General features: G+C 42.1%; 49 protein-coding genes and 1 riboswitch (2 of these 50 cut by a window edge). Of the genes, 34 read left to right on the top strand and 15 right to left on the bottom strand.

Annotated elements, in window-relative coordinates; all coding sequences use genetic code 11:
* From FLL46_RS11820 to infA, 11 genes are all read left to right on the top strand, one after another.
* On the top strand, positions 1–285 hold the final stretch of the coding sequence (locus FLL46_RS11820) for an acetyl-CoA C-acyltransferase (RefSeq protein ID WP_142893731.1). It extends 900 nt beyond the left edge of the window; only the last 285 of its 1,185 coding nucleotides appear in the window; its start codon lies beyond the left edge, outside the window; it ends in the stop codon at positions 283–285.
* Positions 286–525: 240 nt separating this feature from the next.
* Complete coding sequence (locus FLL46_RS11815) at positions 526–1,662, top strand: acyl-CoA dehydrogenase family protein (protein WP_142893730.1); 1,137 nt, start codon at positions 526–528, stop codon at positions 1,660–1,662.
* A 55-nt stretch (positions 1,663–1,717) separates the two neighbouring features.
* Positions 1,718–3,325: a carboxyl transferase domain-containing protein gene (locus FLL46_RS11810; protein ID WP_142893729.1), complete on the top strand. Its 1,608-nt coding sequence runs from the start codon at positions 1,718–1,720 to the stop codon at positions 3,323–3,325.
* A gap of 354 nt (positions 3,326–3,679) precedes the next feature.
* Positions 3,680–4,501: an enoyl-CoA hydratase/isomerase family protein gene (locus tag FLL46_RS11805; protein ID WP_342779793.1), complete on the top strand. Its 822-nt coding sequence runs from the start codon at positions 3,680–3,682 to the stop codon at positions 4,499–4,501.
* A 122-nt stretch (positions 4,502–4,623) separates the two neighbouring features.
* Positions 4,624–6,636, top strand: a complete 2,013-nt coding sequence (locus FLL46_RS11800) for an acetyl/propionyl/methylcrotonyl-CoA carboxylase subunit alpha (RefSeq protein WP_142893727.1) — start codon at positions 4,624–4,626, stop codon at positions 6,634–6,636.
* Between the two features lie 288 nt (positions 6,637–6,924).
* Positions 6,925–7,845: a hydroxymethylglutaryl-CoA lyase gene (locus FLL46_RS11795; RefSeq protein WP_210418699.1), complete on the top strand. Its 921-nt coding sequence runs from the start codon at positions 6,925–6,927 to the stop codon at positions 7,843–7,845.
* A 208-nt stretch (positions 7,846–8,053) separates the two neighbouring features.
* Positions 8,054–8,758, top strand: coding sequence for a CoA transferase subunit A (locus tag FLL46_RS11790; protein WP_142893725.1), 705 nt, complete (start codon positions 8,054–8,056; stop codon positions 8,756–8,758).
* Between the two features lie 14 nt (positions 8,759–8,772).
* Positions 8,773–9,432: a CoA transferase subunit B gene (locus tag FLL46_RS11785; RefSeq protein ID WP_142893724.1), complete on the top strand. Its 660-nt coding sequence runs from the start codon at positions 8,773–8,775 to the stop codon at positions 9,430–9,432.
* A gap of 209 nt (positions 9,433–9,641) precedes the next feature.
* Positions 9,642–10,544, top strand: a complete 903-nt coding sequence (aat, locus tag FLL46_RS11780) for a leucyl/phenylalanyl-tRNA--protein transferase (protein ID WP_210418680.1) — start codon at positions 9,642–9,644, stop codon at positions 10,542–10,544.
* Positions 10,545–10,553: 9 nt separating this feature from the next.
* The gene (locus FLL46_RS11775) at positions 10,554–11,276 is read left to right on the top strand and encodes an arginyltransferase (RefSeq protein WP_142893723.1); all 723 of its coding nucleotides are present in this window, start codon (positions 10,554–10,556) and stop codon (positions 11,274–11,276) included.
* 81 nt (positions 11,277–11,357) lie between these two features.
* Entirely contained in the window at positions 11,358–11,576 is a 219-nt protein-coding gene (infA, locus tag FLL46_RS11770; protein ID WP_142893722.1) for a translation initiation factor IF-1, read from the top strand.
* A 201-nt stretch (positions 11,577–11,777) separates the two neighbouring features.
* Here the strand turns inward: infA and clpA are convergent, their stop codons facing one another.
* Both clpA and clpS read right to left on the bottom strand, forming a co-directional pair.
* Positions 11,778–14,057: an ATP-dependent Clp protease ATP-binding subunit ClpA gene (clpA, locus tag FLL46_RS11765; protein ID WP_142893721.1), complete on the bottom strand. Its 2,280-nt coding sequence runs from the start codon at positions 14,055–14,057 to the stop codon at positions 11,778–11,780.
* Positions 14,058–14,191: 134 nt separating this feature from the next.
* Positions 14,192–14,512, bottom strand: a complete 321-nt coding sequence (gene clpS, locus FLL46_RS11760; protein ID WP_142893720.1) for an ATP-dependent Clp protease adapter ClpS — start codon at positions 14,510–14,512, stop codon at positions 14,192–14,194.
* Between the two features lie 316 nt (positions 14,513–14,828).
* Between clpS and cspD the strand changes: the two genes are divergently transcribed.
* Positions 14,829–15,101 (top strand): cold shock domain-containing protein CspD, encoded by a 273-nt coding sequence (gene cspD, locus FLL46_RS11755; RefSeq protein ID WP_425456738.1) that lies wholly within the window; start codon positions 14,829–14,831, stop codon positions 15,099–15,101.
* A 335-nt stretch (positions 15,102–15,436) separates the two neighbouring features.
* On the opposite strand, the gene FLL46_RS11750 is transcribed toward cspD, so the two are convergent.
* The gene (locus FLL46_RS11750; protein WP_142893719.1) at positions 15,437–17,659 is read right to left on the bottom strand and encodes an NADP-dependent isocitrate dehydrogenase; all 2,223 of its coding nucleotides are present in this window, start codon (positions 17,657–17,659) and stop codon (positions 15,437–15,439) included.
* Positions 17,660–18,348: 689 nt separating this feature from the next.
* On the opposite strand from FLL46_RS11750, the gene FLL46_RS11745 reads away from it, so the two are divergent.
* Positions 18,349–18,978: a pseudouridine synthase gene (locus FLL46_RS11745; RefSeq protein ID WP_142893718.1), complete on the top strand. Its 630-nt coding sequence runs from the start codon at positions 18,349–18,351 to the stop codon at positions 18,976–18,978.
* A 998-nt stretch (positions 18,979–19,976) separates the two neighbouring features.
* Positions 19,977–22,898 (top strand): M14 family zinc carboxypeptidase, encoded by a 2,922-nt coding sequence (locus FLL46_RS11740; protein WP_142893717.1) that lies wholly within the window; start codon positions 19,977–19,979, stop codon positions 22,896–22,898.
* Positions 22,899–23,109: 211 nt separating this feature from the next.
* On the opposite strand, the gene FLL46_RS11735 is transcribed toward FLL46_RS11740, so the two are convergent.
* The 4 genes from FLL46_RS11735 to FLL46_RS26955 form a co-directional block, all read right to left on the bottom strand.
* Entirely contained in the window at positions 23,110–25,188 is a 2,079-nt protein-coding gene (locus tag FLL46_RS11735) for a M14 family zinc carboxypeptidase (RefSeq protein WP_142893716.1), read from the bottom strand.
* Positions 25,189–25,400: 212 nt separating this feature from the next.
* Positions 25,401–26,549 (bottom strand): GNAT family N-acetyltransferase, encoded by a 1,149-nt coding sequence (locus FLL46_RS11730; protein WP_142893715.1) that lies wholly within the window; start codon positions 26,547–26,549, stop codon positions 25,401–25,403.
* Between the two features lie 101 nt (positions 26,550–26,650).
* Positions 26,651–26,902, bottom strand: coding sequence for a hypothetical protein (locus tag FLL46_RS11725; protein ID WP_142893714.1), 252 nt, complete (start codon positions 26,900–26,902; stop codon positions 26,651–26,653).
* Between the two features lie 12 nt (positions 26,903–26,914).
* Complete coding sequence (locus tag FLL46_RS26955; RefSeq protein ID WP_168204140.1) at positions 26,915–27,082, bottom strand: hypothetical protein; 168 nt, start codon at positions 27,080–27,082, stop codon at positions 26,915–26,917.
* 1,023 nt (positions 27,083–28,105) lie between these two features.
* On the opposite strand from FLL46_RS26955, the gene FLL46_RS11720 reads away from it, so the two are divergent.
* From FLL46_RS11720 to trhP, 10 genes are all read left to right on the top strand, one after another.
* Positions 28,106–28,654 (top strand): rhodanese-like domain-containing protein, encoded by a 549-nt coding sequence (locus FLL46_RS11720; protein WP_142893713.1) that lies wholly within the window; start codon positions 28,106–28,108, stop codon positions 28,652–28,654.
* Between the two features lie 130 nt (positions 28,655–28,784).
* Entirely contained in the window at positions 28,785–29,909 is a 1,125-nt protein-coding gene (locus FLL46_RS11715; protein WP_142893712.1) for a cytochrome-c peroxidase, read from the top strand.
* Positions 29,906–30,970 carry a metallophosphoesterase family protein gene (locus FLL46_RS11710; protein ID WP_142893711.1) on the top strand — a complete coding sequence of 355 codons (1,065 nt, stop codon included), beginning with the start codon at positions 29,906–29,908 and terminating at the stop codon, positions 30,968–30,970. Before FLL46_RS11715 ends, FLL46_RS11710 begins: the two co-directional genes overlap by 4 nt.
* 14 nt (positions 30,971–30,984) lie before the next feature.
* On the top strand, positions 30,985–31,380 hold the full coding sequence (locus FLL46_RS11705; protein ID WP_142893710.1) for a c-type cytochrome: 396 nt from the start codon (positions 30,985–30,987) through the stop codon (positions 31,378–31,380).
* A 262-nt stretch (positions 31,381–31,642) separates the two neighbouring features.
* On the top strand, positions 31,643–32,350 hold the full coding sequence (locus tag FLL46_RS11700; RefSeq protein ID WP_142893709.1) for a DUF445 domain-containing protein: 708 nt from the start codon (positions 31,643–31,645) through the stop codon (positions 32,348–32,350).
* Positions 32,351–32,462: 112 nt separating this feature from the next.
* Positions 32,463–33,065 (top strand): Yip1 family protein, encoded by a 603-nt coding sequence (locus FLL46_RS11695; RefSeq protein WP_168204139.1) that lies wholly within the window; start codon positions 32,463–32,465, stop codon positions 33,063–33,065.
* A 212-nt stretch (positions 33,066–33,277) separates the two neighbouring features.
* Positions 33,278–33,532 carry a cbb3-type cytochrome oxidase assembly protein CcoS gene (ccoS, locus tag FLL46_RS11690; RefSeq protein WP_142893707.1) on the top strand — a complete coding sequence of 85 codons (255 nt, stop codon included), beginning with the start codon at positions 33,278–33,280 and terminating at the stop codon, positions 33,530–33,532.
* Positions 33,532–34,251 carry a DUF2057 family protein gene (locus FLL46_RS11685; protein ID WP_142893706.1) on the top strand — a complete coding sequence of 240 codons (720 nt, stop codon included), beginning with the start codon at positions 33,532–33,534 and terminating at the stop codon, positions 34,249–34,251. Before ccoS ends, FLL46_RS11685 begins: the two co-directional genes overlap by 1 nt.
* 51 nt (positions 34,252–34,302) lie before the next feature.
* A complete protein-coding gene (locus FLL46_RS11680) occupies positions 34,303–34,986 on the top strand; it encodes a sulfite exporter TauE/SafE family protein (RefSeq protein WP_142893705.1) in 684 nt (227 codons plus the stop codon).
* 231 nt (positions 34,987–35,217) lie between these two features.
* Positions 35,218–36,543: a prephenate-dependent tRNA uridine(34) hydroxylase TrhP gene (gene trhP / locus FLL46_RS11675; RefSeq protein ID WP_142893704.1), complete on the top strand. Its 1,326-nt coding sequence runs from the start codon at positions 35,218–35,220 to the stop codon at positions 36,541–36,543.
* Between the two features lie 36 nt (positions 36,544–36,579).
* Here trhP and FLL46_RS11670 read toward each other — a convergent pair whose 3' ends face one another.
* Complete coding sequence (locus FLL46_RS11670) at positions 36,580–37,791, bottom strand: alginate export family protein (RefSeq protein WP_142893703.1); 1,212 nt, start codon at positions 37,789–37,791, stop codon at positions 36,580–36,582.
* A gap of 704 nt (positions 37,792–38,495) precedes the next feature.
* Positions 38,496–38,696, top strand: a riboswitch (molybdenum cofactor riboswitch).
* Between FLL46_RS11670 and moaA the strand changes: the two genes are divergently transcribed.
* The 3 genes from moaA (at position 38,687) to FLL46_RS11655 (ending at position 41,320) form a co-directional block, all read left to right on the top strand.
* Positions 38,687–39,670: a GTP 3',8-cyclase MoaA gene (moaA, locus tag FLL46_RS11665; RefSeq protein ID WP_142893702.1), complete on the top strand. Its 984-nt coding sequence runs from the start codon at positions 38,687–38,689 to the stop codon at positions 39,668–39,670. It overlaps the preceding riboswitch by 10 nt.
* Position 39,671: 1 nt before the next feature.
* Entirely contained in the window at positions 39,672–40,937 is a 1,266-nt protein-coding gene (locus tag FLL46_RS11660) for a molybdopterin molybdotransferase MoeA (RefSeq protein WP_142893701.1), read from the top strand.
* A 44-nt stretch (positions 40,938–40,981) separates the two neighbouring features.
* Complete coding sequence (locus FLL46_RS11655) at positions 40,982–41,320, top strand: DUF7009 family protein (protein ID WP_142893700.1); 339 nt, start codon at positions 40,982–40,984, stop codon at positions 41,318–41,320.
* 38 nt (positions 41,321–41,358) lie between these two features.
* Here the strand turns inward: FLL46_RS11655 and mobA are convergent, their stop codons facing one another.
* The 5 genes from mobA to FLL46_RS11630 all read right to left on the bottom strand — a co-directional run bounded on the left by mobA (position 41,359) and on the right by FLL46_RS11630 (position 47,776).
* Complete coding sequence (mobA, locus tag FLL46_RS11650) at positions 41,359–41,934, bottom strand: molybdenum cofactor guanylyltransferase MobA (protein WP_142893699.1); 576 nt, start codon at positions 41,932–41,934, stop codon at positions 41,359–41,361.
* A gap of 172 nt (positions 41,935–42,106) precedes the next feature.
* Positions 42,107–42,835, bottom strand: coding sequence for a fumarate/nitrate reduction transcriptional regulator Fnr (fnr, locus tag FLL46_RS11645; protein ID WP_168204138.1), 729 nt, complete (start codon positions 42,833–42,835; stop codon positions 42,107–42,109).
* 243 nt (positions 42,836–43,078) lie between these two features.
* Positions 43,079–44,482, bottom strand: a complete 1,404-nt coding sequence (gene hemN / locus FLL46_RS11640; RefSeq protein ID WP_142894181.1) for an oxygen-independent coproporphyrinogen III oxidase — start codon at positions 44,480–44,482, stop codon at positions 43,079–43,081.
* A 195-nt stretch (positions 44,483–44,677) separates the two neighbouring features.
* A complete protein-coding gene (locus FLL46_RS11635; protein WP_142893697.1) occupies positions 44,678–45,448 on the bottom strand; it encodes a glucosaminidase domain-containing protein in 771 nt (256 codons plus the stop codon).
* 243 nt (positions 45,449–45,691) lie between these two features.
* Entirely contained in the window at positions 45,692–47,776 is a 2,085-nt protein-coding gene (locus FLL46_RS11630; protein ID WP_142893696.1) for a sensor domain-containing diguanylate cyclase, read from the bottom strand.
* 427 nt (positions 47,777–48,203) lie between these two features.
* Between FLL46_RS11630 and FLL46_RS11625 the strand changes: the two genes are divergently transcribed.
* The 5 genes from FLL46_RS11625 to FLL46_RS11605 all read left to right on the top strand — a co-directional run bounded on the left by FLL46_RS11625 (position 48,204) and on the right by FLL46_RS11605 (position 53,314).
* The gene (locus FLL46_RS11625) at positions 48,204–48,842 is read left to right on the top strand and encodes a TetR/AcrR family transcriptional regulator (RefSeq protein WP_168204136.1); all 639 of its coding nucleotides are present in this window, start codon (positions 48,204–48,206) and stop codon (positions 48,840–48,842) included.
* A 264-nt stretch (positions 48,843–49,106) separates the two neighbouring features.
* A complete protein-coding gene (gene pepE / locus FLL46_RS11620) occupies positions 49,107–49,817 on the top strand; it encodes a dipeptidase PepE (RefSeq protein ID WP_142893694.1) in 711 nt (236 codons plus the stop codon).
* 2 nt (positions 49,818–49,819) lie between these two features.
* A complete protein-coding gene (gene cmoA / locus FLL46_RS11615; protein WP_142893693.1) occupies positions 49,820–50,548 on the top strand; it encodes a carboxy-S-adenosyl-L-methionine synthase CmoA in 729 nt (242 codons plus the stop codon).
* Positions 50,549–50,566: 18 nt separating this feature from the next.
* Complete coding sequence (gene cmoB / locus FLL46_RS11610; RefSeq protein WP_142893692.1) at positions 50,567–51,553, top strand: tRNA 5-methoxyuridine(34)/uridine 5-oxyacetic acid(34) synthase CmoB; 987 nt, start codon at positions 50,567–50,569, stop codon at positions 51,551–51,553.
* A gap of 450 nt (positions 51,554–52,003) precedes the next feature.
* Positions 52,004–53,314, top strand: a complete 1,311-nt coding sequence (locus tag FLL46_RS11605) for an HD-GYP domain-containing protein (protein ID WP_142893691.1) — start codon at positions 52,004–52,006, stop codon at positions 53,312–53,314.
* Between the two features lie 275 nt (positions 53,315–53,589).
* Here the strand turns inward: FLL46_RS11605 and FLL46_RS11600 are convergent, their stop codons facing one another.
* Positions 53,590–55,359, bottom strand: coding sequence for a DUF885 domain-containing protein (locus FLL46_RS11600; RefSeq protein ID WP_142893690.1), 1,770 nt, complete (start codon positions 55,357–55,359; stop codon positions 53,590–53,592).
* A 77-nt stretch (positions 55,360–55,436) separates the two neighbouring features.
* On the bottom strand, positions 55,437–55,937 hold the full coding sequence (gene moaB, locus FLL46_RS11595; protein ID WP_246119306.1) for a molybdenum cofactor biosynthesis protein B: 501 nt from the start codon (positions 55,935–55,937) through the stop codon (positions 55,437–55,439).
* Positions 55,938–56,352: 415 nt separating this feature from the next.
* Here moaB and suhB point away from each other — a divergent pair, with 415 nt between their 5' ends.
* Positions 56,353–57,129, top strand: a complete 777-nt coding sequence (gene suhB, locus FLL46_RS11590) for an inositol-1-monophosphatase (protein ID WP_142893688.1) — start codon at positions 56,353–56,355, stop codon at positions 57,127–57,129.
* Between the two features lie 201 nt (positions 57,130–57,330).
* On the top strand, positions 57,331–57,671 hold the 5' portion of the coding sequence (iscR, locus tag FLL46_RS11585) for a Fe-S cluster assembly transcriptional regulator IscR (RefSeq protein WP_142893687.1). Its footprint extends 127 nt past the window's final position; 341 of the gene's 468 nt are visible here — the first part of the coding sequence; it begins with the start codon at positions 57,331–57,333; its stop codon lies beyond the right edge, outside the window.

Raw genomic sequence — 57,671 nt, 5'->3', positions numbered from 1 at the left:
CTGCTGGAAAAAGTGGAATGGTCTGTTGATGATGTCGATCTGTTTGAAATCAACGAAGCATTTGCTGTGGTTACCATGGCAGCGGTCAAAGATTTAAGCTTAAACCCTGACAAAGTCAACGTTCATGGCGGCGCTTGCGCATTGGGACACCCAATTGGCACCAGCGGAACTCGTATTTTGGTCACTTTGATTGCGGCATTACAAAAATATGGCAAAACCAAAGGGGTTGCCTCACTGTGTATTGGCGGCGGTGAAGCCACAGCAATGGCGGTGGAACTAGTCTAGAATTAAGAATCGTTTATTCACCGCGTCTAAACTGCTCCCGCGATAGTCTTATTTCGGGAGCAATTCTGGCTACGCAAAAATGAACTAAATCAGGTACTCACCGAGTATTTTGAACTAAACAGATCGTAATAAAACTTCAACGGCGAGCGCTCTAAACCAGGTGTTTCGAGTAAAAAATTTTGTCGGTTTTGAAATTTTGAACGACTCAAGAATTTCGCAATATTTTAAGAGAATTAATCCATGTTCCTGACAGAAGAACAAACCATGATCCAGGATGCTGCCCGTCAATACGTGCAGGAAAAAATTACCCCCTACGCCGCCGACTGGGATCGCAACAAAACTTTTCCCGAAGAAGCACTAAAAGGTTTAGGCGAACTGGGTTTTTACGGTATGTTAGTTCCTGAAGATTGGAATGGTTGTAACATCGGCTATTTTTCAGCCGCATTGGTACTTGAAGAAATCGCCGCCGGCGATGCTGCTTGTTCAACCATTATTAGCGTGACTAACTCCGTTGGTTGTATGCCAATTTTGAATTTTGGCACCGACGCGCAAAAAGAAAAATATTTAAAGCCATTAGCTGCCGGCGAACAATTGGCCAACTTCTCTTTAACCGAGCCTCACGCAGGCTCTGACGCCGCTGACCTGCGCACGAAAGCAGTGAAAGACGGCGACAAATATATTCTCAACGGCGTAAAGCAGTTTATAACTTCCGGTAAAACGGCAGACATTGCCATCGTGTTTGCGGTGACTGATCCAGACGCTGGAAAAAAAGGTATTTCCGCGTTTATTGTACCGACGAATACGCCTGGCTATGTGGTCGCCAATGTAGAACATAAACTCGGCCAACACGCATCTGATACTTGCCAGATTTTATTTGAAGACTGTGTCATTCCTGAAGAAAATCTTTTAGGCAAAGAAGGCGAAGGTTACAAAATAGCACTCTCTGGACTGGAAGGCGGTCGTATCGGCATTGCAGCTCAATGTGTTGGTATTGCCCGCGCAGCGTTGGAAGCAGCCAAACAATACGCCGAAGAAAGAGTTGCCTTTGGCAAACCGATTCATAAACACCAGGCAATTGGATTTAAAATCGCAGAAATGGCGACTCAGTTAGATGCCGCTCGTTTAATGGTTCATCGTGCTGCGCAATTAAAAGATGCAGGAAAGCCCTGTCTAAAGGAAGCGTCAATGGCAAAATTATTTGCCTCTGAAGCGGCTGAAAAAATCTGTTCCGACGCAATTCAGGTATTTGGCGGCTATGGATATCTCAATGACTTTCCAGTAGAAAAGTACTACCGCGATGTCAGAATTTGCCAGATTTATGAAGGCACCAGTGAAGTTCAGAAAATGGTGATTAGTCGCTCTGTAATGAGCGAGTAATTAACCAATAACCAATAAAAAGCACAGACCAAAATTTACAGTTAACGGATCGGAAATGCCAACAATAAAAAGCAAGCTTAATCCGCGCAGTCAAGATTTCACTGCCAATGCTGAACAAATGCAATCGCTGATTGATGATCTACGCGACAAAATGCAGGTTATCGCTCAAGGCGGTGGCAAAGAGCGTCAGGAAAAACATACCAATCGCGGTAAATTGCTACCACGGGAAAGAGTCAGGCAACTGCTTGATGTGGGCTCACCTTTTCTAGAATTATCACAGTTTGCCGCTTACGGCATGTACGATAATCAAGTTCCGGCGGCCGGCATGATAACCGGCATCGGACGAGTGAATGGTCAGGAGTGTGTGATTGTTGCGAATGATGCAACGGTTAAAGGCGGTACCTATTTTCCAGAAACCGTTAAAAAGCATTTACGCGCTCAAGAAATTGCAGAACAAAATCACCTCCCCTGCATTTACCTGGTTGATTCCGGCGGCGCCAATCTACCGCAACAGGATCAGGTGTTTCCTGACCGCGACCATTTCGGTCGAATTTTTTATAATCAAGCCAACCTCTCAGCGAAAGGCATCGCACAAATTGCTGTTGTGATGGGAAGTTGTACTGCCGGTGGCGCATACGTTCCAGCAATGGCTGATGAAAGTATTATTGTCAAAGAGCAAGGCACCATTTTCCTCGGTGGGCCACCACTGGTTAAAGCCGCAACGGGCGAAGAAGTAACTGCTGAAGACCTGGGCGGCGCAGATGTTCATTGCAAAAACTCTGGTGTAACTGACCATTACGCTCTCGATGACAAACACGCCTTGGCGCTGGCGCGAAATGTTGTGTCTCGGTTAAACAAACAAAAGCATGCTCCTTGGGATGTAAAAGAGCCGCAAGAACCGCTTTATCCTAAAGAAGAAATTTACGGCGTTATTCCAACTGATTCTCGCAAACCATTTGATATTCGCGAAATAATCGCAAGAGTAGTTGACGCCAGCGAGTTCGACGAATTTAAACCTTTATATGGCAATACACTGGTTTGTGGATTTGCGCGCATCTGGGGTTATCCGGTGGGTATCATCGCTAACAACGGCATTTTATTTTCAGAGTCGGCGCTGAAAGGTGCACACTTTATCGAGCTTTGTTGTCAAAGAAATATTCCGTTAGTTTTTCTGCAAAACATTACCGGGTTTATGGTCGGCAGAAAATACGAAAATACCGGCATTGCGAAAAATGGTGCCAAAATGGTTACCGCCGTGGCGTGCGCCAAAGTGCCTAAATTTACCGTGATTGTGGGTGGCAGTTTTGGTGCAGGTAATTACGGCATGTGTGGTAGAGCTTATAGCCCAAGATTTTTGTGGATGTGGCCTAACGCACGTATATCAGTAATGGGCGGTGAACAAGCAGCCAATGTTCTGGCGCAAGTTAAACGAGATAACTTTGAGCGCAAAGGAATTGATTGGCCGATAGAAGAAGAAAACCAGTTTAAAGCGCCAATTGCAGAAATGTACGAGACTCAGGGGCATCCTTATTACGCCAGTGCGCGGCTTTGGGATGACGGCATTATCGATCCGGCAGATACCCGGCAGGTTTTAGGATTAGGTCTTTCTGCGACGCTTAACGCGCCGAGTGAAGAAACGCGTTTTGGCGTCTTTAGAATGTAAGCAACGAAAACTAACACCGCTGCTTATACTTCTTTTACAGGCTTTAGCAATACAGTCCCCTCTCCCTCAGGGAGAGGGTTAGGGAGAGGGAAAAACTTGGTAACTGTCATAAACTGATGAACTAATTCCCTCCCCCTAGCCCCCTCCCAGAGGGAGGGGGAACATATTTGAGATGACCGAATTATTACTACCTGCGCAATCCCAGCAGGTTTTAGCAGTACAGTCCCCTCTCCCTCCGGGAGAGGGTTAGGGAGAGAGGAAACTTGGTAAGTCATAAACCATTGAGCTAATTCCCTCCCCCTGGCCAACCTCTCCAAGAGAGGGAACATATTTATTGCACAAGATAAGGAATAAATGATGTCAGAACCAAGTTTAGCAATTGAAAAAAGAAACAATGGTATCGCGACGATTACCCTTAATCGCCCACAAATTCACAACGCGTTTGATGATAAAGTCATCGCCGAGTTAACTGAAGCTGTCAGCAAACTTGATCAAGATGATTCAGTGCGCATAATCGTGCTCGCAGCAAATGGTAAAAGCTTTTCTGCCGGTGCCGATCTTAACTGGATGAAAAGAATGGCAGGCTACAGTTGGGAACAAAACTATCAGGACTCTTTACAACTTGCCGGCCTGATGCAAACCATTCATGACGCCAGTAAAACAACCGTGGCAGTGGTTCAGGGGGCAGCTTTTGGCGGCGGTGTTGGTTTGGTAGCTTGTTGCGATATCGCGCTGGCGAGTGAGAAAGCACTGTTTTGTTTATCAGAAGTAAAGCTTGGATTAATTCCCTCAGTCATTAGTCCTTATGTCGTTAAAGCAATTGGCGAACGAAACGCAAAACGCTATTTTGCGACGGCAGAAAGATTTGATGCGACCGAAGCTAAACATATTAACCTGATCCACAAGATTTTCCCCCATGACGCTTTGACAGAGAATGTCGAAGACTTTTTACAAAAAGCTTTGGCGAATGGACCGAAAGCCATGTATCAGGCAAAGAAACTGGTTAATCTGGTTCACAATCAGCCGATTAACGAAGACCTCATTCGAGAAACGGCGCAAAGAATTGCTGATATCCGAGCCTCTAAAGAAGGTAAAGAAGGCGTTGGCGCTTTCCTCGAAAAACGACCGGCTAACTGGTCTAAAACTAATGATAATGAATCCAGTAATATTGAGTAATTCAATGTTGCTAAACACGATGAAAATTACGCAATAAATATTGCGGTAAACAAAGTGTCTTTTGGACAAAGAAACCAATCATTCAAGATTAATAAAGAAAAAACTTTCAGGATTAAAATTTAATGGCTCATCTTAGTATCAATAAACTGCTCATTGCTAATCGCGGAGAAATTGCCTGTCGAATTATTCGCACAGCGCAAAGAATGGGGATCGAGTGTGTTGCAGTTTACTCTGACGCGGATAAAGACTCACAACATGTCAAATTAGCCGACGAAGCCTGGCATATTGGCGGTCCAGCTGCAAAAGACAGTTATTTAAAAGCCGACACTATTTTGGAAGTCGCTAAAAAATCAAACGCGAATGCGATTCATCCGGGTTATGGTTTTCTATCAGAAAATGCAGAATTTGCACGCCAATGTGAAGCGAATCAAGTAATTTTCGTCGGCCCACCTGTACCTGCTATCGAAGCGATGGGCTCAAAAAGTGACGCCAAATCAATTATGGAAAATGCCGGCGTACCATTGGTGCAAGGCTACCACGGCAATGACCAGTCTGACGATCGATTGCAATCTGAAGCCGATAAAATTGGTTACCCTTTATTAATCAAAGCGACTGCTGGCGGTGGTGGGAAAGGCATGCGTGTGGTTGAATCTTCGGCAGATTTTATTGACGCACTCAACTCCTGTAAGCGCGAAGCGATTTCATCTTTTGGTGATGATCGGGTGTTAGTGGAAAAGTATTTAACCAAGCCCCGCCACGTTGAAATTCAAGTTTTTGCAGATAGCCAGGGCGATGCGGTCCACTTATTTGAACGAGATTGCAGCATACAAAGACGTCACCAAAAAGTCATTGAAGAAGCGCCGGCTCCCGGCCTTTCTGAAGAAACCCGTGAACAAATGGGCCAGGTGGCAATCACGGCCGCTAAGGCGATTGGTTATGAAGGCGCCGGAACCGTTGAATTTTTATACGACCACGACGGCTCATTTTATTTTATGGAAATGAATACCCGACTTCAGGTTGAACATCCAGTCACAGAAATGATCACCGGATTGGACCTGGTAGAATGGCAAATCATGGTGGCCAATGGCCTACCATTACCGCTACAACAAAACCAACTAACCATCAACGGTCACGCATTTGAAGCCCGTATTTATGCGGAAGACCCCGACAACGATTTCTTACCCGCCACCGGCAAAATTAGTTACATGGGATTGCCGCAAACCAATGCCAATGTGCGAGTAGACTCGGGAATTGTTTCAGGCGATAGCGTAAGCGTTTATTATGATCCAATGATCGCAAAATTAATCGTCTGGGATCGCGATCGCAGTGCCGCGCTCGCTCGATTGCGAGGCGCTCTCGCAGATTTTCACGTTGCCGGATTAACGACTAACATCGAGTTTCTCCATCACCTTGCTAGTAACGATTCGTTTAATAATGCTGATTTAGATACTCACTTTCTGGATAAACACGGTGAAGAATTAACTACGGCAGACAGTAGCGTCGCCGATGAAATTCTCGCAGCGGCAGCGCTCCACGTTATGCTGAAGCAAGCTGACAAACAATCAGGAGATAGAGTTGACCCCTACTCTCCCTGGAATGAAACATCGGGATGGCGACTCAACGAAGATAATCATCACTTGATTGAATTGTTACATGATAACAATCAATACACAGTGACAGCTCACTTCCGCAACGAGGGCTTATTAAGAAATAAAGGCTTTCTTTTGGAAATCGGCGGGAAAGAGCTAGTCGCCAGCGGATATCTGGACGGTAATCGATTGCACATCGATTTAGACGGACACCAATCGACTGTTAACCTGGCGGAAAGTGATAATCAACTTGTCATCTTTAAGAATGCAAAAAGTTGGGAACTCGAAGTCAAAGATAATAGCCTGGTCAATCTTGACCAAGATACCCAGGCGAATCTGACCGCCCCAATGCCTGGAACCGTGATCGACGTTTTAGTTAATCCGGGCGACACAGTGGAAGAAGGTCAGGCACTCATTGTCATGGAAGCAATGAAAATGGAACATACGATCAAAGCCCATAAAGACAGTGTCATCGCTGAAGTACTTTATCAGGAAGGTGATCTGGTTGACGAAGGCGCTGAGCTGATAAGTTTTGAGGAAGAATAAGCCATTGTTTAAACAGTATATGTAGGTGAAGGATAAAAAATAACCTGCGAGAGTTGCACTTCCCTTTGAAAAATGGGGGCGCAACCTCTCCCTAGCCCTCTCCTTCCAAGAGAGGGGACTTAATCCTTTGTACAAACCGGAGACATTTGAAACCGAAAGCTAACTGTTTCGACAATTCCCTAAAACCGACACCAATTCTGAACAGCCATTTAGAATTGAAAAAACAGCTCTGACAACACCGTCACATAAAAAATGACCTAACAACATCAATTCGTAGAGGACACATAAATAATGTTGGACAACCGGGTAAAAATCATTGAGGTTGGCGTTCGCGACGGTTTACAAAACGAAAGCACACCAGTCCCCACCGAGATAAAACTCGAACTTATAAACCGCTTGGCGCAAAGCGGACTTGGTGTCATCGAGGCAACCAGTTTTGTTTCCCCCAAGTGGGTGCCACAAATGGCAGACCATCAGCAAATCGTTGAACAATTAGTTCAACAATATTCAGCTGAAAGCAAAATCCACTTTCCGGTACTCACGCCAAACCTGAAAGGTTTTGAGAATGCCAGAGCTGCAGGCGCAAAAGAAGTCGCCGTTTTTGCTGCTGCTTCAGAAAGCTTTTCGCAAAAGAATATCAATTGCTCTATCGATGAGAGTATCGAACGCTTTAAGCCGATTTTTGAACAAGCGCAAACCGCTGGGATCCGAGTTCGTGGCTATGTTTCCTGCGTTTTAGGGTGTCCTTATGAAGGAGAAATTTCACCTGAAGTCGTGGCGAAAGTTGCCGAAAAGCTTTACGAATGTGGGAGTTACGAAGTATCCCTTGGGGATACCATTGGCGTGGGCACACCAGGTAAAACAAAATCTTTGATCGAAACAATCAAAAATTTGATTCCTGTTAGCAATCTAGCGGTTCATTTTCACGATACTTATGGACAAGCTTTAGCTAATATATACGCCGCACTAGAATCTGGCGTAACCAATATTGATTCATCGGTGGCAGGATTGGGCGGTTGCCCTTACGCGAAAGGCGCATCCGGCAATGTGGCCACAGAAGATGTGGTTTATATGTTAGATGGACTAGGCTTAGATAGCGGTGTTAATCTGGATAAACTCGTTGATGCCGGTGATTATATTAGCCAATATTTGAATCGTCCGAATAACTCGAAAGTTGCGCAGGCTATTCTCGCTAAGCGCACAAGTTGATAACTTTGTCGGCATAGATCCCCACAATGAGATGGCGGATTCCGTGAGATTTTTCGCGATTCAAATGAAACTGACAAAAGCGATTTTATTCAATAACAGCTTATGATTTGCAAGATATAAATAGTTTATTGAATGTAGATTATTTTAGAATTTAATTTATAGAACGTAGATAATATATAAAACGTAATAATGAAACAGGAGTACTACTATGGCCGGCTTTGACAAAGTCGTACACAGCTATGAAGAAGCAATGCAAGGGCTTAGCGACGGCATGACAGTGATTGCCGGAGGCTTTGGTCTTTGTGGAATACCGGAAGGTTTGATCGCTCAGATAAAAACAATGGGCACTAAAGAACTGACATTTGTTTCCAATAACTGTGGCGTTGATGATTTTGGTCTGGGGCTATTGCTTGAAGACAAACAAATCAAAAAAATGGTTTCATCCTACGTGGGTGAAAATGCCGAATTTGAACGCCAATTTCTTTCCGGCGAACTAGAAGTAGAATTAACCCCTCAAGGTACGCTAGCGGAAAAAATGCGCGCCGGTGGTGCAGGTATTCCGGCTTTCTACACCGCGACCGGTTTCGGTACGCCGGTTGCCGACGGTAAAGAATCTCGTGAATTTAATGGACGCAACTATATTCTGGAAGAATCAATCACCGGTGACTTTGCCATTATTCGCGCCTGGAAAGCCGATAAGACCGGCAATCTGGTATTCAGAGACACAGCCATGAACTTTAATCCAATGGCGGCAACCGCAGGAAAGATAACCGTTGTTGAAGTGGAAGAAATTGTCGAAGTCGGCGAACTTGCACCGACGGAAATCCACACGCCGGGCATCTACGTCAACCGCGTTATTCAAGGTGACTTTGAAAAACGCATTGAACGACTGACTTTAGCGAAACAAGATTAACGGGGAATCGAACTATGGCACTTACTCGCGAACAAATCGCTATGCGTGTAGCACAAGAATTACGTGATGGTTATTACGTTAATCTCGGAATCGGTATTCCAACCTTGGTTGCTAACTATGTTCCCAAAAACATCGAAGTCATGCTGCAGTCGGAAAATGGCCTGCTCGGTATGGGCCCCTATCCTACCAAAGACCAGGTTGATGCTGATATGATTAATGCTGGCAAAGAAACGGTGACAGCCATTTCAGGCGCCTCAATTTTTTCATCAGCGGAAAGTTTTGCCATGATCCGTGGTGGTCATGTTGACCTGACCGTTCTGGGTGCATTTGAAGTCGATCAAAACGGCAACATCGCCTCTTATATGATCCCTGGAAAATTAGTGAAAGGCATGGGTGGTGCAATGGATCTGGTTGCCGGCGCGCAAAACATCGTTGTTACCATGACTCACGCCGATAAAAGAGGAAATTCTAAACTACTTGAAAGCTGTACCTTGCCATTAACCGGCGTCGATTGTATCAGGAAAGTAGTAACGGATTTGGCAGTGATGGAAATCAAAGACGGCGCATTTCACTTGTTAGAGCGCGCTCCCGGTGTTTCTGTCGAAGAAATTCAGCAAAAAACCGCAGGAAAGCTGGTTGTTGAAGGTGATATTCCTGAGATGAAATTCGAATAATTTAGTAAAAACGGTTGTTTTCTACTGAAATATTCTAAAAGAACTTCCGAAAAAGAGGCACCCAATTGGCGTGTCTCTTTTTTTTAGTGCTAAGATAAACCAATAGACTTGTAAAACACCTGAGCCCGGCTGTTAGCCCAAACTCGGGTTAAATGTTCACTTGTCGTGAAAAAGCGGATACTGACTAATGATCACGATAAAGCGAGTTATTGGACGCTAATATGTTGCCTTATCTTTCAACAGACATATCTTTCCCGCCGGTTGAGCAGGCGCTGGATGATCCCAACGGGTTACTAGCTGCTGGCGCAGACCTTTCGAGCGAAAGACTGATCCAGGCCTATTCACAGGGAATTTTTCCCTGGTATTCTCCCGGAGAACCAATTCTCTGGTGGTCGCCAGATCCGCGAACAGTATTTTTTGTTAATCATTTTAAAATCCACAAAAGTGTTAAGAAAACTTTGCGTAAATCTCAGTTGACAGTCACGCTAAACTTTAATTTTAAAGAAACGGTTAAACGATGTTCTCGCCCACGCAGCGCAGAAAACGGCACCTGGATTACTAAAGAAATGATAGAGGCCTATTGTGAGTTACACCGTCTTGGTAAAGCCCATTCGCTAGAAGTCTGGCAGGGTAATCAACTAGTTGGTGGAATATATGGTGTTGTTACCGGCGGTGTATTTTGTGGAGAATCAATGTTTAGCGAAATTTCGAACGGCTCCAAAATTGCACTTTCGTGTCTGGCACGCTATTTAAAGCAACTCGACTTCAAGCTTATTGACTGCCAGATTGAAAACCCACACTTGATGAAATTAGGGGCATCGAATATTTCTCGTAAACTTTATTTGAGTCTACTACATTCAAGCAGTCAACAGACCTGGGATAGTCAACAATGGCAACCACAACGGCTACACTGGCCAAGTTTACTCGATATAACAGGAAAAGATGATCTTCCCCTGGAAGTTGAGCCTGTCATAGTCGAACCAGCTACACCACCACTGGCGTTACAACCAGCCAATGGCCGGGTTGAAAGCTGTGAAGTCAATATTAAGCCAGCTGATACTCAGCTCAGTGACAACCTCCATCGTCCCGGCCGCCATGGGATCGAAGTATAAAGGAGCAGCATGTCTAGTCAGATTAAGCCGGCACAGTTGAGTTTTTTTATCACACCGCCCCACCAATGTCCTTACCTGGTGGAGAATGAGTCTCGCACATTATTTCTTTCGCCGGAGATCCATACCGATAAGTTACTTTACAGTGCGTTGATAAATCGCGGCTTTCGACGAAGTGGCGAACATATTTACCGCCCCCACTGCGATAATTGTAAAGAGTGCATCTCGGTTAGAATACCGGTGGAAAAGTTCACGCCAAATAAGCAGCAAAGGCGATGTCAGAAAAAAGGTGGTGCTTTTTATACCATGATGGAGCCTTCACGATTTACTCAGCAGCATTACCTGTTGTTTGATAAGTACATTAGTGAACGGCATCGTGATGGTGATATGTATCCAACTTCGACCATCCAATACCGTGAATTTTTACTCAACGACTGGTTGGAGACCAATTATCTTAACTTTTTCGATATAAAGACTAATCAATTGGTAGCCACTTGCGTATTCGATACCGTTAATAATGGATTATCAGCGGTTTACACTTTTTTCGATCCTGATTTTGCCCAGTTTAGTCCCGGAAGATTAGCGATCCTGAAATTGATTGAATTGGCTCAATCAGAAAACCTGCCTTATGTTTATCTTGGCTATTGGATAAAAAATAGTCGTAAAATGAACTACAAAGGCGAATATCGTCCAATTGAGTGCTTTTTAAAGGATCAGTGGATTTATTTGAGTTAAGTCACGATAAAGGCTTTGATTATTGGCCAAATATCAGGCATCATTACGCGCGTTTTTAACTGCAACAGATATCAAGAGAGTATGGCTAAAGAAGATAGCATTGAATTAGAAGGCACTGTTTTGGAAACACTTCCAAACACAATGTTTCGAGTCGAATTAGAGAACGGTCACGTGATCACTGCACACATTTCTGGAAAAATGCGTAAGAACTACATTCGTATTTTGACAGGTGACAAAGTGACAGTAGAAATGACACCTTATGACTTGAGCAAAGGGCGAATTACTTTCAGAGCAAGGTAGCCTTAACGCCCCTTGCAGTTAGCACTAGTTGCCAGATGTAATTAGTAAAACACGCAATAAAAATAGATTCAAAAAAGCAGGCCTGGGCCTGCTTTTTTACTTTTCTCGGTTATTTATTCCTTATCCGAATCTCAGGTTAACTAACCTCAAGTTAATTTAAATACCCGTGACAATTTCCAGTCACGGCATACTGATGATATTTTATTGTTTGATAACAATTTCCTGCTTATTCTTGATTTTGAAAGTAAGCTTGTCTTTTTTAGCATCAAAACCAACAACAACCTGACCGCCATTAGACAATCGTCCAAACAATAATTCTTCAGCCAATTCCTTTTTAATTTTTTCGCGCATCACTCTGGCCATTGGGCGCGCGCCCATGGTTTTGTCAAAGCCCTGCTCCGCTAACCAGTTTCTGGCATCTTGAGTCACCTCAAGTGAAACGCCTTTGTTATCAAGCTGGCTTTGTAATTCAACAATGAACTTATCAACCACAGAACAAATAACATCCATTTCCAGTGGCTGGAACCAAACCATCGCATCCAGACGATTTCTGAACTCCGGAGAAAACACGCGGTTAATCACTTCGATATTGTCTTTATCTTTCGATTGAGTCTGGAAACCAATTCCCGGCTTTTCTAATTCGGCAGCACCGGCATTAGTTGTCATCACCAGAATAACATTGCGGAAGTCAGCTTTGCGTCCGTTATTATCAGTCAAAGTGCCGTGATCCATAACCTGAAGCAACAGGTTGTAAACATCCGTATGGGCTTTTTCGATTTCATCGAGTAACACGACTGAATAAGGATTTTTGGTCACAGCTTCAGTCAGTAAACCGCCTTGATCGTAACCCACATAGCCGGGAGGCGCACCGATAAGTCTTGAGACCGTGTGCGCTTCCATATATTCGGACATATCAAAACGAATAAACTCTATTCCCATTATTTTTGCCAACTGCTTGGTAACCTCTGTTTTACCAACCCCGGTTGGACCGGCAAACAGGAAACTACCTATCGGCTTATCTTCCAGCCCGAGCCCTGAGCGCGATAGCTTAATTGAATCGGACAATGTCTCGATAGCTTTGTCCTGACCAAAAACGACCATCTTCAAATTTCGTTCAAGGTTTTCGAGCGATTTCTTGTCAGAAGTTGAAACATTCTTCGCTGGAATTTTTGCCATTTTGGCAATGATATTTTCAATGTCAGTCACCGAAATGCGCTTCTCGCGATTTTCTTTTTCTTGCAACTGACGGTTTGCGCCGGCTTCGTCAATCACATCGATTGCTTTATCCGGAAGGTGCCGGTCATTAATATAACGGGCCGATAATTCCGCCGCAGACTGCAACGCTGCGTCAGAATAACTGACATCGTGATGCTGCTCATACCGCGAACGCAATCCTTTTAAGATATCGACTGTGTCGGCGACGCTTGGCTCATCAATGTCCACTTTCTGGAAACGTCTGGCAAGTGCACGGTCTTTCTCAAATATTCCACGGTACTCTTGAAAGGTGGTCGATCCCATGCACTTCAGTTCGCCATTAGCAAGCATCGGTTTTATCAGGTTAGAGGCGTCCATAACGCCGCCAGAAGCTGAACCTGCGCCAATAATGGTGTGAATTTCATCAATAAATAAAACCGCATGATCTTTCGATTTTAATTCAGCCAGAACGGCTTTGAGGCGTTTTTCAAAATCGCCACGATACTTAGTTCCTGCTAACAATGCTCCCAGGTCCAATGAAAAAACCTGACAATCATCAATTACCTGAGGCACTTCACTATCGACTATTTTCTTCGCCAATCCCTCAGCGATTGCCGTTTTACCAACACCGGCTTCGCCAACGAATAATGGGTTATTTTTTCGGCGGCGGGACAATATCTGAATAGTCCGCTCAATTTCAAGATCTCGGCCGATTAATGGGTCGATCTTACCATCTGCCGCCATTTGGTTCAGGTCGACAGTATAGGCTTCTAGCGCCGTTGGTTGCTTGGTCGTTTGCTCTTGCTCAGCGGCTTCAAACTCAATATTGTCATTTTCTCTATCATCACCGGGTATCTTTGAAATACCGTGGGATATGTAATTAACAATATCTAATCTTGAAATATCTTGCTGTTGCAAGAAATAAACCGCCTGGCTTTCCTGCTCACTAAAAATGGCAACCAGAATGTTTGCGCCGGTCACTTCCTTTTTGCCAGAGGATTGCACATGAAAAACAGCTCGCTGCAATACTCTCTGGAAACCTAGTGTAGGTTGGGTTTCCACATCACCAGCTTCAGCTGGGAGGATATGGCTGGTTTCCTCAATGAAATTAATTAGCTGACGATGCAACATTTCAATATCAGCACCGCAGGCGCGTAATACTGTCACAGCGTGAGCATTATCTAGTAAAGCGAGTAAAAGGTGTTCAACCGTCATATACTCATGTCGCTTCTCACGAGCATCGGTGAACGCCAGATTAAGGGTCAGTTCTAAATCTTTACTTAACATCGTTTATGCACCTTATTCGAACACTCGATTTATACAACAACATGCAAACAACAAACTCCTTGGCATGTTACCTACTCTCGGCTCTATTCAAATTCCCTTTCATGTCGGCTTCCATTTTATTCTGATTCCCCGATTTATTCGGCTTCCATGGTACACATCAACGGATGCTCATGGGCCCTTGAATAATCATTAACTAACGCCACTTTGGTCTCAGCAATGTCAGCGGTGTAAATTCCCGCCACACCATGCCCTTCATAATGCACTTGAAGCATTACTTTGGTGGCTTGCTCAGTTGTCTTATGAAAGAAGCGTTTTAACACCTGTATTACAAAATCCATGGGTGTGTAATCATCATTCAACAATAAAACTTTGAACATTTTAGGTTGTTGCACTTCTGGTTTTGATTCAGCAACCGCAACACCATGTTCTTTCTCGCGAATATTTTCGTCGCTCATATCTTAATTCTAGTAAAAGGTTTCAAATTTGCAGCTTTTCTGGTGAGTTCTATTTTAATAAAGGTTAATGGGGAAGCTCCAGCTATTTTTCAAGACAAAATCTACACTACAGATAATTATTTATAAATCTTCGCAATATCCCCGGTGTTGTAGTGGTAAGGGGGTTGACATTTTAGTTGTTTTGTGAGATTCATTGTTTCGCTCTTAGTCTGGACATTTCCGGTGATATTAGCAGCACTGCTATATAAATATTCGTAGTTTTTTATAAAGCTTTTAAAAATCAATAAGTTACCGTAAATGGGTCAGTTGATTTTCAATGAGTAAGGGAAGATATGAGGAGTATATGATGGCAACGGGTACAGTTAAGTGGTTTAACAACGCTAAAGGTTATGGTTTCATTCGTCCAGACAACGGCGGCGATGATATTTTTGCACATTATTCAACCATTGATATGGATGGATACAAAAGCCTCAAAGCGGGTCAAGAAGTAACATTTGAAACTTGTGAAGGACCGAAAGGCCTACATGCACAGGCCATCAGCACAGTTGCTCAAGACGGCACCACCCTGATCGAGCCAAAAGAAGATTAGATTCGATTAATAAAGGCCCGTAGCGCGGGCTTTTCGTTCGCAACCCCTAATCTCAAATTGCAATCCATTGCAGCATTTCTTTATTGTCCACAGCTCACAATTATAACAAATAGAGATATTTCTAATTACTCAATCCAATCCTGTTAACCAACGATTGTTTGAAATCAAGCTGATATCATCACCGTTTCGGTTATTGTGCGCTGCATCGGGACTGCAGAAAACCTTCTTGTTGCTTGCCGATCCTGTAGAAATGTCCAAAAGGTTTACTGCACAAAAAAACCTGAGATTAACTTTCTGCCAATCTCAGGTTTTATTATCAGGCTTAGATCTAACTCTTATAAGCTAGCTAACGCCTGATTCAATATTGCGCTTGGACGCATCGCCTGAGCAGCTAACTCTGCATTCGGGCGGTAGTAACCATCGATATCCATCGATTGACCCTGAACTGAATTAAGCTCATTAACGATTGCTTCTTGATTATCGTTTAATGCCTGCGCTAAACCGCTGAAACGAGATTTTAACTCCGCATCAGCATCCTGTACCGCTAATTCTTGAGCCCAATACAGTGCTAAAAAGAAATGACTGCCACGATTATCTAACTCACCAACTTTACGCGATGGTGACTTGTTAGTATCGAGGAACTTTCCTGTGGCCTGATCTAGCGTATCGGCCAGAACTTTCGCTTTCGCATTACCTGTCGTATTACTTAAATGCTCCAGGGAAGCCGCTAAAGCTAAAAATTCTCCGAGAGAATCCCAACGAAGGTGATTTTCTTTTTCAAATTGTTGAACATGCTTAGGTGCAGACCCACCCGCGCCAGTTTCAAACAACCCGCCACCGTTCATTAACGGAACAATTGACAGCATTTTTGCGCTGGTTCCCAACTCAAGAATTGGGAATAAATCAGTCAGATAATCACGCAACACGTTACCGGTGACAGAAATAGTATCTTCGCCCTGCTTCACTCGTTGTAATGTGAATCGAGTCGCTTCAACTGGCGGTAAAATTCGAATGTCGAGTCCATTTGTATCATGATCAGCCAAATATTTTTCAACCTTGGCAATCAATTGTGCATCGTGCTCACGCTCACTATTTAACCAGAATACCGCTGGTGTTGCGGAAAGTCTGGAACGTGTAACAGCAAGTTTCACCCAATCTTGAATAGGTGCATCTTTGACCTGACACATGCGGAAAATATCACCTGTAGCGACCTTCTGCTCTAACAGCGTTTCGCCTGCCTTGTTGATAATTTTAACAACGCCATCAGTTGCGATTTCGAATGTTTTGTCATGTGAACCATACTCTTCCGCTTTTTGCGCCATTAATCCGACATTAGGAACTGTTCCCATGGTTGATGGATCAAACGCACCATTCTCACGACAAAAATTAATGGTTTCCTGGTACACACCAGAATAACAACGATCAGGAATAACCGCTTTAGTGTCTTGTTGCTTACCAGCCGCGTTCCACATCTGGCCAGAACCACGAATCATTGCGGGCATGGAGGCATCAACAATTACGTCAGAAGGCACATGTAAGTTAGTGATTCCACGGTCAGAGTCGACCATCGCTAACGCAGGTCTTTGTTGATATAAAGCTTCAATATCAGCTTTGATTTCCGCTTGCTTGTCAGCAGGCAAGGCTTCAATTTTAGTGTAAAGATCGCCGATTCCGTTGTTAACATCAACGCCGAGCTCTTCAATAATTGCCGCATGCTTTTCCAGTACATCCTGGTAAAAAACCGAAACCACGTGACCGAAAATAATCGGATCAGAAACTTTCATCATGGTTGCTTTCAGGTGAAGAGAGAACAACACGTCGTTATTTTTTGCGTCTTCAATTTCTGCTTCAATAAAAGCTCTTAATGCTTTTTTGCTCATCACTGACGCATCGATCACTTCACCGGCTAACACGGGCGTAGAAGCTTTTAGTACCGAAACCGCGCCGCTATTATCGACCAGCTCAATACGTAAATCATCGGCTTCATTTAGCGTGGTTGATTTTTCACTACCAAAAAAATCAGAATCAGACATGCTGGCTACATGAGATTTTGAATCTTTTGCCCATGCGCCCATGGAATGCGGGTTCTTCTTGGCATAATTTTTAACTGAGCCTGGCGCGCGACGGTCTGAATTTCCTTCTCTCAAAACAGGGTTAACCGCACTTCCTTTAATTTTGTCGTATTGGGCTTTAATTTGTTTTTCTTCGTCATTTTGCGGTTCTTCAGGGTAATCAGGTAGTTTATAACCCTTCTCCTGCAGCTCTTTAATAGTGGCTTGCAATTGTGGAATTGACGCACTGATATTCGGTAACTTGATGATATTAGCTTCTGGCGTTTTCGCCAGCTCACCCATTTCGGCTAACGCATCAGAAATTCTCTGCTCTTCTGACAAATAATCAGGAAAATTTGCAATGATACGGCCAGAAAGAGAAATATCGCGAGTTTCTACCTCAACTCCGGCAGCTTCAGTAAACGCTTTAACGATAGGTAATAAAGAATAGGTTGCGAGCGCAGGTGCTTCATCAGTTTCGGTATAAATAATTTTAGAAGTCGTCATTTGATTTCCTAGATTGACAAATGTGTTTTACAGATGTGTTATACAAATAAGTCATTGATAGACTGTCAGTTAATCCGTATCAATATGAATTCAATTCAGTATTTTCTCGTTGGTTTAATAAATCGCTAATTTCTAAACTTCATTTTGTATACAAATTACAACGAATAAGCGACTTAAAACTATCGATTTAAAACCATCGACGATCGAACTAACCATTTCTAAATATGCTTACTTTGAGCAAATTAGTTTTGAACTTTACTATTTGGAGAGTGTTTCAGTGATGAATCACTTCCAAACAGGATTTCGTTGGCTTTGCCGTCGTTTTACTCACACTGTGTTATCAGGTCAAATTGACACTGGGCACAGTCTTATTATTTAGAATCTGCTCTCATTTCTCACATAATCTGGCGCAGACTCTTGCTTTGATTCTTTTTCACAGACTGCCCTAGAGGATTTTCTAGTAACGTCTTGTTCTCCGAACTCACATAAACACCAGGTTTTGTTTGAAAGTCCGGTGATGGCAGCCAAAAACAGGCAGAATCAGCGAGCGCGAATTATACGTAAAAAGCGCCCTTTTTCCTAGTCTGTAAGGTTATTTGAGAATGAAAAACAAGCGCTTTATTGATCTGGCTACAAATTAGAGCAAGTTTAGATTAGAATTTCTCTCTTTGCACTAAGATCCCTACCCCATGACCCGTCGTCGCGCTATTAAACAGTCTTCTAACCAATTCAAAAAAACCAGGAAAGCGACGCCAAAAGAAACTCTTCTGCTCCTGTTCAACAAGCCTTTTAACACCTTATGCCAATTTACAGGAGAAGCAGGCGACTCAACGCTGGCTGACTATATCTCCACCAAAAACGTCTACCCTGCCGGTCGATTAGATAAAGACTCGGAAGGGTTACTGCTGTTAACCAATAACGGCCCGCTTCAACATAAAATTAGTCATCCGAAATACAAGCAACCGAAAACCTACTGGGTTCAGGTTGAAGGCGAAATTACCGAAGAGGCTCTGAATCAGCTTTGTAAAGGTGTTGTTTTAAAAGACGGGCTGACCAAACCCGCCAATGCCAGAAGCCTTAATCTTGAGCAAGAAGATCTGCAGTTGTGGGATCGCGACCCGCCGGTGAGATTTCGGAAGAATATACCGACTAGTTGGATAGAGTTGACCATTAAAGAAGGGAAAAATCGGCAGGTTCGGCGGATGACAGCGGCGGTTGGGTTTCCGACTTTGCGGTTGGTTAGGGTTGCGGTTGGGGATTGGTGGGTTGATGGTTTGGCGCCGGGGGAGTTTAAAGTTGTTTCTGGTAGTTCGTTTTGATTTTGTATTCATTTTCTTTTTTTAAGGGCGGTTTCGCATCGCTGCGCTTGCATGCGAGTTACTTTTTTCAAGAGCAAAAAAAGTAACCAAAAATGCCCGTACGCTTAGCCGCTAGGCAACGCGAATACGCTGGTCATCGAATCTATAATTCTTCTTTTGCGCCTACCCACTCGTTTTTAATGGGCTTCCTGCCAATGACTGTTTGTGAGTTGAGACCATTTTTAATTTAGGGGATTTATTTTTTAGGTCAAGGGCGGTTTCGCACCGCTTTGCTTGCATGCGAGTTACTTTTTTCAAGAGCAAAAAAAGTAACCAAAAATGCCGTACGCTTGGCCGCTAGGCAACGCGAATACACTGGTCATCGAATCTATAATTGTTCTTTTGCGCCTACCCACTCGTTTTTAATGGGCTTCCTGCCAATGACTGTTAATAGGTAAGATTATCAGACGGGCTCTGGAAACTAAAAACAGACAAAAATCTGCTGGCAATTAAATAGAACCTTAGTAGTTTCTTCGCCCAGCGGCTATAACGGTCTTGTGGAATTCATGACTCATTGGATAAAGCGGAAAAATGTTTGAGGGAACCGAGTTTTTTTCCGCCCAATGAGTCGCTTTCAACAAGAAAGGACAGCAAAGGCTTACCAATTCTATCAACACGCAACAAATTAGTTATCTTCAGCGAAAAAGCCCTTTTGGTTACTTTTGTGGCTTTGGACAAAAGTAACTCGCATGCAAGCAAAGCGATGCGAAACCGCCCTTAAAATTCCCTAAATTCCCAACAACAAACCAAACTCTCAGAACGAGATATTATCTCAAAAAATTAACTCAACATGCTTCAAAATCCCCTCAAAAAATTCCCCCCCTTTACCATTTGACGCTGACGCAAACACAGTGATACTGTCAACGCTTAACTTGACCAAAGCGTTAACCCCACTTTGGCTCTAACGCGTCAATCCACAAAAAAATGCGCAACAAATTAGAATTAAAAAAGGAATAATAATGATTGAATACCTATTAAGGCGACTCGCCTTTTTACTGATTCTGGCAATAAGCACAACAAGCTTCGCCGGCATAAAAATGAAACCAACACCTCTAACAGGTCTTGATTATTCCAAAAAACTCCTAAGTGGAAATTACGACGCAGCAATCCCAACGCCCGAATCATTGCTCGGCTTTCCCGTTGGTCAGCGCACGGCAACACCAACACAAATTGTTAACAGTATTCAAACCTGGGAACAATCGAGCGACAAAATAAAGCTCGTAGAATACGCCAGGTCACACGAAAATAGACCTTTGTACTACGCTATTATTTCTACCCCTGCCAACCTGGCAAAAATCGATGATATCAAAAATGATCTCGCTCAATTAGCTAACCCAAAAGGTCTCAACGCCGCCAACGCAAAAAAAATTATTGACCGGTTACCAGCTGTCGCGTGGATGGCCTACTCTATTCATGGTAATGAATCTTCTGGTGCAGATGCTTCGCTAGCAGCAATCTATCATCTGATTGCTTCTCAAGAAAATGACGTAGCGGACTTACTCAGCAAAAGTGTGATCATCATTGATCCTTCAATGAACCCTGACGGTCGTGCGCGCTTTACCAAAGCCCTTGAGCAAAACCGGGGCATTGCACCCAATGTCGATGACCAATCCATGCTTCATTCCGGACTGTGGCCCTATGGGCGAACCAATCACTACTTATTTGACTTAAACCGCGACTTTATTCTCGGCGTACACCCTGAAACAGTTGGACGGGTAAAAGCCATCAACCAATGGCATCCTCAATTAATGATCGACGGACACGAAATGGGCGCACAGTCCACCTACTTATTCGCGCCGGCGAGAGAACCCATCAACAAAAACCTGTCGAAATATTCAAAAAAGTGGGGAAATATTTTTGCCAAAGAGCAAGCAGGCGCTTTCGATAGTCATAATTGGCCCTACTACACTGGAGAATGGTTTGAAAACCTCTATCCCGGTTACTCTAGCTATGCAGAATTTCGTGGGAGCATTCATATTTTATATGAGCAGGCGCGTATGTCCGAGGATGGCGTTCGCCAGCGCAACAACAGAATTCTCACTTATCAAGAAGCGGTACACCACCAGCTAATCAGTACGTTAGCCAATTTAAAAACATTAGTTAACAACTCGAAAGAAATCTATCGTGATTACTTAGCCGACCGACGTAAAAACGTTTCAGCCGATAGCCAATTTGCCAACATAAGCTACGCAATTTTACCAACTAAAAATCGTAAGCGCTGGCTTGGGTTTATTCGCTTGATGGAATTACAAGGGTTTGAACTTTTTACTACCACTAAATCGACTTCCTTTTCCAACGCTAAGAATCAACTGGGAGAAACTGTTACCGCCGAGTTACCAAAAGGTACTTTAATCATTCGAAATCGCCAACCAGAAGCTCGTCTGCTAGCAGCAATGTTGGAGTTTGATGCGCAAATAGACGATGCAGTATTGATCGAAGAACGGCAGAAAGTTTTACGTGATGGTTCAAGTTTAATGTATGACACAACCGCCTGGAATCTCACAATGATGCACGGCGTTGAAGCTTTCACAATTCCTACCTATATTAACGCGAATTTAAAAGCTTACGAAAAAAGTGAACCACCGAAATCAATTACCCAAAAACCAAACTCTATCGCTTATGTAGTTGACGGTGCTGATGACGCCTCGGTTGGTTTTGCAGCGAGACTATTAGAACAAGGATTAAAGGTTCGCGTCATTGATCGCCAAGCGAAACTTGACGATACCGATTTTTCCCGAGGCTCGGTAGTAGTTTACCGATATGACAACGAATTTTTCCACGGTAATCTTGATGCAATTGTAGAGTCAACCGCAAAAGAAATGTCGGTTCACGCACAAGCCATTGTGAGTGGTTTAGGCGATGGCGATTTACCCGATATTGGCGGGTCATATTTTCGCTTACTAGAAAAGCCGAAAATTGCGATTTTAACGCAAGGTGGCATTAACACTTATGACTATGGAGCAATCTGGCATAGCATCGAGTCAAACCTGGGCATTCGACACTCCCACCTGGATCTGGGGACTTTCGGTTACAACGATTTGCGGCGATATAACACCCTCGTTATCCCTGATCGTTTTTATGGAAAACTTGAAAAAAATGAAATCAAAATCCTCGATACCTGGGTTAAAGCCGGCGGTACATTAATCGCCATCGATGGTTCAATTCCTGCGTTAGTTGCTCCCTCCGTCAAATTTAGTAGTGTTCGCCAGTTAAACAAAACATTTAAAGATATTGATCAGTACGACCTGTCTCTGCGACAAGAATGGTTGGCTCAACAAAATGAATATGATGTTATCAAGGATATCTGGTCTCATAACGCGGCCGAAAAAATTGAATATCCCTGGTCAGACGTAAAGCCACCAGCAAATGAAAAAACACTCAAAAAACAAGATGAATGGCTGAGTAAGTTTATGCCTTCAGGCGCAATTGTCGCTGCTAGAAGTGATAAGAAACACTGGTTAAGTTATGGGGTGGGAGAAATGTTGCCTGTTCTGGTTTCAAATAATCCAATACTCATGTCTGACTCAAAATCAGAAGCCGTTGTTCGTTTGGGTGTTTATAAAGAAATGGATAAAAGTGTCTGGCAAAAAGTATTGGCTTCGTTTAAGAATAAGCCAGTTTCTAGAAAAGTTGGTTGGTCAAGTTTACCAGATGAATACGAATTAAAATTGCGAATGAGCGGTTTACTCTGGCCAGAAGCCAGTCAACGCATGGCTAATTCAGCCTACCTTACCCGTGAAAGAAAGGGGAACGGTCAAATTATTTTGTTTGCCAGTCAGCCAGTATTTCGAGGCTCAACTCTGGCGACCAATCGACTTTTACTTAACGCACTTGTTTATGGGCCCGGACTAGGAACAAAAACAGTCATCAGTAATTTATAAAGTTAAAAGTGTTTTAATCAAAAAACGGTGTTTACATATTTTAACTATAATATGATTGAGAGCAGGTGATTTTATTCAGCCATTTGTTGGGTGTCGTTCCTCGACCCAACCTACATTTATTTCAATATTGCCAATTTTCGTAGGTTGGGTTGACGCAGGAAACCCAACAACATTCTCAATGGAAGAACACTTTTCCAAAATCAAAGAATGACTATCTTTTCCGCCTTTTTCTTAACAACCAAAGTCCTGCAAGCGCAGCGTTTAACCATATAATTAATCCTCCACCAGAGCTACTGGCCGGTGGCGTTGTTGGAGGTGTCGGCGGTGTAACCACAACAGGCTCACTAACTGTTAGCTGGGCACTTTTTTCCGCGCTACTTCCCGCATTATCTGTAATTTTCAGTGTGATATTTTTATCACCGGCTTCACCGAAAGTATGGCTGATGGTTTCCCCTGTTCCCTGGTTTCCATCGTGAAAATCCCACTCAAAACTGACAATATTTCCATCGGTATCACTGCTATTTGACGCGTCAAAGTCACACTTCAAATCTGTACATTGATGGGTAAACTCAGGTGTCGGCGAATTATTCTGAGAAATATTAATAAACGCCGCACTCGGTACGCCGACTTTACCGTTACCGTCATAAGCTCTGACAAACAGCATGTGTTGGCCTTGAGTGAGTGTCGACGTATCTATTTGTCCTTTAATCACTTCTACGCCTGAATTTAAATTTCCATCGGTTTCGGTTAACTCTATAATATTCGCGGCGGCTTCCCATATCGGTGTATCAATCGAGTACTCGATGCGACTCACTGTTCGACCATTGGCAGATAGTTTCGTTTGAACCGCGCTCGCAGTCGCAGCAAGTTCAATTGGGGCTCCCTGGGTGATTGATATGGTGTCTTCAGCGCCATTAAGCTCAATTTTGGTGACTTCCGGCCCATAAGCTAAAAGGTAAGGCGCGGCGGCAACTTTTGCTGAATAGACCAGTGCCGGTAAATTATCGGGTTTGATCTTATTTTGATAAACAGAACATTGTTGAAAGAAATTAGTTCCCAATTCGAAAGTTAATGCAGCGATACCTAACTCGCCATAACTCACATCATCACTGGTTCCATCGGTCGGATACAAACCAACACTTTGTTGCGGTGTGTACCCGTTGAAAAACGCCAATTTATTACCGAGTGCAACAAAGCCCGAATTATTCGGCGATATCCTGTCAGTGTGGCCATAGGGCCATAAAACCAGCTCGCTATAACTGTGAATATCCAGATGCATTCCAGGCGTGTCCTGAGGTGCGCCGTCTTGCTCGTTGGGCCCACGAGCATCAGGAAATAACCCTCGGATATAATCAGAAACCGCTTTAGTTTCAGGCTCAGACTCTGCAGATGCTCCTCGGAAAGTTTCATCACACTCATTACCACTTGAACCATTGGCAGTAGTATTCCAGAAAAAAGCAAAGTTTCGATTGAGATCAACACCGACACTGTTATTGGCGCAATGATTCTGATTGGTATTTTTGCGCTGATAAACACCGCTTTCTGCAATTTTTCGACCATCTGGATTCATATGGAAAAGCAGGTGAATTTCGCGGTGATCAACAATCCATTGAATATCAGCATTGCTACTATATTCATTGAGTAACTGTTTGGCAAAGTCGAGTGTTAACGCGGCTGGCGTATACTCACGAGCATGCATGGCGCTGTGGATAAATAACTTTGGCTTTTCTCCAGAAATATTTTTATTGGTAATTTTTAAAACCATTAAATCATAACCGCCCTGATTATTGGTTTTTTGCCAGGAATCACCAATATCAATCCATTCGCTGAGCTGAGAATGGGTAGCCGCCAAATCCGCCGCTTGTTGGTATGTTTCTTCCACCGTCGCATAACATTCATAACCTGGAATACCCGCGACTTGCTTACCATTTTTTGCCGATGAAATTTTTTCTTTTAGCTGCTGCTGAAAAGCGGCATACTTTTTTTGCCAATTATTCGCGGGCTTAATCGAGAAGTGTTCGGCTTTAAGACGAGCGATCTCCGCATCACTCAAATCGGCGATGATGTAACCTTCTGCATAGTTAGTTTCAAGAATCGCATGATGGAATGAGATCGCAATTTTACGCGCTATCGCAGGGTCAGCCACCTCAACTCGAGAAGCATTTATCGGTTGGAGGGTCGAAGCCGTCGCATAAAAACTTGTGACAGTCGCGGTGCAGATTGCAGCTGACGCCACCGACATTCTAAGTAACTCAGTCACTTTTCTTCTCAAGCTGGTATTTTTTCTCATTATTAATCAGGTCCGCTTTTGACGATGTTTGTAGTGTTAAGTAATTGTGTTTAACAGTCGCAGTTTATTTAAACGACTTTGATAGTTTCATCGTAAAAATTCTGTAGAAAATAACAAGGTAATATTACCGATAACGAGGTTTAAAATGTTGGTTTTTATAGCAAAATGTAGCTTTATGTTGCATTTTGCCAACTTGATTTAGAGTTTATTTGTCAGGTCGACTTATATGGTAGTCGTTCTGTCAGTTGCTCTATCAACTCGTTAACGTGAGTTAACTCTTCGCTTGTGAACTTTTTAATTGCATCACTAAAAAGTGGGTGAGAAATGAAATGATTAGAGTAGGTTTTGACCGGTTGAAAGCCACGTTGAATTTTATGCTCGCCCTGAGCGCCAGCGTCAAATAACGACAGACGATGATTAATACAATAGTCAATTCCCTGATAATAACAGAGTTCGAAATGCAAACAGTCGAATTCTGCGCGACATCCCCAATAGCGTCCGTAAAGCGATTGCTTGTCTCTAAAAAATAGCGAAGCGGCGACCATCTCATTTTGAAACCTGGCGACAGACATCACTATTTTTTCTGGCATTACTTTACCGATGGTTTCAAAAAAAGCCTGGTTAAGATAACCATCATGCCCACTTCTTTTCGCGTAAGTTAACTGATAAAAATAGTAAAATGAACGCCACATTTCGTCAGTTATTTGCGGCCCTTCATATAGCTCAACTTCAACATTTTGTTGCAAAACTCGACGCCGTTCTCTTTTCATATTATTGCGATGCTTCTTATTACATCGCCCTAAAAACTCATCGAAGTTCAAATATTGCTTATTCATCCAGTGATATTGAACACCGGTTCGCTGACAAACACTTAACGCTTTCAACCGATGGGACTCTTCCTGTTGTGGAAATAACAAATGCCAGGACTGAACCTGATTAGTCGTACAGAGTTGTTTCAGCGCCTTTAATATAATTGGATAAAGTGTCTCTTGATTTATACTCGAATCGAAATAAATTCGTTGTCCCGAAACTGGTGTAAACGGAATTGAAGAAACTAATTTGGGATAGTATTCCAGTCCAGACTGGTGATATGCATTTGCCCACTGAAAGTCAAAAACATACTCCCCATAACTATGATTTTTAAGATACAACGGCATCAGGGCCACTAATTCAGCGTCACGAACCAGCGTTAAATGAAACGGCTGCCAACCAGTGTCGCCGGTAGTTGCCCCTGACAGCTCAAGCGCCTCCAGGAATTCGTATTGAATAAATGGATAGTCGGTATTAACAACTCGATTCCATTGTTGTTTGGGGATTTCTGCGATGCTTCTAACAAATTGAACTTCAAACTGCTGTGACATATTGACTTAATGATTAAAGTAAAATATTCGGTTTAAATTCAGGCCGTATGAAATTAGGCGAATGATATTTCAACACAGGTAAGCGTAAATGATCCTGTCGCTTAGCGCCAGATGATTTTTATGATGAGTTTAATCATTAATTCCAAAGTTTGAATTGAAGCCCAGTCGCGAGCCATTTTTTTGGTCTCGCGACGGGTAGCTGATCGTTGAGCAGAACGAGATTTTTGATGAACAGCACTCTTTCTCATCAATGGGTGGTTTGCATAAGGGTTCCTGGGCGCAGTCTGCAATCGCGGTACGCTATTCTTGTTTGAAGAGCTTTTGCTTTTAGACTTACGTTTACTTTTAGGCATATTATCTCCTTTTTACACTTCATGATAGAACCGATTGAATTGGTTTATTTTCTTAATCACCTTTTCGTACTTATTTCGCCAATAATGTAGATAAACAAAATACCCACCTGGGCAATCGCACAAAAAACGACGTCCATTATCCACATACTCGATTGTCTCTCTGAATAAGTTTATTTCCATTAGATTTCTTCCTTAATTGTTTAAACAACAGTACCCGTTCTGTTTTGTAACCGGACCGTGTCCTCATTTTAGTTTTGTTATTTGTTTTCAAGTTAACTTTCTCCTTTGTAAAATATGGGTAAATATGAATGGTCATGAATAATCAATCAGATATTTCGACGCGACCATTAACTCACTGTCACCAATATTCTGCCAGTTAATTTGGCTAGCCATTCTATTAGTTTTCTGAAGTACCAAACGAAAAAGCCCTGACTGGATTTCCAGTCAGGGCTTCAAAGAAGTGATTTCTGACTCGAAAGGTATCTTCAAACCTTTCGAGCATTAAGCATTTGAAAGGTTTATTTAAATTGTTTTCTTTTATTAAAACCTGGCATTTCAAATACTCCTCTTAATATGAATTAAAAATTCTAGATAAACAAAATTAATGTGCCGATTTCTCAAATACAATAACCAACCGGTCAAATACAATAATCAATCTGTCAAATACAATCATCAACTTGCAAACAGAGAAATTAAGCGGCGTGCGCGCAATAATACGCCGAATATATCTTTTGTCAAATAAAATAGTAGAAGTAACATCCCGAAGTAACATTGACAAAAACTAATCCGAACTTGCTGCGACTCATCTCAAAACTGCTAACTAACATTTCAATTAATACGAAAAACCTTACTTTATCCAATAAAAAATTCTCTCAAAGAGATAAAAAATATGACCAAGCATATCTCTATCGAACTCATAAAGAAAATATATTTGTTGACGATGCTACCCTATATTATTCTAATTTTCGAAACCTTAAACTTACTCTGACAGTGGGGTATTTCAGCGGTTGCTTTTATTCAGTTCAATATTCTTTATTGAAACCAGTTGTCTTTGGTGAAATTAGTGTCTTTGGCGAAATGAGTTGTCTTTGCCGAAACTATTTCATTGTAACTGGATAGCAAATACACCGGATATTATTGAAGTCGATGTTACGAAAATATTAGTCAGACAAGCTAAACACAATAAACAAATGAGAGGCTACTATGTCGCACTTGTTTTACCTATTGTTTACAGTCATCCCTGTCGCATTGTTGGCTAATACATCTGTCGCTTCTGAACAAAGTTCACATCGACAAGAAATTAATTCACCTGTTAAACTCTCCAAAAATACTAGTAACTCTTCCGTGATATCAGCTAAACAAACAGGTCGAAAATCAAATCAGAAAATCGACTTAAGTTCCGTTCAAAAGCAAAAATCGGAATCAGCATTCAGCCCGATAGAAACAGCGCTTCTTTTATCTTACCTCACAAATAAAAACACTTTTACTCTGATTGATGCACGTTCAACAGAAGAGTTTTCTCATTCCCATGTACAAGGGGCGATTAATGTGCCACTTCAAGCTGTCAACCTTGAAAACTCTCAACTACCTGAAGATAAAAATAAGCTCATATTAGTTTATTGCAAAACGGGGAAAAGAGCATCAAAGGTCGCACAAAGCCTGATTTCTCTCGGGTATGACAATGTTAAGGTTTTACCCGCCAAACAGCTGATGTTCAAAAATAATCTGGTCGTTTTTAACTGCGGTGTTTAGTCGGCAAGCTTTCAAATTATGAAACCTCTGCCAGCTTAAAATCAGGACTGCTCAGCAACCGGCGTTACGCTACTCAGTCACAACCGGTTGCTTCATTAAAAGTTCTGCAACTTCTTAAAAGGAGGCACAAATGAAAAAAAAGATTTTATTTCTCTTCGCGCTGTTCCCGATATTATCCATTGCAGAACCGCTGGGATTACCTAAGTTGCCGGTCCCGTCGGATAATCCGCAAACGCCGGAAAAAATAGCCCTTGGGGATAGGCTTTTTAACGACATTCGATTCAGCTCTACCGGTAAGGTCAGCTGTGCAACTTGCCACGCTCCCGATAAAGCGTTTACCGATAGTCCTTTGCCAGTTTCCGTTGGGATCAATAACTTAACCGGCACACGCAATGCACCAACGGTTTTAAATGCAGCTTACAATCAAACTCAATTTTGGGATGGGCGTTCACCTGACCTGGAAGATCAGGCACAGCACCCTTTTCTAAATCCGGTTGAAATGGGGCTTGCTACTCACCAGCCTATTCTAAAAGTAATTGCAAAGGACAAAAAGTATCAAAAAGCATTTCGAAAGGTGTTTGGTGTTTCCTCGAAAAAAATAACGATGGAGCACGTTCTCAAAGCAATTGCCGCATTTGAAAGAACGCAAATTTCCGGCAATAGTCCGTTTGATCATTATTACTTTAGCGGCAAGGAAAACGCGTTAAACGCGCAGGAAAAAAGAGGTTTTGAAGTTTTTTTAAACGAAGGTCGTTGCGTCTCTTGCCACACTATCGAACAAGACAATGCGCTATTTACTGACCATAAATTTCATAACATTGGTATCGGCGTCAATGAACTCGGAGAAAAAATTGAACCGTTAGCCAAATCATTCCTCGTCGCAAAATCGAAAGGTGCCGATGTTGATATCGCCGTATTAACTCAACCAAATACTTCTCACCTCGGGCGATTTGCGGTTAATAATCAATTGAGTGATCTCGGCGGTTTTAAGACGCCGACTTTGAGAAACATTGCACTAACTGCACCTTACATGCACGATGGTAGTCTGCAAACATTACGCGATGTGGTTGTTCATTATAATAATGGCGGCGCTTTAGATAAAAACCAGCCGATTACGCCCTATTTAAGCGGTGGCATCCGACCTCTGAATCTGTCCGAACAACAGATTGATGATCTCGTTTCATTTATGGAAAGTTTGACTTCACCAGAAATAAAAAACCAGACAAAGACAACTAATCAGGAGCACGGCTCATGAGCATATCCAGACGAAACTTTATCAAAGGCTCCTCTTCTGCACTCATTGCAGGCATGTTACCAGTGAGCATGGTCAAACTTGCTTTTGCAAAGCCGGAGCATAACTTCACTTTTGCTTATATTTCCGATTCCCATATCCAGCATATAAAAAATAATCAATTTGTCCGTAACTGGGATCAAGGCCTAAAACGCGCAGTAGCCGAAGCGAACTTACTTGACCCTAAACCTGATTTTGCCGTATTTGGCGGCGATCTGGCGCAGCTCGGTACCAAGGCAGAACTCGACCATGGCGCAGAAATTCTCAGCGGACTGCGTTATAAAAACTATATGGTTATGGGAGAGCACGACTATTACCTGGACTATGGCGAATACTGGAGTGAGCTTTACGGCAAACAGTACTACAGCTTTGACCACAAAGGTGTTCATTTTGTCGTTCTTAATAGTATTTTAACTTACGATGAATGGAATAACCGATGGGACACTGCAGAGCAGCGCATGGGAGAAATGGCTGGACTAGATAATCCAAACGGTTCTCCTTTTATGGTTGGAAAGAAACAGCTGAAGTGGTTAAAGAAGGATTTGGCTAAATATGATAAAGACACACCCGTTGTTGTGTTTTCCCACTCGCCACTGCAAAAAATTTATAAGGGCTGGAACTTCTGGACAGAAGAAGCCGAACAAATTCAAAAATTACTCAATCGTTTTGAGCAGGCTAATGTGATTTACGGCCATGTTCACCAGATACAGTACAACCAGATTGGCAATATTGCGTTTAGTTCGGTGATGTCCACTGCCTGGCCCTGGCCCTACCCTTCAACTTATGCACAGGCCGAAAGCCACTTGCCAATTCTTACCGTTCCGATGAACCGTGCCGACCCTTTTGATGAACGCGATGCCACCGGCTGGCAATTTATGAACATGCATAGTGGTCGTACTGACTTATCGTTTAATCTCTACAGCAATGATAATCGTATCCTGAAATGGAATGCCAAACGAAATCACCTGGAGGACGACAAGTACCAATACCAAAATAATCCAACAGCGCCACAAAAACACTACTAATAAGGAGAATCAATATGAAATGGTTGACTTTAATTTTGCTGATTTTTTTGGTGCCAGGCCAACGAATAGTAGCCGACGAATTTAGTGAAAAAGACGTTGAGCGTTGGCTGGCTCAATTTGAAATAGTCGCTAAAGAAGGTCGGCAATTATGGGTTAGTCCAAAGCTTGGAACCAATGGCGTTGCTTGTGCTCAATGCCATCCGAACGGCGCCAATACTCACCCGGAAACCTACCCCAAATTTCAGAAACAATTAGGCAAAGTGACCCACATCTGGGAAATGATCAATTGGTGTATTAAAAATCCTTTGGAAGGCAAATCACTTGCCGCTGATGACCCAAAAATGATCGCACTGCAAGCTTATATTTACAAAGAACGCAAAGGCGTTGCCTTGTCTCCAGGAAAGCATTAACGCTGTCTAAATGAAGGTATTCTATGAAATAGGTTCGGAGCTTGAAGATAATCGAAAGCTTAACTTCAGGTTTCGGACCATCTCGAATAACGACAGATGATTCCTGTGGCATCAATCAAACCAGCCAGTTATTGGCGCTCACACGAAGAACAATAGAACAACCCGTAAAATAGCGATAGAACCAGAAAATCGCCTACTCACTCTTATTATTTCTTGTTAGAATCCGCGCTATATTTTGTCATTTCAAACTGGATTTCGAATCGTGAACAAAAGCTTTATCACAAATTTCATCGCCTTTTGCTTAGTTCTGGTGGGTTATTTTTTACCACAACCTATTTTGCTTACCATTGGCTTATTCGCTTTTTCTGGCGCTCTGACCAACTGGCTGGCAGTTCATATGCTATTTGAGAAAGTGCCCGGGCTTTACGGTTCAGGCGTTATCCCCGCTCGATTTGAAGAGTTTAAGGCGGCGATTAAGACCATGATGATGGAACAGTTTTTCACCGATGAAAATATCGATAAATTCTTGAGTGGTGGTGAGGGCGTCCAACCCAACCTTCACCTTGAACCAGTTATCGAAAAAGTCGACCTCTCTCCCGCTTTTGATCGCCTTATCGAGGTCATTATGCAATCCTCCTTCGGCGGCATGCTCGGAATGTTTGGTGGACAGGAAGCGTTAACACCGCTGAAAGACCCCTTTATTACCAGCATGAAATCATCATTAATTGAGATGAGTCATCAACCAGAATTTATCGAGTTGTTAAAAACTGAAATCGAGCAGCCGGAAGTATTATCGGACATCAAATCAAAGGTCGACTCAATTATCGATAAACGATTATCAGAACTCACGCCGCAGCTAGTGAAACAAATAGTTCAGGAAATGATTAAGAAACACTTGGGATGGCTGGTCGTTTGGGGTGGTGTGTTTGGCGGCATTATTGGCTGGCTCTCTACCTTGCTCTCTTTTTAACCAAACACGCAAACTCTTGATTGATAATTAATTTTGCTGGTGTATTATTAATGATAAGGACCAAATTAAATAATTATAAGGGTTTATGTTGGATAAGAATGAGGAGCAAGCCATGTCACTTACAAATGCTATTGCACTACTTTATGATCCATCGAACGAGTGGCGTAAGATAAGTGAGCAAAAACAGAGTATTAGCCACATATTTTTAACTTACCTGATATTTTTCGCAGCCATTCCACCAGTTTCTGCTTTTATCGGAAGTACTTACGTTGGTTGGTCAATCGGCAACGGCGAAACCTATAAATTAACGTCGGAAAGCGCACTTTATCTCTCGGTTATAGCTTATTTCGCTATACTTAGCGCCGTGTTAGTGGTGTCGGCCTTTGTTCAATGGATGGCGAAAACTTACGGTGCCAATCCAACCATGGCAGAATGTGTTAACTTAACCGCATACAGCTGCTCGCCACTATTCCTGGTTGGCGTGCTGGGCAGTTTTCCAATTTTGTGGCTGGATATGTTATTTAGCTTGGTTGCTATCGCTTTTTCAGTCAATTTGCTTTATAAAGGCGTGCCGCAAATTATGGGAATTAATGAAGAGAAAGGCTTCCTATTTGCCAGCTCTATCCTTACGCTCTGTATGGTTAGCTTAGTGGGAATGCTTGCGATTACGATTGTCTTTTGGGGCTCAGGTATCGCGCCGGTATTTACTTCTTAATTTCGATTTTCTGAAGCGAATTAAGTTAGGTTGAAAATAAACTCAGGGTGACATCTTCTCACCCTGTTTAGGGTTTTGATTAAAAGTTGTTGATTAAAAGTTACTGATTAAAAGTCAATGAGTCAAAACATTGCTCGATGTCACCCTTGCATTAAAAGCTAAATTTAGTTGACCGTATCTACTCCATTCATCAAACACAGGAATAAAACCAATTGGACGTTATATATTGGTTAATACCACTTTCAATTGCACTACTTGTTATCGCAATTGCGATCTTTTTTTGGGCCGTTCGTACAGGGCAGTTTCAAGATCTTGACTCGCCACCAGTTGACATTTTATTTGATGATGATATCAAACAACAAAACAATACAAATTCTAAAACAATTGAATCAGATACCGATAATGTTAATCGAGCAAACGAACCATCTTCCCCAGATGATCTTCACCAAATTCCTGAGGACAGGTAATGTTTAATCAACGAGCTAATTTGAACTACCAATTTTTAAAGTTTCCGTTTTCTTCATTGTTGATAAAGGCGCTACTGATCTTATCTGTGTTTTTGTTTTCTTCGGTTCAAGCACAACCCAAACTCACCATTGCGGAAAGTTTTAATATTAAAGCGCTCAACGGTAAAAATTACCCATCAGGTTTATTGAACCAAAACAGGCAACTCAGTTTACGACCCGGCCTTAATAAATTGGCGATTGAGTTTGAAGAAGTTTATGAAGATGAAGACGGCGAAAATTTTGATATTGTCAAATCAGATCCCTATTTACTCTCCATTTATCTCGAAAAAGACGGAAACTATTTTCAACGCTTTATCAAACCCGTCGATGCTTCCGCTGCAAAACGCTATATACTTAACCCTGTATTTGAAGTGGTTAAAGGTGATCGAAATTCAAAAGTAAAATTTCAACTACGACCATTAGCCAGCGATCAAACCAGTTTTCTGATCAGCGAAACGCGCCCGCGACAAAAAGCCGCAGTGAATTTATCGCATCAAAATAAAAATTCAGGTAGTATCTCGCCGAACAATAAAGCTTCGATTTTATCAGGTGAAAATAGCCCCCAAAGGCCAATCTCGCAAGGGCGGTCAATGCCGACTAAAATGCTCCATTATTGGTGGCAACAAGCGAGCCCTGAAGAACGAAAAGCTTTTCTTCAATCAATTGAAAAAGGTCAGTGATTATTCAGAGCCATTGACCTTTATCGAAACCTAATTTGATAATTTTAAATCATGGCTGAAATTTCACTGGTTAGTGCTTTTGTTTTAGGTTTGCTCGGTGCCGGTCATTGTATCGGGATGTGCGGCGGCATCATAAGTAGTCTGTCGCTGGCGACTGCAGACCAATCGAACAAGTGGATCAGAATTACATTTTATCAAGTTGGCCGCATTCTCAGCTATTGCTTGATTGGTTTACTCGCTGGCTGGTTTGGCGCTCAAGTTAACCAACTTAGTCCACTACCAATCCTCTCAACTCTTTCAGGTATTTTACTGATATTAATGGGCTTTTACGTGAGCCGAATCTGGATGGCGCTGAGCTATCTTGAACGGCTGGGAAAATTGCTCTGGAACAAAATAAGCCCTTTAAGCCAATCATTATTTCCCGTGAAAACAACTTCTCAAGCGTTGCTTCTCGGTGCCTTGTGGGGCTGGCTTCCCTGTGGTCTGGTTTATACAAGTTTAAGCTATGCGATCACCACGGCGAATCCTTTGCACAGCAGTTTATTTATGCTTTGCTTTGGCTTAGGCACTCTGCCAGCAACACTCCTTGCAGGCGCGGCCAGTGCCACATTAAAAAACAGGCTTAACCGCCCGCCAGTGCGTTTAATCAGCGCCTTACTCTTTGTCGGGTTTGGCATTTATATTCTGTATGGTGTGTTTGCGGCGGGAGAAATGAATCACCATCATCACCATTAAAAATTAGTAATTAGTAATTGATAATTGACCTGAAGTTAATTGCTCTCGTTAGTTTCAGATTTTTATTAATTTTAGTCGCCACTTACCGGTTCAGATAATCCCTTGCTAATCACTCCTCAATTAAATCTTATTCCTCGATTATTGTCCTGGATCAATTGATTCAGTCTGTGACCCTTTATAATCTTGCCCTTTTTTGTTCAACAAACCTCCATATTACTCATTCAGGCAACTATGTTTAAACCAGAATTACTTTCACCGGCAGGCTCGCTAAAACATATGCGATACGCATTTGCTTACGGAGCAGACGCGGTCTATGCCGGACTCCCCCGTTACAGTCTGCGAGTACGCAACAACAGTTTTAATCTAGAAAACCTCAGGTTAGGTATTCAAGAGGCACAAGCACAAAATAAGCAGTTTTTTGTGGCAGTCAATATCGCCCCACATAACAGCAAAATTAAGACTTTTCTGAAAGACATTGAGCCCATTATTGCGATGAAGCCGGATGCGCTGATTATGTCCGATCCTGGCTTGATGATGATGGTCCGTGAAAAGTGGCCGGAAGCGATTATCCACTTATCAGTACAAGCCAATACCGTAAACTATGCAGCAGTAAAGTTCTGGCAATCTCAGGGAATTAAGCGCGTCATTCTTTCTCGTGAACTGTCGCTTGAAGAAGTGGCTGAAATTCGCCAGCAATGTCCTGATATAGAACTTGAAGTTTTTGTCCATGGCGCACTTTGTATTGCCTATTCAGGTCGCTGTTTACTCTCGGGTTATTTTAATCATCGCGACCCTAATCAAGGCACCTGCACCAATGCTTGCCGTTGGGGGTATGACGTACATCGCGCCGATCAAAATGAAAATGGTGATGTCCTGTTGCATCAACCACTCCCCCAACTTGGCAAAGGGGCAACCAGCGACCAACTGGTTTTGCTAGAGGAAAAACAACGACCCGGTGACTTAATGCCAATGTATGAAGATGAACACGGGACCTATATTTTTAATTCGAAAGATCTCAGAGCTATCCAGCATGTAGAAAAACTCATGGAAATCGGAGTCGATTGTTTAAAAATTGAAGGACGAACCAAGTCTTATTTTTATGCCGCAAGAACTGCGCAGGTTTATCGCCAGGCGATCGACGACGCAGCTAAAGGCGCCCCCTTCGACATGAGATTGATGGATACTTTACAAGGCATGGCGAATCGAGGATATACCGAAGGTTTTTTTCGTCGTCACGTTCATGATGATTATCAAAATTACTTAACTGGTAGCCCGCAAAAACATCATCAATTATTTGTTGGTGAAGTAATTGATAGTCGGGAAAATGCCTTGTTAATCGATGTAAAAAACCGCTTTCAAATTGGTGATCAATTGATTTACATGTCGCCAGATGGAGAACAATCGATGACGCTATCTCAAATGACAAACCAGCGAGGAGAGGCAATGGTTGTGGCACCAGGTTCAGGGCATCAGGTCTGGATTGACAAGCCAGGTAACTATAAATCTAACTACCAGTCGAACTACGGATTAATCGTAAAAAATGGCGCTATCGATTAGCGCCATTTTTAGTTCAACTATCTCGCCTGGTTATTTTTAAGGCTTATAAGTCAACATTACCCATACTTTTTCACGTGAGGCATAAGCTGCGTTATCGCTACTAAAATCCGCGTACTTAAACATCGCCGACAGGTTTTTGTTGATTTTCTTTGAGACCACAAAATCTATTTCAGTCCCTAAATCAACACCGCCCTCATCCGTTGAAAAGTCATGATAAATGGCTTTGAAATTGAAACCATTGACCTTAAAAGATCCATTGATGTACAAATCTTCAATCCCGGCAACAGGGGTTCCCAGGAACACGTCAGCCCATCCCTGAAATTTATGTAACGTCGCCAGCGAAGTAGTAAATCCCTGACCGCCCGCGGTATCTCCTCCCAGAACTTCCAGACCTGCACCAAAAGCGTAATTTTTCTGCTGATATTTAGCATCTAAAAGAAAGTAATCCGCGTCATAATCGTTAGGATTATTGCCGCCATCAGATTGAGAGGCATACTCTACTGCGTAAGCAAAGTTACCTGCCTTTCCACTGTAGCGAACACCGAATGTATCATTTGAAAGACCGGCAGCCGCTTCATTATCAATCTGAAAGTAATATGCCGACAAAGTACCATTTCCTAGCCCTTTATAGTCAAGATTTACCAGGTTGGTATCGTGACGGTGATCACCACCGTCAACATCATCCCCAAAAATCCGATTGACGTTAAATACGTGGGCAAACGAGAGTTTAAAATCTTCAGCAAACTCAGAGTTCAGGGTAAGACTGTCATAGGTTTGTTCATTCTGTCGCCAGCCGACCCCGCCGACAAATCGCTGATTACCAATCAAAATTCTTTGGCGACCATAGGCCACACTGGTATTATCGCCACGATATCTCACAAATGCCTGATTTAAGTCAGTTCCTTCAGGATCGGCAACAACCGCGTGATTGGTTGTATCCGGCGTATTTCCAGCGCCAGCATTATAATCGTCCCATCCAACTACACTCACGTTATCGAACTCAATCAAGGTATCAAATTGAGATGACCAACTGGTTTTAACCGTCGCGCGCGTTTTCAGGGTTGAGGCTTCTGCTTTTTCAAGCGATCCTTCTTGATCAACGGTTTCGATTCGATAACGAAAACTCACGTCAACGGTACTACTAATCCCCTCAGCAATCCCCTTTTGTTCTTCATTAGCATGGACTCCCATTGACATAACAGCTAGTACACACGCAGCGATTCTATTTTTGTTGAACTGAAACTTCATTACACATCCCCTCAAAAGGATATATACCCGTGCTACTTCAAAATGCAGATTTCAGCGTGACAAGAAGCCATTCTATTTGAGGCATGATGGCGCCGGATTAGTCATTCTAATTCAAGCTATCATAACGACAAAGAGGATGGCTTCTTGCCTCGCCCTTTGGGAGCTCCGTCAGAAAACTTGCACAGCGTTACAACTTTTGTGAAGGGTTTACCATTCACGGCAAGTTGTGTCTTGTTCAAGCTTTCTGACGAAGCTCTGATATCTACATTTTGAAGTAGCACGGATATAAACTAACGATAACGGTTATATTGAAACTTTTCGTAACCTGTCATTATGCAAGTTCAAATTCACCAAGCTTCATGCTCGAGTGATTGAGTTTTAAGACAAACGCCTTCAGAAGAGACAGGCACAGCTTCTTAACCACACTGGCACCACCAGGATGCAGGTGTAATTTACTCTGTTCACATAAACTGACCTTGATCCACATCAACATAGTTTTGTGCGAGTTTAATAAAATAGCCAATATCAAAATAATATACTGTATGCAGCTATACTTTTGATAATTGGCCTCGTTGTCGCCGCTATTAGCACCTTGAAACGACAAATATTGGACAGTTTATCGTTTGCTAATACCGTTTTGCCTTGATTCATTGTTTCGTTATTTTGATTACTGTAAGATGTTATACAGCCTCGTTGCATTGACGAAGCTGTCATGACTCCGAGCATTGTTGGACTAAGTCTGCTTATTCACCGGTTTAATCGATGGTGAAATAGATAAGGATTTAATAGACCAGGGTTTATTAAATAAGCTAGATAGGTTTACTTTGCCGCAGTTAAAACTGCCAGGGTTAGTTGAGAAATTGACTGACCTCCCGTGTTTGGAAAGGAGCTTAGTTTGAGTTATCAATTAATCGACCCGCAAGGTCGCCAGTTTCCGTATTTGCGCCTGTCGGTAACAGACGTCTGTAATTTTTCCTGCGACTACTGTCTGCCTGATGGCTATCAATGCGATTCAAAGAAACACTTTTTAACGCTACCAGAAATCAAAAATCTCGTCTCTGCATTCGCAGAATTGGGTACCTGGAAAATTAGATTGACTGGTGGCGAACCAAGCGTTCGCAAAGATTTCGATGAAATCATTAAGACCATTAAGGCAATTTCCGGCATTAAACAAATTGCCATGACAACCAATGGTTATAAATTAAAAGAAAGAATTCAGAACTGGGCGAGCGCAGGACTTACTCATTTAAATGTTAGTGTCGATAGCCTCGATCCCAAACTGTTCCATAGTTTGACTGGACACAATCGTCTCAAAGAAATATTAGCCGGTGTTGATATCGCATTAAATTCATCGATCAAACGGGTGAAGTTAAACGCTGTATTACTAAAAAATGTCAACTCCCACCAACTTGGTGAGTACACCAGTCTGCTCAAAAAATCGAAACTGAGTATGCGCTTTATCGAGTTGATGCAAACCGGCGATAACCATGATTATTTCAATCGATATCACGTCTCCGCCCAGGTCCTTAAAAACTATTTGTTTGCTAACGGCTGGACGGAGAAACTGAGAGAGCCAGGTGCCGGACCGGCGATTGAGTATGTTCACCCTGACTATCAGGGAACCTTTGGCGTCATTGCGCCCTACTCTAAAGATTTTTGTAATACCTGTAATCGACTGAGAGTTTCTTCAGTTGGTGACTTTCACTTGTGCTTATTTGGCGAGCACGGTTTTAGCGTTCGACACCTTTTGCAAAGCGAGTCACAGCGAGAGGAACTTAAACAAACACTTTGTCGGTTGCTCGAAAACAAACGCAAACAACATTTTCTTCACGATAATAATCCGGGTGGCACACCTCACCTTGCTTCCGTAGGCGGATAAGATGAACGATAATCAATCTAATCGATACACAGAAAATTACTTAATTGATTTTGCTCAAGCACAACAATTATTAATTGAGCACTCATCACCTGTTGATACCGAGATTGTCGATATCAACGATGCCTCAGGTAGAGTGCTTGCACAGTCGATTTCCTCACCGGTCTTTGTACCGCCATTTAATAATTCTGCGATGGATGGCTATGCAGTCAACAGTCAAGATCTTTGCGGCGCAGATCAAAGTAACCCTATTTCATTAGAGTTGATAGGGCTTACAGCTGCCGGGGATAATATTGAGAGTATTACTGACACAAAAGGCAAAGCCTGGAAAATTATGACAGGTGCGCCAGTACCCGAAGGATTCGATAGTATTATCCCCGTTGAAAATACGCAGTTAGAAGGCAATCAAGTCGTTTGTTTTTCCACACCAAAACTTGCTGCACATATTCGCAAACGCGGCGAAGATTTTTCCGAAGGCGAAGCGATTACATCGTGGGGAACAATTATCAACGCTAATACTGTGATGGCATTCGCCGCATTGGGAATTGCCAAAGTTAAAGTTTTCAAAAAAGTTAATGTGTCAGTATTTTCAACGGGAAAAGAACTCGTTGACGATCCGAACCAAAGTTTAAAACCGGGGCAAATTCGAAATTCTAACAAACCATTCATCTTTGAATGGTTTAAAGACTTGCCCGTTGAAGTGCATGACGCAGGTACGAACTTTGACGAAGTCGAAAAATTCGTCACCGATTTACAGCAGGAACTGAACAAAGGAACGGAAATTATAATTAGTAGCGGTGCGGTTTCTATGGGAGATTTTGACTTTATTCCGCAGACAATCAAAAAGCTCGGCGGCGAGATTATTTTTCATAAGTCCAAAATTCGCCCCGGTAAACCGATCCTGTTCGCAAAATTTCCAAACGGCAGTTATTATTTTGGCTTACCAGGCAACCCAATTTCTTCTGCAATAGGGCTAAGGTTTTTTGTTTCTAGCTTGCTTCGAAATATTCTTGGGTTACCACAAGAAAAACCGTTAACTGCGGTTGTACAAAACGGTATGAATAAAAAAGTTGGCTTTCGTGTCATTTTAAAGGCTGCAGTCAACATCAACTCAACTAAATTAGAAACAACTATTTTAGAAGGTCAAGAGTCATTTAAAATAAAGCCGCTCACCCAAGCCAATGGTTGGGCTGTCGCGCCTGAAAATAAAGAAACGATTGAAAAAGGTGACATCATCGACTTTTACCCGACGATGCTTTATTGGCAATAACCCTTTTAAACGAAAAACGATAGTCTTTCTTCGGAACAAGTGCGATGTATATCAGAATTCAAAACCAGACAATTAAATACCGAGTTTCTCGTGCGGAAGCACAGCAATTATTATCACATCAAAAACTACAAGATGAAGTCGCACTTTCACCCCACCAAAAAATGGGTTATGCAGTAGAAACGTGCGATAACGAAAGTTATTTTGACTATGTTAGCGACACCAACTTAATGGCGTTACATATCAATCGAGCCGACTTGAAAGACGAACTCGAAGACAGGCCCAGCAAACAAGGTATTCTCATCAGAGAATCGAACTCAGAAACTCTGTCTCCAGCGGTTTATCTGGAAATTGATTTGAAGAAAAGTAAGCGTAGCCAGCTTTGATGACCATCTTTGATGACCCGACTAATCAGGTCTGGTAGTTAATTGCTGTAGTCTGCAAGATAGTTGAAATTAGCGAAACATTTTTCGCTGATGCCGGGGTTGACCGGTTGCGCATCGATTATTTTTAGAAAGTCTCTAACTCTTCTCTCCCCACGACCTAAAAAGTGAACTAAATCCTGGCAAGTACTTTTCGAAATTAACAACGATAAAAAATGGGAGCGCTCCGAAGATTTGAGATAGTAAGCTGATTTTTTCTGGGCGATAGAGGCGCACAGTTGGTGGATTGTATCTTCTGGCATTAAAGGCATATCAACGGGGTGTACAAAAACCCATTCCGTTGAGCTTTGTTCAAGACCTTTCATTATTCCGGCTAACGGCCCCGGGAAATTTGCGACCGCGTCAATTAATACAGGAAAACCATAAGATAAATAATCACTAAGATTTCGATTTGCAGAAATCATTACCTGGTCGACTTGTCGGCACATCCAGTCAACTTGATAGGCAATCATTGGTTTATTTTTATAGTGCAACATTCCTTTGTCATTTTCGTCAACGCGACGTCCTTGCCCGCCGGCAAGTATTAATCCAGTAATTTCTTCAGCGCCTATCAGCATTAATAAAAACCATATGAAGTCAACAAAATATGACAGCAAAAAAGCACAATGACAACTATTGTGCTTTTAAACTTGAGCAGTAAATTAATAAAACGCAGATCTCGGTGTCAATTATTCTAACCGAGCATTATTTTAACCGAACATTACTTTAACCGAGCAATACGTATGTTTACTATATGTGACAGGCAGTCCCGGCCAGCTGACTTAAACCAACTTGATTGACGATTTGAATATATCGATCTTGAATGGCAATTAATTCTTGCTTTTGCAACCGGGTTACTAAACGACTAACGGTTTCAACGGCCAATCCCAAATAATTTCCGATATCACCACGAGTCATGGTTAATTGAAACTCTTTGTCTGATAGTCCCCGTCTTTTAAATCGAGCAGACAAATTCATAATAAATGCTGCAAATCGCTCATCCGCGTTCTTTTTGTTGAGCAGCATCATTAGCTCTTGCTCTTCGCGAATTTCACCGCTCATTACTTTAAAAATCTGTTTCTGCAACCCAGGAATATCTCTAGAAAGAGATTCGAGCTTATCGAATGGAATGGTACAAACCATCGACGTTTCTAGTGCTTTTGCAAAGCTTGGGTATTGCGTGCTGCTTATTGCATTTAAACCAACGATCTCACCTGGTAAGTGAAAGCCGGTAATCTGCTCAGTACCATCGGTGCTGATAGTATAAGTTTTCAGACTACCTGAACGAATCGCATGAATGGAATCAAATTGATCGCCGGCGTGAAATAAAAACTCATTTTTTTTGAGCACTTTTTTTCGTTGAACAATGTTATCCAAATGTTCAATTTCAGAATCGGCCAGCATGACAGGTAAGCATAAGCGTCTAATGCTACAAGTTTGGCACTTGATTTCACTACGTAAGGAGCTGTTACTAGACAATTTAATTCGATTCCCGTTTGTTTCAAACAGGTAAATTATACCCTATTTTCATTAAAACGGGAGCGTAAAGTGCGTGCATTTGAATAAAATGATCAATAACTTAGCTAAATCTCGACACAATCATTTATTGCAGAGAAATACCAACCAGAGGCTCACATCGTGCTGATGCGATCCTTGGTCAATCAACTGACATTCGTCGATATCCTTTATCGGTATCTCGACTTCTAATATTTATTAAATAATCTAAATCACCTTCGAATAACTTTGCAAAACCTGCAGTTCATTTAAGTACGCATCAAACATCATGCATATATTGCGAATTAATAGTCGACCTTTGTTGGTCACTTTAATTGACTCATCATTAATGACTAATAGTCCGTCGTTGATAAAAGGCCTGAGTAATTTCAACTCATTTTCGAAATACCGGTCAAACTCTAAATCAAAACTCTCTTCTATTGCTTGTTTAAACACTTCAAAGTGACAGATCAGTTCAAAAATAACCGTTTTACGAATTTTGTCGTCAACTGACATTCCAACCCCGCGCCAGCTGGGCAATTCATCTTTATCAAGTGCCATGTAGTAAGAATCTAAATCACGCACATTCTGATGATACTGGCCGCCTAATGAGCCAATTGACGAAACACCGACACCGATTAATTCATATTCTTCATGGGTGGTATACCCCTGGAAATTCCGATGCAAACAAGCATTTTGCTGCGCAATGGCCAACTCATCGTCAGGCTTAGCAAAATGGTCCATTCCGATATACAGATAACCTGCTTGCTGTAATGTGTTAATGGAGTATTCCAAAATGGCCAGCTTTTCAGTTGGAGACGGCAGATCATCGCGGTTAATTCGTCGTTGCGGTTTAAACCGGTGCGGCAAATGGGCATAGTTAAATAACGAAATTCTATCTGGTGAAATTTCAATAATCTTTTCGAGCGTCGGCTGAAATGTCTCCGTTGTTTGATGAGGTAATCCGTAAATAAGATCAATGTTAATCGACTTAAATCCCTGGTTGCGCGCCTCATCGACCATTTCCCGGGTCATTTCAAATGGCTGGGCGCGATTAATTGCCTGTTGTACTTTAGGGTCAAAATCTTGCACCCCAAAGCTCATCCGGTTAAAACCAAGTTCTGCAAGTGTTTTGATATCTTCTAATGCCAATGCTCTTGGGTCGACTTCAATGGATACTTCAGCCGATGGTCCAACGAGAGCTTTGGTGTCTGGCAGCTCAAAATTCTCCCGAATTGCCGCCATAACAGCGCTAATTTGCTGCATCGTCAAATAAGTCGGCGTTCCACCTCCCCAATGAACCTGTCGTAATGTCTTAGCCTTTGACTGCGCCGCAACTAGCTGAATTTCCTTAATTAAATACTCAACATAACGATCTGATTTACTACGATCTTTAGTAATCACCTTGTTACAGGCGCAGTAATAACAAATGTTCTGACAAAAAGGTATATGGATGTAAAGAGAAAGCGATTTATCTTCAGAAATATTATTAAGACAAACCAGATAGTCTTCTAGCTGATAGTCTTCAGAAAACTCCAACGCAGTTGGATAGGACGTATACCGTGGACCGGAAGTATTATACTTTTTGAGGATTTCCTCATCCCATTCTAATTTTACGGCATCCAAAGTCATCTCCAAAGCAGCCATTTAACTCGATATCATATTTCCGCCGGTATTAAAGTCTTCACTCATGCGGGAATGCTTATCTATTTTTAGCATCTTTGGTAAAGATACACCCTTGACAATCGGGCAAAATGATCTGGATCAAGCCTCGCTCAATCGCTTGGCAACCATAAGGTAAATTTTAACAGGATGAGCAACTGGTCATTACTCCAGTCGATTCTGCTTAATCATCGTGATTAGCTCTTCTACATATTCGGTGCCCCGCTCCGAATAACGCTCCAACGTGGGCGCGAGCCGAATTGCAGTCACTCTTTGACCCGATGATTTCAGCCGGTGGCGTAATTGGCGGAATTCTTGATAAGCCGCATGGGAGTTGAGGTTTTTCATATAGCTGGCCACAGATAGTTTTGGCGAATCAAATAACCTGACCTGGTGCTTGGCGCCCTTCTTTCGACCATTGGGTACCACACCACAGCCTGGCTTATAACACCATTGGCCGAATAGATTGTTAGCTTCTCGGGCAAAACGCGAAGTGCCCCAGGCCGATTCATTTGCAGCCTGAACAAGCACCAATGCATCAGGAACAGGTTCTATCCGCAATCGTAATTCATCAATAACCTGCTCAACGTCTGAAAACTCCAGATGGTAAACTTTAGCCAATTTTTTCAGCTTTCGCAGACTGGCGGTTTGATGGTGGGTAGCAGTCTGTAAATCCTCAGCAATTTTCTCTAAAAAAGCCTGATCATACTTTATCTTTCTGTTTTGTTGCTGAACTAGCGGCCTGATGTAGGCGAAAAAAGCCGCTTTTTTTTCTTTAATCGATGCATATTTCGCAAAGTCGGGCAAAGTTTCAGAAACCTTAACTGCCTTAGCGGGTTTTGGCGCTTGCCACTGATGCTTCCAGAGCATGAGCGACAGTAAAAGGAATGTAATAATGAGCGCCCAAAAAATACTTGAGTCTTTTAATTTTGTCATGGTGTTCGTCTTAACTGCTATTGGTATTAACGGCTAATCCTGAAAACTTCATGGACTCGCCCTGCTTAACACAGTCCAATCAATATGAAATCTGTGTGGAGCTACTACCTTTTTACTGCATGGAAAATTGATAAGTGGGCAAGAATACCACAACATTTTTCCGCCCGGTATCGGATTTAGTGATAATTGGTTTGAAAATATTGCAGACTAATATTAACGACTAACACCGAGATTATCGTAAGATTACTTGCTCGCTCTTAGTCTGTCATAGACAAAGACTCGGTTACGACCTTTCTCTTTTGCTCGGTACAAAGCTTTGTCTGCGCGGCGTAAAATCAACTCCTGCTGATCGACTGTCGGCGCTTTCATGCAGGTTAGTCCGACACTGATGGTAATTTTTTTTAACGGTGAATTTTCATGTGGTATCGACAAGTCTGATAATCTTTTACGCATATTGTCTGCGGCATTAAAAGCATTCTGACAATCTAACCCAGGTAAAATGACTGCAAACTCTTCGCCGCCGTATCGAGCGACAAAATCCCCTGCTCTCTTAAAGCTTTCTTCGAAATTTCTTGAAATTGTTTTCAAGCAGATATCACCGGCGATATGTCCATAGTGATCATTGTAATTTTTAAAATAATCAACATCACAAAACAAGACAGACAAACAACTTTTATCTCTTGTCGCTCGCCTGATTTCCGCTTCGAGAATACGGTCAAAATATCTTCGGTTGGCCAATTTAGTCAAACCATCAAGACAAGCCTGTTTACTTAGTCGGCCATGAGTTTCAATTAACTTAATATGTGTTAATCTGCGCAGTTCTTCATACTTTTTCCTTAACAACGCTCGATTAATCAAATCGGCCAGGTTATCAAGCCGGTCAATTTCACCTTGTTGCCAACACCTGCTCGGATATTGAAAATCAAAACCAATCCAGGCGAAAACCTCTTCCTGGTTGAGCATGGGTATCAAATAACTGGAATAGCTATTTACCTGGGCCAGGTGCTCTGACAGACCTAAACATAAATCAAGTTGAGTTTTTTCGACATTATCCATTGGAAATAGTATTTGTTTTTTTCCTTCAAGTAGCTGGTTGACCTCCAGCATTTTTAAAGAAAAATCGATCCGCTCAGAATAGGTTTTAAGTGACTGGCTGTTATTCTCAGTCCACTCGAAAATTAATTGAGCTCTATCACGCTTTTCGTTTATCTGGTAAAGCGTGACTCTCTGACAAGCAATTAGTTTGGCTCCGTCAACCAAAAGTCTTTCAACAACGCCTTGAAATTGATTGACTGGTAAAGTGATCAGCTTTCGTGAATAATCCCCGACAAGTTGTTGCCAATTATCGAGGTAAACTTGATCGGCTTTAGTACTCATACTCTGACTGATATCTTCAATATTCAGAATATATCGTGCCTTTTCTTCTAGCTCGACTTTTTTGATCAGGCAACGCACAGGGATCCCAACGCCATCCGCTTTTATGGCAACTAACTCAGTCACGGTATTACCTTGGATATCCCGTGGAAAATTAGTGCTACTATTTACCCTTGCTGTCAGCTCCGCAAAAAGCTTTTGCGGTAACAACTTTGTTAATGAATAACCGTTTAGTTCGTTCGGTAAATAACCGAGTAGTTTTTCACAACGGGTATTAACGCCTAGCATTTTTAGTTCTGGCGTCACGATCATTGCACAGCCAGGTATCGCATCAAGCCAATATAAACTTTCATTTTGCGGTTTTGTTTTTGTGGAAGCTCGTCTTTCAACAGGCATTTGGTTGAGAGAATCCAGCGACACTCTTCGACGGCTCAAAAAAACTTTACGTTGCCTGATTTTATTCAGGCTTTCGGTTAGTTGGCTACTAAATCGATGAGACTCGTTATCACGAATAAGACAATCATCAACTCCCGCGTTTAAAGCATCAACAGTTAAAGCTTTATCATTCTGATTTGCAGCAAAAATAATATTGACTGTTGGAAAAGCCGATTTTATTTCGCCAACCAACTCATTTATTTTTTTTTGAAAAAATGATTTTGTATTTTTTTTGGCAGCGTTAAGAACAAATGACTCTGTCAATACAACCGTGCACAACTGAATGCGTTTCAGTTTATTGAATAGTTCTTCGCGAGAATCCACACATTTGATTTGATAGCCTAAGGGCTTAAGAACTTTAATGATGGCATCATATGATTGCGCTTGCTTGTCAACAATTAAAACTGAGGTAATAGTTTCCTGAGCAGAATGATAATGTGCGCCGCTCTCGGAAGCTAAGTTATCTGCCTCCTTGAGTTGCTTTTTATCGCGCACCACATCCCCCTTTATCTCAGCCATTTACGCAAATGTTTCGGAGTATTTTTAGAATCTTAAAATGAAATTAAAATCTACATAGCAACTGAAAATCTACGCCCAATTATAGTGAAATGCAACAAAGAAAGTTATTCATTCGGTAAAGTTACGACAGCTTTCTATTAAATAACATTAATACTAAAACGCAGATGATTGATTTATATATTAAGTTAACCTTTTCTCGTTAAGAGATATTTGTTGAAATAATTATTGCATACAACAAACTAAAAATTTTTAAAACCGATCTATTTAAATATTGCGAATGCAATTATTTCGCCAGCAAAAATGTCGTTTGATAAAAGTGTGTCATATTTACACCTAGATCTATCGCCACTTTGTTCTATAATCGGCGTGAAGTGGAGGGGCTTTTGCCTATTTTAAATAATAATAACAAGTGGGGAGCTGTCGCATCGTGGCAACAACAAAACGTAAACCTGGAAGACCATCGCTTTCTGAAACTCAAAAGCAAGAAATAAGAAGTAATATCATTGAAATTGCTCGAGAATTGTTTGTGAATGAAGGCTATGAAAGTACCAGCATGCGCAAAATCGCAGCACAAGCTGGATTTGCACCAACTAAAATCTACTACTATTTCGAAAATAAAAAGGCCATTTTAAGACATTTCTGGGATGATATTTCCGAAGATCTATGGAACTTTTGCAAACCGTCAGAAGAAGTTTTGGCAAGAGCGCCTTTGGATATCATTCGATACTTGATGAACAGAAACGTCAGATACTGGCTTGAAAACCCGAAAAGTTATCAGCTGGGTATTGCAACTCAGGATCATAAAGTAGACAACTCAGAAAACTTTGACGTTTATGCATCGCACGGCACGCGTCAATATATTGATTTGATGCACCATTCAGTAGAAAGATGCATCAATGAAGGCGTTTTCAGAATCAACGATATGTTGATCGTTTCTCAAATTATCGGCCTTTCGGTTTATGGCATTTATGGTGCTTTTTATAGTTTGCCAACGGTCGATTGGCAAAACCGAGAAAAACTCATCGAAAACGCTATTGAAAATACGCTACTCGGCTTACAAAAATAACGCCGACTAAAAGCCTAGGATAAACGACGCAAGCTTTATCGAGCTTGACTGCCATTCACACAGCCAGTTAGACGATGACCGGCTGTGTATTTTTGTTGTGTGTTATTCAAGTCATGTGTTATTCAAGTCAATAAACCCTGAACCACTCAACCTTGCTTTTCCAACCTGATACAAACCAACAAACTAAAAGCCGTCAATCAGGCTTTGCCTGTACCTGGGTTTAGCAGTTAAAATAGCGCCACTCTAATTGACCAGGGCACTTTGATGAATTTACTACTTTTGAGTAGTTCGCGAGCTGGAAATACAGGTTATCTCGAACACGCTCTTCCGATGATTCAGCAACATCTAAATCAGTCGGACGTTAACAACAAGATTCTTTTTATACCCTACGCGGGCATTTCTGTTGGGTTTGATGAATATGAGCAACTCGTATCAAAAGCATTTGCACTGTCAGGGCTTGAGCTTTCTTCTATTCATCAACACGACGATGCCAAAACAGCAGTCCGCGAAGCCAATGCCATTGTTGTAGGCGGTGGGAATACTTTTTGCCTGTTGAATAGCTTATACGAAAACGACTTGATTTCACTCATTGGTGAAAAAGTTCGAGAAGGTACTCCCTACATCGGCTGGAGTGCCGGCTCTAACATTGCAGCACCGACGATCTGTACGACTAACGATATGCCAATTGTTGAGCCGCCAAGCTTTAAAGCCTTGTCACTGGTCACTTATCAAATCAACCCACATTACCTCGATGGGAACCCACCCGGTCACAATGGAGAGACTCGACAACAGAGGATCAGCGAATATCTGACGGTCAATCCAAACCAAAAAGTCATCGGTTTACCCGAAGGCACTGCGCTGGCCGTTTCAAGCAACGAGAGTATTTTGGTTGGCGATAAAGAAGGATTTATTTTTAGCCACGACGAAGGAAAACAACAGATTGCTATTAATTCTAATATAAATGATTTTTTATAACTATGAGTGATAAAACCGATAATCTTTTCGCTAAACCGAAAGCGGCTCTCCCGTTTAGTTTTGATGAAAGTGTCGCTGAAGTGTTTCCTGATATGATTAAACGCTCAGTACCAGGCTATACAGAAATTATTAATAATATTTCCAAATTTGCCGGTCGCTTTGTAACCTCAAATAGCAACTGCTACGATCTTGGATGTTCTCTGGGAGCAGCCAGCTTAGCCATGAGCGCTGGAATTGAAAAGACAGGCGCTAAAATCATTGCGGTTGATAATTCTTCTGCAATGTTAGAACGCTGTCGTCATCACATTGATGCTTTCAAACACAAAACACCGATTGAATTGCAGTTGGGTGACGTGCAAAAGATTTCGATTCAAAACGCTTCTATGGTCGCTCTGAACTTTACTTTACAATTTATTGCGAAAGAGGAAAGACTCAATCTGCTGGAAAACATCTATCAGGGGTTAAATTCTGGCGGTTTGCTTCTACTCTCGGAAAAAGTCAGCTTCAGCGATGATAATATCGACGATTTGCTCATTGAACTTCATCATCAATTTAAAAAAGAAAACGGCTACAGTGATTTAGAAATCAGCCAAAAACGCAATGCGCTGGAAAACGTATTATTGCCGGAAACTCTCGAACATCATATTAACCGTCTAAAGTCCGCCGGCTTCAGCAGTGTTAGTTGCTGGATGCAAAATTATAACTTTGTATCCATCATTGCCATCAAATAAGCGCATCAGTGACATCCAATGATTGACTTCCAACAACTGAAAAATGATTTACAACACACGCCAATAAGTCACCTGGGGGGCTTTTTGATTGATGCCGTCAGCAATAAATTCGCTAATTATACTCATGGCGAATTAGCACAGTGGCAACAATTATTGGATAGCCTTCCCGCGGTGGATGCTTCACACATAGATCTCAAAGATGGGGTGAATATCGGCTCAGCCGCCGATTTAAGTTCGCAACTCTCTGATAATCAAGTAACGCAGCTAATTGACCAGTTAAAAACTCTACATCCATGGCGTAAAGGCCCTTTTAACCTATTCGGCATAGATATCGACACGGAATGGCGTTCAGATTGGAAGTGGGACCGATTACTTCCTAGCATTAGCTCGCTAAAAAATCGTACCATTCTAGATGTCGGATGCGGCAACGGCTATCACTGCTGGCGAATGCTTGGCGAAGGAGCCAAATTGGTGCTAGGCATTGACCCGTCACAGAAGTTTCTGGCGCAGTTTTCAGTGATGAAAAAGTATTTGGGACAATCCCCTGTGCACCTGCTTCCCCTTGGTATCGAGGATATGCCGCAAGATATGGAAAATAAAGGATTTGATACCGTATTTTCGATGGGTGTTCTGTATCATCGGAAATCACCAATCAATCACTTAATGGAGCTGAAAAATCTGCTGGGTCGTAAAGGCGAGCTGGTGTTGGAAACGCTGGTGATTGATGGAGATGAAAACCAGGTATTGCTGCCAAAGGGGCGCTATGCCCAAATGAGAAACGTCTGGTTTATTCCTTCAGCACGTGCATTGGAATTATGGCTGGCAAAGTGTGGATTCAATAATATTAGAACCGTGGATATCAATCAGACAAGCCTTGAGGAACAACGATCAACAGAATGGATGCATTTTCACTCACTGGAAAATTACCTGGACCCGGAAAATATTAACAAAACCATCGAAGGTTACTCAGCGCCGAAAAGAGCTATAATCGTCGCCAATAAATAAAAATATACACAGATCATTGGTAAAAATAACCTGGCGAGATTTTTTAAACAAAATGGACCCGGTAACTATCATTTAACAGGTGATTTTTTTACCAATCAATAAAAGACCAAAGAATTGGAAAATACAGCGACAAAATCCAAAATATTTACTATTGACAACTAAAATAAATGTTATTACCTTATTGAAATATTTATAGTTTTTCGCATTTTCAATGAGAATAACTTGTTAAAATCAGGCTAGAATATCAGAGATTGTAAAATTCCCAATATGCAATAAATACATCTCAAGTAGAGAATAATCAATCATTATTAGTCTACTATTAAAATTAGTTCCCAATAATGTGAAGCGGTTCCGCCTATTCAAGGAAAGATTTGGCTATGATGTACTTTACCTAAAGGAATGTATTTGTTGTTCGGGACAAATCGACAGAGTTAGCAGAGGCCCCCGGTAATGCATCTAACAACCCAAGAAATTCCAGTACAAAATCTCGAGATAGGCATGTACGTCTCTCGTTTGGATGTACCATGGGTGCAGACACCTTTCCCAATCCAGGGATTTCATATTAGCAAGCAGGAAGAACTCGATCTGCTCGCCCACTATTGTAATAAAGTTTACGTTGATCGATTTTTAAGCAAAGTTGACGTTAAGTCACGGTTATTTTTAACCCCTAAAAATGTTGAAGATGCAGTTGATGAACTCGATGCAAAAACGGTTCGGTTGATCAATGAAAAAGCAAGGTTTAAACCTCGCATTGAAAACTATCTGATTACAACCAAGTTAAAAAAAGAAGTGAGAGCCGCTGCGCAGATGTATCAACAAGTGACAGCGCAAATGTCTGCACTGTATCGATGCATGATGCAAAATGGCTATGTCAATATCAATGAAGTTCGTTCAGCTTCTAACCAAATGGTAAAGAGTATCGTTAACAACCCCAATGCTCTCGCCTGGTTATGCCGCATCAGCGCTGACAATGAAGCACTTTATCAACAGGCGATCAGAAGCGCTATCTGGGGAATTATTTTCGCTCGTCACCTTGGACTATCTCGTCATGATTTAAGAGATATCGGTACCGCGTTACTGCTAGCGCCAATCGGTAAGTGTAAGCTTCCGAAAGAACTATTATACAGCCACGAATCTAGCGAAGAACTTCAGCAATACCAAGAACATATTAGCCTGACGATGGAAGAAACTGAAAAAATGTTCTCATCCAGTCACCAGGTAAATTATATCTTGTCGGCTTATTGCGAAAGAAATAACGGCACGGGTTATCCGCGTAAATTAGTTGGAAATCGTATTCCGTTTCTAGCACGAGTGGCCGGATTAGCGGATTATTACGAACAATTGATTAACCCCCAATCTTCCCGTGAAGCACTAACGCCAGTCGAAGCAATCTCACACCTATATTCATTACGCGGCAGTCTGTTTCAGGCAGAATTGATCGAACAATTTATACAGGCAATCGGTATTTATCCGACTGGAAGTTTGGTAAAACTGACGGATAATTCTATTGGTGTAGTGGTTGAGCAACCAGAAAAATCTCGCTTAAGACCAAGAGTTGCGCTGGTTAAAGACAATATGAATATGAATCTGGAAAAGCCTAAAGTCCTTAATCTGGCCAAAGATCCAACTGATGAGTACGGTATCCCAGTACAAATAGACAAAAGCCTACGGAGTACCAGCGTTGACATTAATGCTGAAGAACTTCACGAGAAGCTGTTTGGCAACGCAAACAGTTGGTTCTCATTTCTCAATATCCAGTAGATCAAAATAGTATCCAGTAGCCCCAAATTTAAGCGTGGTAAATCAGCCACGCTTTTCTTATCTTTTCAGCGCTTCTAAATCCGTTCTATTCTTACTAATACCCTATTTCTACCAATGCTCGTTTTTACTAATACAACTGTCCCTGATTAACGATTATCATTAAAGCACTTATGGATTAGTTTTAAGCTAACAGGCGAATACAGCTTAACCTGAATTCGGGATAATTTTTTCATTGAAAACGCTTTAACGAGCGCTCGCAGCGCCCGCCTTTGCTATCACTTTTTTAATTGGCGCGAAATAAAATCATCTATCTGTGATTCAAGCACCGCTAGCGGAATGGAACCATTTTTAAGGATTTCATCGTGAAACAAGCGAATATCAAACTTCCCTTCTAGCGCCTTTTCAGCCTTCGCCCTTAATTCGCGGATTTTAATTTCGCCTAACTTGTAAGACAAAGCTTGTCCAGGCCAACTGATATAACGATCAACTTCTGTCCTGATATTATGAGTCGATAAAGCCGAGTTATTTTCCAATAATTCAATAGCTTGCTCTCGGGTCCACCCTTTTGAATGAATGCCCGTATCAATCACTAATCTGGCCGCTCGCCACATTTCATAGGTTAATCGACCGAAGTTACTGTAGGGATCCTGGTAAAAACCAACTTCCAGGCCAAGACGTTCACTGTAAAGTCCCCAACCTTCACCAAAGGCCGAGATATAAGAGTATCGTCTGAAATTTGGTAAATTTTCCAGCTCCTGATTGAGCGCATTTTGCAAGTGATGACCGGGAACTGCTTCGTGAAGCGTTAGCGCCTCCAGCACATACAAAGGTCGTTTATTCAGCGCATAAGTATTAACCCAGTAAACGCCAGGGCGCTCACTATCAAGCGGCGCGGACAAATAGCGTCCTGTCGTATATTTGGGTGCGATCGCATCAGGCACAGGTTCTACGGTATAGGGTTGTCGTGGTAAACGAGTGAACAGACTGGGTAATTTGCCGTCCATCTTTTTTGAAATATAGGAAGCCTCTTTAATCAAATCTTGCGGCGTTTTTGCGTAAAACTCCGGTGACTGTCTTAAATGTTTTAAAAACGCTCTGAAATCACCTTTAAACCCAGTCTCCTTAATAACTTCTTCCATTTCTGCGCGAATTCGAGCAACTTCTTTCAGTCCAATGTTATGGATTTCTTCTGCGGACAAATCGAGCGTTGTGTAATGGGCAATTTGCGCCGCGTAATAGGCTTTTCCATCTGGAAATTCATAAGCGCCCAGTGATTGCTTGGTTTTTGGAATGTAGGTTTCTTCAAAAAAACGAAATAGCCGCTGAAAAGCAGGTAGAACCGCATTTTGGAGCGCTTTCTCCCCTGCCAGTTTTAGCCGTTTTTGATCTTGCGCAGAAATTGAATCAGGCATTTTGTTAAATGGCTGCCACAATGGGCTCTGAGCGACGCCGCCGCTATACGCTTTTTTGATCACATCAGAAAAGCCGATCATTACCACCGCAGGCATCGAAAAGCCGCGCGCCAAACCATTTTTCATATTATCGGTATTCTGTTTAAAATACCTGGGTATACCATTAAGTCTGGCGATATAGTTCTCATAGTCTTTCGCCGTTTTCAGCGGAACTTCAGTATTCAACCGCATCATCTGAGTATGAAACCCGGAATCCGAGAAAAATGGAATCTGATACGACTTAAATTGAATTTCAGAAAGCCGGCGTTTCAACTGTTGATGAAATATTTGATAATTGATTTGGTCATCTTTCGATAGTTTCTGGAATTCAATTTTTTTCAACTCATTAATAAAGCTTTGGGTTTTTCGCGCCCAGTCCTGGTAGGCAGACTCTGAGGCGTCAAACAACAAATGGGCCGAATTCGTCACGCCCATTCGAGTAGCCAACATAGGATTTCGCTCTAACCTGGCTTGCCAGTCTTTCGCAAACAACTGGTGCAATGCCTTTCCATTAGCGCCGGCTTCTGCATAAGAGGCCAAAGATAAAAAGCCCATACTTAACAGGAATAACAAGGCAATATTTTTTTTAGTCATTTTATCGTTCCCACTTTTTATTATCGTTTTCTCAGAATCCCGCGATGGTATTACTCTAATACTAAATCGCTCGAATGCTAATGAACACCCGTTGTTATTAGTTTCACAAAGTTGCAAGGCTTAAAGTCGGCGTCAAGCTGCTGTCTGATAATTTTATCCCACGCGGTACGACAAGCACCTGTAGAGCCAGGCACACAGAAAATCACTGTGTTGTTAGCGAAACCGCCGATAGCCCGGCTCTGAATCGTAGAGGATCCTATTTCTTCATAAGAAACCTGCCTGAACAATTCTCCAAATCCTTCCATATTTTTGTCAAATAAAGGCGTTACTGCTTCGGGTGTTGAATCTCGACCGTAAAACCCAGTGCCTCCGGTCACGACAACCACATTAACCGAGGCATCAGCAATCCACTGAGAAATAACTGCGCGTATTTGATAAATATCGTCCTTAACAATTTTTCGATCCGCAAGATTATGACCATCCAGCTCAAGTCCATTGACCAGGCAATCCCCTGAAGTGTCAGTTTCGACATTTCGAGTATCAGAAACCGTTAATACCGCAATATTAAGTTTAGTCACTTTACAACTCCTACTTATTTGAACATTTCTACAGAGATATCCATTCTAGAAACGCCGGTTGGTATAACAGGATATCTCGGCGATTGAGGTTATTGGGTAAATTAGATCGTTCGGTCATACAATTCAGGAAAGCTCATCACTCTTCGCCAGACCGCGATCAGATAGACCAACAAATGCGTTAAATTTGAACGCAAGCATACACTAATCTTTGCCTTATCGTCAGCTCCATCCACTGTAAACTTGATCCAGGTTAATACCACTTCAACAAGTTGTTTTTCAAATCATCGAATTTCCGGCGTGGGAGTTTTATCACCGTATCTTTTACGATATACTTGCGCCCGCGTAGTCTCTCGCCGAATTTATCGGCAAAATTGAGAGCGCTACCCCGCTATTAAACAATTTAGGATCTCTAATCATGCAAGCTTTTTTAACTATTGCAGTGCGCGCAGCCCGTAAGGCAGGCGACTTTATAATCCGCGAGTCAGACAAAATTCGTTCGGTACAAAGTAAGTCTCAACATGATTATGTGACCAATGTCGATCAGGCGGCTGAGCGGCTGATTATTGACACCATTTCCCATTCTTATGCAGATCACGCATTTCTTGGAGAAGAAAGCGGCTCAACCGGCGAAAGCGACTATCAATGGATAATTGATCCAATTGATGGAACCACCAACTTTATCCGCAAAGTACCGCACTGGGCAATTTCAATTGCTTGCAACTATAAAGGCAAAACGGAAATCGGCGTCGTCTATGACCCAATCCGTGAAGAATTATTTACTGCAGTCAGAGGACGCGGTGCTCAGTTTAACGGTAAACGTATCAGGGTTAGCAACACCAAAGGGCTTGAGCATAGTTTACTCGCAACGGGTTTTCCCTTTAGAAACAAGCAAAAGCTTGACGAGTATATGACAATTTTCAACAAGCTTTACCCTCATTGTTCAGACATGCGCCGAGCAGGTTCTGCCGCACTCGACCTCGCTTACGTCGCTGCAGGACGATTTGATGGCTTCTGGGAGTTTGGATTAAGTGAATGGGATACCGCAGCAGGTATCTTGTTAGTAAAAGAAGCAGGCGGAATGGTCGCCGATGTAACCGGCAATCCGAATTACGCACAAAGCGATTCAATTCTTGCAGCAAATCCGAAGGCTTTTAAGTCGATGCTCCAATTGATTAATCAAAAAAATCAATAAAAAGAGACTCTAAACCAGTGACATCGCAGAAAAAGATGATCGAGATCAGCTTATTCGTTTTTGTCGCTAGTAAGTTGACTAAAATACTTGACTAAAATACTTGGTTATTGGACAATGCGCCCCAATTATATAGTGATATGCTTCTGACTACGCGAGCTAATCGCGCAAAGCTCGAAAATCACTGGTGCTTAGAGGTAGCTTATGCGACTGACAACCAAAGGTAGATATGCTGTTACTGCGATGCTTGATCTAGCCATTAACAGTAAGAATAACCCGGTTAATTTAAACGAGATCTCGGAAAGACAAGCTATTTCCTTATCTTATCTGGAGCAGCTTTTTTCCAAGTTAAGACGAGAACAATTGGTCCAAAGTATCAGAGGTCCTGGCGGCGGATATAAGCTAAGCCGCCCTTGTGATGAAATTAGCGTCGCCAGTGTCATTAATGCAGTTAACGAATCAATGGACGCTTCACGCTGTGAAGGTCGCGCCAATTGCCATGAAGGCAACCAATGTATTACGCATAATCTGTGGATGGCGCTTAG

It is taken from the genome of Aliikangiella coralliicola (assembly GCF_007004725.1).
Taxonomy (GTDB): Bacteria; Pseudomonadota; Gammaproteobacteria; order Enterobacterales; family Kangiellaceae; genus Aliikangiella; species Aliikangiella coralliicola.
Note: the sequence above shows the minus strand (reverse complement) of the source record. Positions and strands in the feature narration are given on the sequence as shown.

Coding starts and splice junctions, on each gene's coding strand:
- FLL46_RS11630 (WP_142893696.1), bottom strand. CDS start 47,776: ATGGCTGAGATAAAGGGGGATGTGGTGCGCGATAAAAAGCAACTCAAG.
- FLL46_RS11670 (WP_142893703.1), bottom strand. CDS start 37,791: ATGAAGTTTCAGTTCAACAAAAATAGAATCGCTGCGTGTGTACTAGCT.
- FLL46_RS11710 (WP_142893711.1), top strand. CDS start 29,906: ATGAGCATATCCAGACGAAACTTTATCAAAGGCTCCTCTTCTGCACTC.
- trhP (WP_142893704.1), top strand. CDS start 35,218: ATGTTTAAACCAGAATTACTTTCACCGGCAGGCTCGCTAAAACATATG.
- cmoB (WP_142893692.1), top strand. CDS start 50,567: ATGATTGACTTCCAACAACTGAAAAATGATTTACAACACACGCCAATA.
- FLL46_RS11730 (WP_142893715.1), bottom strand. CDS start 26,549: ATGTCACAGCAGTTTGAAGTTCAATTTGTTAGAAGCATCGCAGAAATC.
- pepE (WP_142893694.1), top strand. CDS start 49,107: ATGAATTTACTACTTTTGAGTAGTTCGCGAGCTGGAAATACAGGTTAT.
- clpS (WP_142893720.1), bottom strand. CDS start 14,512: ATGAGCGACGAAAATATTCGCGAGAAAGAACATGGTGTTGCGGTTGCT.
- FLL46_RS11680 (WP_142893705.1), top strand. CDS start 34,303: ATGGCTGAAATTTCACTGGTTAGTGCTTTTGTTTTAGGTTTGCTCGGT.
- FLL46_RS11660 (WP_142893701.1), top strand. CDS start 39,672: ATGAACGATAATCAATCTAATCGATACACAGAAAATTACTTAATTGAT.
- FLL46_RS11735 (WP_142893716.1), bottom strand. CDS start 25,188: ATGAGAAAAAATACCAGCTTGAGAAGAAAAGTGACTGAGTTACTTAGA.
- FLL46_RS26955 (WP_168204140.1), bottom strand. CDS start 27,082: ATGGAAATAAACTTATTCAGAGAGACAATCGAGTATGTGGATAATGGA.
- FLL46_RS11805 (WP_342779793.1), top strand. CDS start 3,680: ATGATGTCAGAACCAAGTTTAGCAATTGAAAAAAGAAACAATGGTATC.
- clpA (WP_142893721.1), bottom strand. CDS start 14,057: ATGTTAAGTAAAGATTTAGAACTGACCCTTAATCTGGCGTTCACCGAT.
- FLL46_RS11720 (WP_142893713.1), top strand. CDS start 28,106: ATGTCGCACTTGTTTTACCTATTGTTTACAGTCATCCCTGTCGCATTG.
- FLL46_RS11815 (WP_142893730.1), top strand. CDS start 526: ATGTTCCTGACAGAAGAACAAACCATGATCCAGGATGCTGCCCGTCAA.
- FLL46_RS11775 (WP_142893723.1), top strand. CDS start 10,554: ATGTCTAGTCAGATTAAGCCGGCACAGTTGAGTTTTTTTATCACACCG.
- FLL46_RS11705 (WP_142893710.1), top strand. CDS start 30,985: ATGAAATGGTTGACTTTAATTTTGCTGATTTTTTTGGTGCCAGGCCAA.
- FLL46_RS11715 (WP_142893712.1), top strand. CDS start 28,785: ATGAAAAAAAAGATTTTATTTCTCTTCGCGCTGTTCCCGATATTATCC.
- FLL46_RS11600 (WP_142893690.1), bottom strand. CDS start 55,359: ATGACTAAAAAAAATATTGCCTTGTTATTCCTGTTAAGTATGGGCTTT.
- FLL46_RS11685 (WP_142893706.1), top strand. CDS start 33,532: ATGTTTAATCAACGAGCTAATTTGAACTACCAATTTTTAAAGTTTCCG.
- infA (WP_142893722.1), top strand. CDS start 11,358: ATGGCTAAAGAAGATAGCATTGAATTAGAAGGCACTGTTTTGGAAACA.
- FLL46_RS11810 (WP_142893729.1), top strand. CDS start 1,718: ATGCCAACAATAAAAAGCAAGCTTAATCCGCGCAGTCAAGATTTCACT.
- FLL46_RS11605 (WP_142893691.1), top strand. CDS start 52,004: ATGCATCTAACAACCCAAGAAATTCCAGTACAAAATCTCGAGATAGGC.
- FLL46_RS11655 (WP_142893700.1), top strand. CDS start 40,982: ATGTATATCAGAATTCAAAACCAGACAATTAAATACCGAGTTTCTCGT.
- hemN (WP_142894181.1), bottom strand. CDS start 44,482: ATGACTTTGGATGCCGTAAAATTAGAATGGGATGAGGAAATCCTCAAA.
- FLL46_RS11740 (WP_142893717.1), top strand. CDS start 19,977: ATGATTGAATACCTATTAAGGCGACTCGCCTTTTTACTGATTCTGGCA.
- FLL46_RS11745 (WP_142893718.1), top strand. CDS start 18,349: ATGACCCGTCGTCGCGCTATTAAACAGTCTTCTAACCAATTCAAAAAA.
- FLL46_RS11635 (WP_142893697.1), bottom strand. CDS start 45,448: ATGACAAAATTAAAAGACTCAAGTATTTTTTGGGCGCTCATTATTACA.
- FLL46_RS11695 (WP_168204139.1), top strand. CDS start 32,463: ATGTCACTTACAAATGCTATTGCACTACTTTATGATCCATCGAACGAG.
- suhB (WP_142893688.1), top strand. CDS start 56,353: ATGCAAGCTTTTTTAACTATTGCAGTGCGCGCAGCCCGTAAGGCAGGC.
- FLL46_RS11725 (WP_142893714.1), bottom strand. CDS start 26,902: ATGCCTAAAAGTAAACGTAAGTCTAAAAGCAAAAGCTCTTCAAACAAG.
- FLL46_RS11800 (WP_142893727.1), top strand. CDS start 4,624: ATGGCTCATCTTAGTATCAATAAACTGCTCATTGCTAATCGCGGAGAA.
- FLL46_RS11750 (WP_142893719.1), bottom strand. CDS start 17,659: ATGACGACTTCTAAAATTATTTATACCGAAACTGATGAAGCACCTGCG.
- cspD (WP_425456738.1), top strand. CDS start 14,829: ATGAGTAAGGGAAGATATGAGGAGTATATGATGGCAACGGGTACAGTT.
- FLL46_RS11790 (WP_142893725.1), top strand. CDS start 8,054: ATGGCCGGCTTTGACAAAGTCGTACACAGCTATGAAGAAGCAATGCAA.
- mobA (WP_142893699.1), bottom strand. CDS start 41,934: ATGCTGATAGGCGCTGAAGAAATTACTGGATTAATACTTGCCGGCGGG.
- cmoA (WP_142893693.1), top strand. CDS start 49,820: ATGAGTGATAAAACCGATAATCTTTTCGCTAAACCGAAAGCGGCTCTC.
- FLL46_RS11785 (WP_142893724.1), top strand. CDS start 8,773: ATGGCACTTACTCGCGAACAAATCGCTATGCGTGTAGCACAAGAATTA.